The sequence below is a fragment of the Wolbachia endosymbiont (group A) of Aleiodes leptofemur genome (assembly GCF_964028465.1).
Taxonomy (GTDB): Bacteria; Pseudomonadota; Alphaproteobacteria; order Rickettsiales; family Anaplasmataceae; genus Wolbachia; species Wolbachia pipientis.
In genome coordinates, this window is sequence record NZ_OZ034782.1 from 1,208,207 (window position 1) to 1,265,877 (window position 57,671).

General features: G+C 35.4%; 53 protein-coding genes, 3 tRNA genes, 1 rRNA gene and 5 pseudogenes (2 of these 62 running past the window's edge). 28 read left to right on the forward strand and 34 right to left on the reverse strand.

The features are described from left to right. Together ABWU67_RS06425 and ABWU67_RS06430 are read right to left on the reverse strand one after the other, a co-directional pair. Window positions 1–407: the start of a lipoprotein-releasing ABC transporter permease subunit gene (locus tag ABWU67_RS06425; protein ID WP_070357005.1), read on the reverse strand. It extends 823 nt beyond the left edge of the window; only the first 407 of its 1,230 coding nucleotides appear in the window; the start codon lies at window positions 405–407; its stop codon lies off the left edge, out of view. A 280-nt stretch (window positions 408–687) separates the two neighbouring features. Then, window positions 688–1,275: a hypothetical protein gene (locus ABWU67_RS06430; protein ID WP_353281971.1), complete on the reverse strand. Its 588-nt coding sequence runs from the start codon at window positions 1,273–1,275 to the stop codon at window positions 688–690. A 198-nt stretch (window positions 1,276–1,473) separates the two neighbouring features. Here ABWU67_RS06430 and ABWU67_RS06435 point away from each other — a divergent pair, with 198 nt between their 5' ends. Together ABWU67_RS06435 and ABWU67_RS06440 are read left to right on the forward strand one after the other, a co-directional pair. Further along, window positions 1,474–1,647, forward strand: coding sequence for a hypothetical protein (locus ABWU67_RS06435; RefSeq protein ID WP_353281973.1), 174 nt, complete (start codon window positions 1,474–1,476; stop codon window positions 1,645–1,647). 283 nt (window positions 1,648–1,930) lie between these two features. Continuing rightward, window positions 1,931–2,125: pseudogene (locus tag ABWU67_RS06440) on the forward strand (transposase); the annotation flags it as partial. Between the two features lies 1 nt (window position 2,126). Here the strand turns inward: ABWU67_RS06440 and ABWU67_RS06445 are convergent. Beyond that, window positions 2,127–3,071, reverse strand: a pseudogene (locus ABWU67_RS06445) (IS481 family transposase); the annotation flags it as partial. Between the two features lie 168 nt (window positions 3,072–3,239). Here ABWU67_RS06445 and ABWU67_RS06450 point away from each other — a divergent pair. Further along, a pseudogene (locus tag ABWU67_RS06450) lies at window positions 3,240–4,098 on the forward strand (IS630 family transposase). 240 nt (window positions 4,099–4,338) lie between these two features. On the opposite strand, the gene ABWU67_RS06455 reads toward ABWU67_RS06450, so the two are convergent. From ABWU67_RS06455 to ABWU67_RS06475, 5 genes are all read right to left on the reverse strand, one after another. Beyond that, window positions 4,339–5,631 carry a sugar phosphate nucleotidyltransferase gene (locus tag ABWU67_RS06455; RefSeq protein ID WP_264329418.1) on the reverse strand — a complete coding sequence of 431 codons (1,293 nt, stop codon included), beginning with the start codon at window positions 5,629–5,631 and terminating at the stop codon, window positions 4,339–4,341. A 112-nt stretch (window positions 5,632–5,743) separates the two neighbouring features. Next, window positions 5,744–6,982 (reverse strand): hypothetical protein, encoded by a 1,239-nt coding sequence (locus ABWU67_RS06460; RefSeq protein ID WP_353281975.1) that lies wholly within the window; start codon window positions 6,980–6,982, stop codon window positions 5,744–5,746. Window positions 6,983–7,066: 84 nt separating this feature from the next. Beyond that, window positions 7,067–7,423, reverse strand: coding sequence for a succinate dehydrogenase, hydrophobic membrane anchor protein (sdhD, locus tag ABWU67_RS06465; protein WP_010963113.1), 357 nt, complete (start codon window positions 7,421–7,423; stop codon window positions 7,067–7,069). Continuing rightward, window positions 7,420–7,797 carry a succinate dehydrogenase, cytochrome b556 subunit gene (gene sdhC / locus ABWU67_RS06470; RefSeq protein ID WP_010963112.1) on the reverse strand — a complete coding sequence of 126 codons (378 nt, stop codon included), beginning with the start codon at window positions 7,795–7,797 and terminating at the stop codon, window positions 7,420–7,422. The genes sdhD and sdhC overlap by 4 nt, the downstream gene beginning before the upstream one ends. A gap of 100 nt (window positions 7,798–7,897) precedes the next feature. Beyond that, a 16S ribosomal RNA gene (locus tag ABWU67_RS06475) occupies window positions 7,898–9,402 on the reverse strand. 153 nt (window positions 9,403–9,555) lie between these two features. Between ABWU67_RS06475 and ABWU67_RS06480 the strand changes: the two genes are divergently transcribed. Then, the gene (locus ABWU67_RS06480) at window positions 9,556–10,170 is read left to right on the forward strand and encodes a hypothetical protein (RefSeq protein WP_264705839.1); all 615 of its coding nucleotides are present in this window, start codon (window positions 9,556–9,558) and stop codon (window positions 10,168–10,170) included. Window positions 10,171–10,642: 472 nt separating this feature from the next. On the opposite strand, the pseudogene ABWU67_RS06485 reads toward ABWU67_RS06480, so the two are convergent. The 4 genes and pseudogenes from ABWU67_RS06485 to ABWU67_RS06500 form a co-directional block, all read right to left on the reverse strand. Continuing rightward, window positions 10,643–11,501: pseudogene (locus tag ABWU67_RS06485) on the reverse strand (IS630 family transposase). Between the two features lie 436 nt (window positions 11,502–11,937). Further along, the gene (locus tag ABWU67_RS06490; RefSeq protein ID WP_264329416.1) at window positions 11,938–12,789 is read right to left on the reverse strand and encodes a ParB/RepB/Spo0J family partition protein; all 852 of its coding nucleotides are present in this window, start codon (window positions 12,787–12,789) and stop codon (window positions 11,938–11,940) included. Next, window positions 12,786–13,628 carry a ParA family protein gene (locus ABWU67_RS06495; RefSeq protein ID WP_006280226.1) on the reverse strand — a complete coding sequence of 281 codons (843 nt, stop codon included), beginning with the start codon at window positions 13,626–13,628 and terminating at the stop codon, window positions 12,786–12,788. Before ABWU67_RS06495 ends, ABWU67_RS06490 begins: the two co-directional genes overlap by 4 nt. A gap of 90 nt (window positions 13,629–13,718) precedes the next feature. Then, window positions 13,719–16,199 carry a response regulator gene (locus ABWU67_RS06500; protein WP_353281977.1) on the reverse strand — a complete coding sequence of 827 codons (2,481 nt, stop codon included), beginning with the start codon at window positions 16,197–16,199 and terminating at the stop codon, window positions 13,719–13,721. A 160-nt stretch (window positions 16,200–16,359) separates the two neighbouring features. Between ABWU67_RS06500 and hemF the strand changes: the two genes are divergently transcribed. The 9 genes from hemF (at window position 16,360) to sucD (ending at window position 22,091) form a co-directional block, all read left to right on the forward strand. Then, window positions 16,360–17,184, forward strand: a complete 825-nt coding sequence (hemF, locus tag ABWU67_RS06505) for an oxygen-dependent coproporphyrinogen oxidase (protein WP_341822006.1) — start codon at window positions 16,360–16,362, stop codon at window positions 17,182–17,184. 81 nt (window positions 17,185–17,265) lie between these two features. Beyond that, window positions 17,266–18,063: a hypothetical protein gene (locus ABWU67_RS06510; RefSeq protein WP_244663027.1), complete on the forward strand. Its 798-nt coding sequence runs from the start codon at window positions 17,266–17,268 to the stop codon at window positions 18,061–18,063. Between the two features lie 50 nt (window positions 18,064–18,113). Then, on the forward strand, window positions 18,114–18,476 hold the full coding sequence (locus tag ABWU67_RS06515) for a hypothetical protein (protein WP_223823129.1): 363 nt from the start codon (window positions 18,114–18,116) through the stop codon (window positions 18,474–18,476). Between the two features lie 68 nt (window positions 18,477–18,544). Further along, a tRNA-Glu gene (locus ABWU67_RS06520) sits at window positions 18,545–18,616 on the forward strand. 28 nt (window positions 18,617–18,644) lie between these two features. Next, window positions 18,645–19,331, forward strand: a complete 687-nt coding sequence (locus tag ABWU67_RS06525; RefSeq protein WP_006279818.1) for a 16S rRNA (uracil(1498)-N(3))-methyltransferase — start codon at window positions 18,645–18,647, stop codon at window positions 19,329–19,331. A 218-nt stretch (window positions 19,332–19,549) separates the two neighbouring features. Beyond that, window positions 19,550–19,623, forward strand: a tRNA-Pro gene (locus ABWU67_RS06530). Window positions 19,624–19,822: 199 nt separating this feature from the next. Further along, the gene (rpsU, locus tag ABWU67_RS06535; protein WP_006279819.1) at window positions 19,823–20,023 is read left to right on the forward strand and encodes a 30S ribosomal protein S21; all 201 of its coding nucleotides are present in this window, start codon (window positions 19,823–19,825) and stop codon (window positions 20,021–20,023) included. A 37-nt stretch (window positions 20,024–20,060) separates the two neighbouring features. Next, window positions 20,061–21,212, forward strand: a complete 1,152-nt coding sequence (sucC, locus tag ABWU67_RS06540) for an ADP-forming succinate--CoA ligase subunit beta (RefSeq protein WP_006279820.1) — start codon at window positions 20,061–20,063, stop codon at window positions 21,210–21,212. A gap of 3 nt (window positions 21,213–21,215) precedes the next feature. Beyond that, complete coding sequence (gene sucD / locus ABWU67_RS06545; protein ID WP_341821949.1) at window positions 21,216–22,091, forward strand: succinate--CoA ligase subunit alpha; 876 nt, start codon at window positions 21,216–21,218, stop codon at window positions 22,089–22,091. A gap of 8 nt (window positions 22,092–22,099) precedes the next feature. Here sucD and dapF read toward each other — a convergent pair whose 3' ends face one another. Both dapF and ABWU67_RS06555 read right to left on the reverse strand, forming a co-directional pair. Further along, window positions 22,100–22,888, reverse strand: a complete 789-nt coding sequence (dapF, locus tag ABWU67_RS06550; RefSeq protein ID WP_353282240.1) for a diaminopimelate epimerase — start codon at window positions 22,886–22,888, stop codon at window positions 22,100–22,102. Next, window positions 22,869–23,456 carry a nitroreductase family protein gene (locus ABWU67_RS06555; RefSeq protein WP_264329414.1) on the reverse strand — a complete coding sequence of 196 codons (588 nt, stop codon included), beginning with the start codon at window positions 23,454–23,456 and terminating at the stop codon, window positions 22,869–22,871. Before ABWU67_RS06555 ends, dapF begins: the two co-directional genes overlap by 20 nt. 85 nt (window positions 23,457–23,541) lie before the next feature. On the opposite strand from ABWU67_RS06555, the gene ABWU67_RS06560 reads away from it, so the two are divergent. The 6 genes from ABWU67_RS06560 to petA all read left to right on the forward strand — a co-directional run bounded on the left by ABWU67_RS06560 (window position 23,542) and on the right by petA (window position 29,100). Further along, on the forward strand, window positions 23,542–24,069 hold the full coding sequence (locus tag ABWU67_RS06560; protein WP_151807512.1) for a biotin transporter BioY: 528 nt from the start codon (window positions 23,542–23,544) through the stop codon (window positions 24,067–24,069). After that, window positions 24,066–24,455, forward strand: coding sequence for a DUF1284 domain-containing protein (locus tag ABWU67_RS06565; protein ID WP_209472357.1), 390 nt, complete (start codon window positions 24,066–24,068; stop codon window positions 24,453–24,455). Before ABWU67_RS06560 ends, ABWU67_RS06565 begins: the two co-directional genes overlap by 4 nt. A gap of 168 nt (window positions 24,456–24,623) precedes the next feature. Then, entirely contained in the window at window positions 24,624–25,499 is an 876-nt protein-coding gene (locus ABWU67_RS06570) for a tetratricopeptide repeat protein (protein WP_007548480.1), read from the forward strand. An 81-nt stretch (window positions 25,500–25,580) separates the two neighbouring features. Further along, window positions 25,581–25,653: transfer RNA gene (locus tag ABWU67_RS06575), tRNA-Val, on the forward strand. A 52-nt stretch (window positions 25,654–25,705) separates the two neighbouring features. Then, on the forward strand, window positions 25,706–28,408 hold the full coding sequence (gene gyrA, locus ABWU67_RS06580) for a DNA topoisomerase (ATP-hydrolyzing) subunit A (protein WP_353281978.1): 2,703 nt from the start codon (window positions 25,706–25,708) through the stop codon (window positions 28,406–28,408). A gap of 92 nt (window positions 28,409–28,500) precedes the next feature. After that, window positions 28,501–29,100: a ubiquinol-cytochrome c reductase iron-sulfur subunit gene (petA, locus tag ABWU67_RS06585; RefSeq protein ID WP_010963095.1), complete on the forward strand. Its 600-nt coding sequence runs from the start codon at window positions 28,501–28,503 to the stop codon at window positions 29,098–29,100. Between the two features lie 18 nt (window positions 29,101–29,118). On the opposite strand, the gene priA is transcribed toward petA, so the two are convergent. Further along, complete coding sequence (gene priA, locus ABWU67_RS06590) at window positions 29,119–31,461, reverse strand: primosomal protein N' (protein WP_353281979.1); 2,343 nt, start codon at window positions 31,459–31,461, stop codon at window positions 29,119–29,121. A 144-nt stretch (window positions 31,462–31,605) separates the two neighbouring features. Between priA and ABWU67_RS06595 the strand changes: the two genes are divergently transcribed. Continuing rightward, entirely contained in the window at window positions 31,606–33,240 is a 1,635-nt protein-coding gene (locus ABWU67_RS06595) for a hypothetical protein (RefSeq protein ID WP_353281980.1), read from the forward strand. Here the strand turns inward: ABWU67_RS06595 and ABWU67_RS06600 are convergent. Further along, complete coding sequence (locus ABWU67_RS06600; protein ID WP_353281981.1) at window positions 33,189–33,323, reverse strand: hypothetical protein; 135 nt, start codon at window positions 33,321–33,323, stop codon at window positions 33,189–33,191. The two genes, ABWU67_RS06595 and ABWU67_RS06600, sit on opposite strands and share 52 nt — an antisense overlap. On the opposite strand from ABWU67_RS06600, the pseudogene ABWU67_RS06605 reads away from it, so the two are divergent. Continuing rightward, a pseudogene (locus tag ABWU67_RS06605) lies at window positions 33,309–33,494 on the forward strand (hypothetical protein); the annotation flags it as partial. The gene ABWU67_RS06600 and the pseudogene ABWU67_RS06605 sit on opposite strands and share 15 nt — an antisense overlap. A 72-nt stretch (window positions 33,495–33,566) precedes the next feature. On the opposite strand, the gene thyX reads toward ABWU67_RS06605, so the two are convergent. The 7 genes from thyX to acpP form a co-directional block, all read right to left on the reverse strand. Next, a complete protein-coding gene (gene thyX, locus ABWU67_RS06610) occupies window positions 33,567–34,421 on the reverse strand; it encodes an FAD-dependent thymidylate synthase (RefSeq protein WP_010082033.1) in 855 nt (284 codons plus the stop codon). A gap of 9 nt (window positions 34,422–34,430) precedes the next feature. Further along, window positions 34,431–35,708, reverse strand: coding sequence for a UDP-N-acetylglucosamine 1-carboxyvinyltransferase (gene murA / locus ABWU67_RS06615; RefSeq protein ID WP_006279833.1), 1,278 nt, complete (start codon window positions 35,706–35,708; stop codon window positions 34,431–34,433). 155 nt (window positions 35,709–35,863) lie between these two features. Beyond that, a complete protein-coding gene (locus ABWU67_RS06620; protein ID WP_264373619.1) occupies window positions 35,864–36,091 on the reverse strand; it encodes a hypothetical protein in 228 nt (75 codons plus the stop codon). After that, window positions 36,091–36,555, reverse strand: a complete 465-nt coding sequence (locus tag ABWU67_RS06625; protein WP_353281983.1) for a CPBP family intramembrane glutamic endopeptidase — start codon at window positions 36,553–36,555, stop codon at window positions 36,091–36,093. Before ABWU67_RS06625 ends, ABWU67_RS06620 begins: the two co-directional genes overlap by 1 nt. A 254-nt stretch (window positions 36,556–36,809) precedes the next feature. Continuing rightward, window positions 36,810–36,935 carry a hypothetical protein gene (locus ABWU67_RS06630; protein WP_255322260.1) on the reverse strand — a complete coding sequence of 42 codons (126 nt, stop codon included), beginning with the start codon at window positions 36,933–36,935 and terminating at the stop codon, window positions 36,810–36,812. 3 nt (window positions 36,936–36,938) lie between these two features. Beyond that, on the reverse strand, window positions 36,939–38,210 hold the full coding sequence (gene fabF, locus ABWU67_RS06635; RefSeq protein ID WP_010082030.1) for a beta-ketoacyl-ACP synthase II: 1,272 nt from the start codon (window positions 38,208–38,210) through the stop codon (window positions 36,939–36,941). Between the two features lie 13 nt (window positions 38,211–38,223). Next, window positions 38,224–38,484, reverse strand: a complete 261-nt coding sequence (acpP, locus tag ABWU67_RS06640; protein ID WP_006279836.1) for an acyl carrier protein — start codon at window positions 38,482–38,484, stop codon at window positions 38,224–38,226. Window positions 38,485–38,629: 145 nt separating this feature from the next. Between acpP and ABWU67_RS07285 the strand changes: the two genes are divergently transcribed. Together ABWU67_RS07285 and ABWU67_RS06660 are read left to right on the forward strand one after the other, a co-directional pair. Beyond that, complete coding sequence (locus tag ABWU67_RS07285; protein WP_010082029.1) at window positions 38,630–39,637, forward strand: polyprenyl synthetase family protein; 1,008 nt, start codon at window positions 38,630–38,632, stop codon at window positions 39,635–39,637. Then, window positions 39,630–40,571 (forward strand): FKBP-type peptidyl-prolyl cis-trans isomerase, encoded by a 942-nt coding sequence (locus ABWU67_RS06660; protein WP_010963087.1) that lies wholly within the window; start codon window positions 39,630–39,632, stop codon window positions 40,569–40,571. The genes ABWU67_RS07285 and ABWU67_RS06660 overlap by 8 nt, the downstream gene beginning before the upstream one ends. Window positions 40,572–40,639: 68 nt before the next feature. On the opposite strand, the gene hslU is transcribed toward ABWU67_RS06660, so the two are convergent. Both hslU and hslV read right to left on the reverse strand, forming a co-directional pair. Beyond that, window positions 40,640–42,130: an ATP-dependent protease ATPase subunit HslU gene (hslU, locus tag ABWU67_RS06665; RefSeq protein WP_353281984.1), complete on the reverse strand. Its 1,491-nt coding sequence runs from the start codon at window positions 42,128–42,130 to the stop codon at window positions 40,640–40,642. 1 nt (window position 42,131) lies between these two features. After that, the gene (gene hslV, locus ABWU67_RS06670) at window positions 42,132–42,686 is read right to left on the reverse strand and encodes an ATP-dependent protease subunit HslV (RefSeq protein WP_006280198.1); all 555 of its coding nucleotides are present in this window, start codon (window positions 42,684–42,686) and stop codon (window positions 42,132–42,134) included. A gap of 115 nt (window positions 42,687–42,801) precedes the next feature. Here hslV and gshA point away from each other — a divergent pair, with 115 nt between their 5' ends. Then, on the forward strand, window positions 42,802–43,962 hold the full coding sequence (gene gshA / locus ABWU67_RS06675) for a glutamate--cysteine ligase (protein ID WP_341821940.1): 1,161 nt from the start codon (window positions 42,802–42,804) through the stop codon (window positions 43,960–43,962). A gap of 3 nt (window positions 43,963–43,965) precedes the next feature. Here the strand turns inward: gshA and ABWU67_RS06680 are convergent, their stop codons facing one another. From ABWU67_RS06680 to ABWU67_RS06690, 3 genes are all read right to left on the reverse strand, one after another. After that, complete coding sequence (locus ABWU67_RS06680) at window positions 43,966–44,763, reverse strand: hypothetical protein (protein WP_209472377.1); 798 nt, start codon at window positions 44,761–44,763, stop codon at window positions 43,966–43,968. Window positions 44,764–44,841: 78 nt separating this feature from the next. After that, window positions 44,842–45,789 carry a ferrochelatase gene (hemH, locus tag ABWU67_RS06685; RefSeq protein WP_353281985.1) on the reverse strand — a complete coding sequence of 316 codons (948 nt, stop codon included), beginning with the start codon at window positions 45,787–45,789 and terminating at the stop codon, window positions 44,842–44,844. Then, window positions 45,790–46,611: a hypothetical protein gene (locus tag ABWU67_RS06690; RefSeq protein WP_353281986.1), complete on the reverse strand. Its 822-nt coding sequence runs from the start codon at window positions 46,609–46,611 to the stop codon at window positions 45,790–45,792. Window positions 46,612–46,724: 113 nt separating this feature from the next. Here ABWU67_RS06690 and ndk point away from each other — a divergent pair, with 113 nt between their 5' ends. Next, a complete protein-coding gene (ndk, locus tag ABWU67_RS06695) occupies window positions 46,725–47,144 on the forward strand; it encodes a nucleoside-diphosphate kinase (RefSeq protein WP_341821938.1) in 420 nt (139 codons plus the stop codon). 311 nt (window positions 47,145–47,455) lie between these two features. Here ndk and ABWU67_RS06700 read toward each other — a convergent pair whose 3' ends face one another. Then, window positions 47,456–47,632 carry a hypothetical protein gene (locus tag ABWU67_RS06700; RefSeq protein ID WP_179945710.1) on the reverse strand — a complete coding sequence of 59 codons (177 nt, stop codon included), beginning with the start codon at window positions 47,630–47,632 and terminating at the stop codon, window positions 47,456–47,458. A 609-nt stretch (window positions 47,633–48,241) separates the two neighbouring features. On the opposite strand from ABWU67_RS06700, the gene recR reads away from it, so the two are divergent. Further along, window positions 48,242–48,847, forward strand: coding sequence for a recombination mediator RecR (gene recR / locus ABWU67_RS06710; protein WP_353281987.1), 606 nt, complete (start codon window positions 48,242–48,244; stop codon window positions 48,845–48,847). A 3-nt stretch (window positions 48,848–48,850) separates the two neighbouring features. Continuing rightward, window positions 48,851–50,071 carry a P-loop NTPase fold protein gene (locus ABWU67_RS06715; protein ID WP_213863284.1) on the forward strand — a complete coding sequence of 407 codons (1,221 nt, stop codon included), beginning with the start codon at window positions 48,851–48,853 and terminating at the stop codon, window positions 50,069–50,071. Between the two features lie 158 nt (window positions 50,072–50,229). Here ABWU67_RS06715 and ABWU67_RS06720 read toward each other — a convergent pair whose 3' ends face one another. After that, the gene (locus tag ABWU67_RS06720) at window positions 50,230–50,853 is read right to left on the reverse strand and encodes a hypothetical protein (protein WP_353281988.1); all 624 of its coding nucleotides are present in this window, start codon (window positions 50,851–50,853) and stop codon (window positions 50,230–50,232) included. 69 nt (window positions 50,854–50,922) lie between these two features. After that, window positions 50,923–52,287, reverse strand: a complete 1,365-nt coding sequence (locus ABWU67_RS06725; protein ID WP_341821936.1) for a pyruvate dehydrogenase complex dihydrolipoamide acetyltransferase — start codon at window positions 52,285–52,287, stop codon at window positions 50,923–50,925. 70 nt (window positions 52,288–52,357) lie between these two features. Here ABWU67_RS06725 and ABWU67_RS06730 point away from each other — a divergent pair, with 70 nt between their 5' ends. Continuing rightward, window positions 52,358–52,849: an SH3 domain-containing protein gene (locus ABWU67_RS06730; protein WP_007551030.1), complete on the forward strand. Its 492-nt coding sequence runs from the start codon at window positions 52,358–52,360 to the stop codon at window positions 52,847–52,849. Here the strand turns inward: ABWU67_RS06730 and ABWU67_RS06735 are convergent. The 3 genes from ABWU67_RS06735 to ABWU67_RS06745 all read right to left on the reverse strand — a co-directional run. Next, window positions 52,846–53,331 carry a hypothetical protein gene (locus tag ABWU67_RS06735; RefSeq protein ID WP_213863282.1) on the reverse strand — a complete coding sequence of 162 codons (486 nt, stop codon included), beginning with the start codon at window positions 53,329–53,331 and terminating at the stop codon, window positions 52,846–52,848. The genes ABWU67_RS06730 and ABWU67_RS06735 overlap by 4 nt on opposite strands. Window positions 53,332–53,454: 123 nt before the next feature. Next, entirely contained in the window at window positions 53,455–56,316 is a 2,862-nt protein-coding gene (locus ABWU67_RS06740; RefSeq protein WP_353281989.1) for a hypothetical protein, read from the reverse strand. Next, window positions 56,297–57,671 carry the 3' portion of a type VI secretion protein gene (locus tag ABWU67_RS06745; RefSeq protein WP_353281990.1) on the reverse strand. Its footprint extends 980 nt past the window's final position, so 1,375 of the gene's 2,355 nt are visible here — the last part of the coding sequence; its start codon lies beyond the right edge, outside the window — the gene reads right to left on this strand; the stop codon is at window positions 56,297–56,299. The genes ABWU67_RS06740 and ABWU67_RS06745 overlap by 20 nt, the downstream gene beginning before the upstream one ends.

Consider the following 57,671-nt stretch of genomic DNA (forward strand, 5'->3'; position numbering starts at 1 on the left):
TCACCTATAATTACATTATTTGTAACGGCAGTACTATCAAGCAAATCTTTAGTTGACACACCTCGCACTACGCTACCTGCAATTTTACCATTTGCTACAATAATAACTTGATCATTGGTCATAGGAGTAGCTTTTAATATACCAGGAATTCTCTCAATAGATTTTGAAACTGCGTAGTAATCTGAATTTATGTTCCTATCAAAATAAACGTTAATATGGCCATCAATGCCAAGTATTGAGTCAAGCAACTTTGCTCTGAATCCGTTCATCACAGACATCACCACTATTAGTGTTGCAACTCCAAGGGCAATGCCGATAATAGAGAACAAAGTCATTATAGAGCAAAATCTGGCATTTCTTGCTCGCAAATAGCAAGCAGCCATAGTAATTTCAAAGGCAATGGACATTACAAAATATTTTGAGGTTAGACATTATATTTTTGAAACTTCGTATAATTGTAGACTTTTCTTTATTTAAAAACTAGAGATTTTTGCTTCCTTAAATTTAGCAGACTTATAGAGTATCTTTAACATTAGAATTTCAAAATCTTCCATATACATCATCCAACCTCACTATATCATTATCAGATAAATGCTCTCCTATCTGAAATTCAACTATTTCAAGTGGAGAGCTTGTGCTTTTATAACATAGAAAAAATCAAGAATATTATTGGGTTTATTCAATAAGTTATAATTCTTTCCTTCCATAATTTTCAAATTGTACAACTAGTTGCTTTACATTTACATCTGTGAGAAGAGCATTTTTGCTAACATGAGGTCTCGGATCAGATTTTGCTGATAAGGGATTCATCTGAGATATTTCATCCCTCATTGGAAATAAGCGAGATTGGGAAGCAACTTTTGGTGATGGCCTAGTTTTTTTCTCCACATCTATATTCACTTGTGCAACAGGAGGGGTCCTGCTTTCAATAGTTTGCGCATTAGGACTTTCTTTTGCTTGATTTTGTTTGAATTTTTTTCTTATCTCTTGTACTTTAATATCGATATTATAATTAATTTCTTTTTCCATAGAAGATACTACCATTTCTAGCTTTGTGCTTGATTTTTGATCAGTATGACCTAACTTTTTAAGTTTTAGTGGTAATTCAGGTTTATCTTTAGTTGATTTAGGAACAGTTCCTACTACTTTTGGTTTTTGTCTAACTTCTTGACCAGCAGTAAACATTTTTTTTGGCAATGGGGGTGCTATTGATGGTTTTGGCAATATTGGAGGTTTAGATTGTTGTTTTTGTTTAAGTTCTCTTTTTGCTTCCATATGTTCTTTAGGAACTGTTACATAAATTAGCTCTTCTCTAGGCGATTTTGAACTTTGTGAATTTTCTGTTAAAATTTTACTCTTCTTCTCTTGATAATTTGATATCTCTTTGTATCCAGGCTTTTCATCTAATGAATTTCCATGGCCTGAATCATTATAATTATAGCTCTTTTTACAATAATCCGAACAGACCGTAATATGCTACTGGCCTGCTATAGCCATAAACACATATCTTATCGCATTCGGACTATTATAAGAAAGGCTATAACTTCTACTTGTCTATCTTCTTTTAGAAAACTGCGTTCTGGATTTTCTGGAGCTATTGCAATATTTCCTCTTTCAACTTGCTCCAAACCTGAAATTTTACGATAAGCCTCTAGATATTCAAAGATTGTCATTGAAGTAGGAGGAGGTAATTTATCAATAAAACTACTTATATTCTCAACTGGAACATTTCTTCCCGAGATTCTATTCAATATTTCCTTTAATATCTTAAGACCTGATGGCTTTCCATTCATCGATTTTACATAATCAATTGAGTCACTACGTATAACAAACTTAGCTACATCTTCTGCCTTATCTGTAAAACGCTTTAAGAGGTTGTCCGGAAACAAGTAAAAGGCTATAATATCTGAAATTTTAGTACGGGGTAAAGATGAGAAAAAAGTATCCAACAGATCTAAGCGAAAGGGAATGGGCAAGAATAGAAAAACACTTCAGAGTATCATACAAGAAAGGAGGAAGGCCGCCAAAGTATAGCAAAAAAGAAATATTAGAAGCAATTTTCTATGTATTGCGTACAGGGTGTCAATGGCGGTATTTACCAAATGATTTTCCGCTATGGAAGACTTGTATGGTCCCAGAGTGTGATGGTGTGGATTTAGTATAAATAATTCTGGAGACTGTGTCCACTGATAACATATAAATTCATAAGGAGTAAGACCCTTAAGAGTTTTGAGTCTCTTTGCATAATTATAAGCCATAACAAAGTTATAAAGGTGTTCTTTAAGTTGCTGGTGCGATTGATAGTAATACTTCTTAACTGTAGCATCCTTTAAAGTTTTATTCATACGCTCGACTTGCCCATTCGTCCAAGGATGGCTAACTTTTGTCAAACGATGTTCAATAACATTCTCTTCGCAAACTCTATCAAATATATGTTGGAAAGCATACTTATGACGCTTCTGGTTTGTAAATTGTATACCGTTATCTGTCAAAATAGTATGGATTTTATACGGTAAAATTCTAATCAAATTACGTAAGAACTCAGCAGCTATGGGTTTTGTAGCACTGTTACACAACTCAACATAGGTAAATTTGGATGTCCTATCAATAGCAACAAACAAATGTAATTTGCCCTCCTCAGTTCTAACTTCAGCAATATCAATATGAAAGTAACCGATAGGATATTGTTTGAATTTCTTTTTTGACTTAACTTCTCCATCAACAGTTGGTAATCTGCTAATGTTGTGTCTTTGTAAACAACGATGCAAGCTAGAGCGAGTCAAATGCGGAATTGTAGACTGCAGAGCGTAAAGGCAATCATCTAGTGGCAGTAGTGTATACTTGCGAAATGTAACTATTATAGCTTCCTCTTCTAGCGTTAAAACAGTTGATCTTGGATGCTTTCGACCCATATCAGCATCTTTCGTAAATGAACGTTTTCTCCACTTAATAATAGTTTTTGGATTAAGGTTATAATGCTTGGAGAGTTTTGCTATGCTCTCTTTTCTATTTTGTATTGCTCTACGAATCGTCTGTGTTGTTTTGGCGCACCCATGTAATATCTGTCCCATAATGACTCCTTAAATGATGATGATAGTATACCATCACTCTCTGGGACCATACATCTAATGCCTGAGATAAATCCCTTACCGTTTTATTATAATGTCTAATAGTTATAGCTCTTTCCACAGAAGTCCGGATATGATAAGATTAAGGATAGATGGCGATAAGGAGGTTGGATGCCGGCAGCATATAGTTATGATTTAAGAAAAAAAGCAATGGAAGCACTAGACGAAGGGGAAAGCAGAGAAGCAGTGGCAGCAAGATTTAAAATTGGACGAACTACTTTGTGGGAGTGGAAGCAAAGAAAAAAAGAAACAGGCGACTTTCAGTCAAAAAACTCGGTAATGGAGGTTACAATCAGAAAATTATCGACTGGAATAAGTTTATCGAATTTGCTAAAAAACACGGTAGAAAAACTCTGTCGGAAATGGCTAAACTTTGGGGCAACGTTAGTATCGAAACGATCCACCGAGCTCTCAGAAAAATTGGATTTACGCGCAAAAAAAGACATATGGATACAAGGAAAGGAACGAAGAAAAACGTGCTGAATTCTTAAAAATTATAGCAACAAAAGAACCAGAAAACTTAGTGTATATAGATGAGTCTGGGATTGATAACACGGAGGACTATCCATATGGGTATTGCCAGAAAGGACAGCGATTTTATGCCCTAAAATCTGGAAAAAAAACTCAACGAATCAGCATGGTTGCAGCCTTAAGTAGAAGAAAGATAGTTGCTCCATTAACATTTGAAGGCCACTGTAATATGGATATTTTTAATGGATGGTTTGAGCAATTTTTGGCACCGATCTTAGAACCTGGACAAACTGTCATTCTTGATAATGCTACTTTTCATAAGTCTGATAAGCTTATCAAGCTCGCTAAAGGAGTCGGTGCAGAAATTTTGTATCTGCCGCCTTATTCTCCAGATTTTAACAAAATTGAGCATCATTGGTTTGCTATAAAAAACAGAGCCAGGAAAAACATTCCTCTATTCGAATCCTTTCGTCGTGCTGTTGATTCTGCCTTCCTATGACCTATTCGGACTATTATGAGAAATGCTATACTAACTCATCTCTTGCTTTTATAGCTTCTTTAAGGAAACCGAGATTTTCTCTATAATTGTCACTTTTAAATGGATCCTTCATATTAATTACAACTCATTATTTATTAAAATATGGGTATAGGTTTAAAATATTAAGATTTAGTAAATATTATTTTTTACATAAAGCAGCTATACCCATATTATAAATTGCCAACAAATGCATTTATGGCGTTACCATATTCTTCCATATACATCATCCAATCTCACTATATCATTATCAGATAAATGCTCTCCTATCTGAAATTCAACTATTTCAAGTGGAAAGCTTGTGCTTCTATTTTCAATCCTATGGGAAACTTCCCTTGGGATTTCTATCATATGGTCCTTTGCTATAGCATATTCTTTGTCTTCTAAACTAACATATCCAACTCCTGATAGCACTATATGGTATTCATCTCTATAGTGATGGAATTGCTTAGAAGTGCAGCTTAATGGATTGATAAAAAGATATTTTATAAGAAAATTTTCGCTCATTAAAATTATACTACAAAATCCCCATGGTTTAACTTCTTTCCTTATCACCTTTACTTTCTTAACTTTATGAATAAATGAAATTAGACTTTTGTTTGGTTGCTTACAAGCTCCACTCAATAAATTTTTATTACTTTCTGTCGTTGAAACTGGTTCTTTTTCTCTAATCACATGCTGAAATGATGCCGGTTCTTTACTAAACTTCTCACTCAATTCTAAAACTGAATTCCAAGTTCCAACATCCAACCAATCGAAATTAGCTTCTATCATTGCAACGTTTTTTGCTTTCTCCATCACCAAGTAATCAATGGATATGCCTTCAATTCCTGCAAAATCTCGTTGTTTTAAATACAGAAATCTCTCTTGCGGTGTGAAATATTTAAAACATAAATTGTAAAGATTCGGGGCAGATTTTTTAATCTCATCTATGTAGCGTTTTGCTTTAAACACAAATATTCCAGAGTTCCAATAATGATCGTTACTTAACTTACGCTCGGGCTTTTCTGTAAAATCTTTCACTATATGACATTTTTCTTTCTGATCATATACTGCATTTATATAGCCGTATTCAGAATTGAATTCATGAGGCTTAACCCCAAAAGTGACTATAGAGTTAGTTTCAGAGGCTAACTTAGACGCTTTTTGAGTAGAAGCATAAAAACTATTCAAATCACCTATAAAATGGTCTGAAGGCAGAATTAACATTGTCTCGTTTTCATTGCAGAGAAGTGCAGCAATTAATATTGCCGCTGCTGTTCCAATTTTCACTGGTTCGAAAATCACTTTATATTCTTGCAGTGCATGCAATTCCTCCATCACTAATGACTCGTACTGTATATTTGTAGCAATTATGGGCGGCATATAATCGCTTTTTAGCCTCAACAAAGTGTTGTGAAACATAGTGTTCTGACTAAATATTTTCTGAAATTGCTTTGGCTTAGATAAAGGCCAAAGTCTGCTACCACTACCACCACACAATATTACAGGGCGCATTTAGTTAAGATATTAATTAAATAATTAATATCTTATACTGAGGGCAAAATACATGCAAGTTTTTGTTGTGGAATAGTTAATAAAGAAAGTAAATGTTGATTTAAAGTAATTGCTAATGAGAGTGATCATGTGTAGCGCCTTGCCCTTGCTGTGAATTTCTTCTATTTTGTAATTCCTCAACATGACCTTTTCTTTTATCACTTAATATTTCATTACCCTTATTTTGTTCTTCCTCAGGACTCTTTAGTATTTCATTACTCTTGCTAACTTCTTTATCATCCCCTTGTTTCTTTGGCCTTCTAGCGTTAAGCTCATCCCATGTGCCCACTAGTGAATCACGATTCCCATGATCCGGCTTTAGCCTTTCTTCACCTTTAATAACATTAAAGTCACTTTTTGCTTCTTCCAAACATCCTTTCAGTTGGTGTTTCCACATGGTGTAGTAAGCATCACCATATTTTTTCTCATTTGCTACAAACAATAAAATTGGAGCCTTAAGTATGGTAGCTCCCATATCCACTAAATTTTTTACTGCCATTGCAGGAGTAAATAAAAGATAACCAAAAGACTTTGCAATTGGGTTTTGTTCGCTTATTAAATGCTCCCCTAACTTTATAGGAAGAGAAGTCAACAATTTAGTACAAACTTTAGCTAAACTTGTAGCAAAAACGATAGGAACAGATATAAGACTTTTATCTAGCTCTAGATTACCATTCTGATCTCTAATTTCTGAAAAATGGGTGCTTAGCTTCTTGTAATCACTAGTGTATAATAATTCTCCATTTCTTCCTTTTTCATCAACAACTTCCTGAACTTTACCTTCTTTATTTTTTACCTCTTTAGTTAGCACAGAAGAATTAGTTAATTCAAATGGATATTGAGGATCCTTAGTTTTTTCAGCTTCAAAAATTGGCACGTGTTTTTTCAAATCCATTCTCGAAAAGCCTAATGGCTCAAAATATGACTTATGCAACTCATTTATCAGAATTTGCTTACCCTGATTGTCTATATAATTGATAGTAAAATAAGATCTATCATTATCTTTATCTTTGGTAACTAAAGATAATCTGAAACTTGGTTGTTCTCCATTCTCATCTTTTTGACCATACAAAAGTTTATAGGTTGGATTTTTATCTTTATCTAGTATAGCATTTCCATGCATATCCCTGTTTTCTATGATTTTAGCAGACTGTACAATTTGATCATAATTTTTTGGATACTGGCATTTCCTTCCATCATACATCATTACCTTTCTAAGGTCTTCGACGTAAACTTGAGATTCAGGTGAAGTAAGCAGACCTTTTGCTTTAAGTGTAAGATCTATTGCTCCCTTTTTTAATGCTTCAAACATATTGTCAAACCAAAATCGCTATAATGCTATAGTTCAATAATAAAACTAGTACACTAATAATATATTAACACAGCACCGGTGATTTTACAAGAAAATATGCCTGTAGAAGATAAAGATTGTAAAAGCGAGGGTTATATAAGTAATGCTTGATAAGTACTTTATGCATGTAATTGTAAAAATCCTCAAAGGTACGCTGTGTATATAATCTTCGCATACTACCTGCATTCCAAGAACTGCGTGCCAAAAAATGCAAAACAACAATACAACAAAAAATAAAAGCTCTAGAGGGTGATTAATAAATTTTTCACTAAAAGACAAAGAGCTATCAGTATAAAATGTGCAAGAAAATGAATAGATAAACCAAGGAAACAGGAACAGTAAAATTACCGCAGAAACACGCTGAACCCACCAATGATGTACTGAATTTCCAGACTGACTCATATAAACATAAATAAAAAAGCCATAGTAGAAAGAAGTAGCGTTACTGTCAGCAGTATAGCACTCCTTGAAACGCCAGTAATTTCTAAATTAAGCCCAACATCCCACAATAAATGACGAATACCATTAAGAAAATGATATACAAAACTTATAAAACATAAGACATAAGCTAATTTAGCAACAGGAGTGAATAATAATGCATTTAAGTACCTTACTATAAGTAACTCAGGAAAGTAAACATGTAATATGAAATACCAAGAAAGTATCATTAATAAAAGGAATAGCAAGATACCAGTCAATCTATGCATAATAGAGAAAAAACTAGTAACTTGTACTTTATATATTTGTAAATGTGGAGAAAGAGGTCTATCACTCATAAAATTCCGTTATCGGGAAATTAAAATAAAGTAGAAGTAAAGACAGCAGTATAGCACATAACAACACCATCATTAAAAATGGTAAATTATGTGCAAAGCCTAAGGAGGTAATCCAGCTGCAGATTCCCCTACTGCTACCTTGTTACGACTTCACCCCAGTCACCGATCCCACTTTAAATAACTCCCTCCTTGCGGTTAGGTCGTTAGCTTCGAGTGAAACCAATTCCCATGGCGTGACGGGCAGTGTGTACAAGACCCGAGAACGTATTCACCGTGGCGTGCTGATCCACGATTACTAGCGATTCCAACTTCATGCACTCGAGTTGCAGAGTACAATCCGAACTGAGATGGCTTTTAAGGGATTAGCTTAGCCTCGCGACTTTGCAGCCCATTGTAGCCACCATTGTAGCACGTGTGTAGCCCACTCCATAAGGGCCATGATGACTTGACATCATCCCCACCTTCCTCCAGTTTATCACTGGCAGTTTCCTTAAAGTCCCCAGCATTACCTGATGGTAACTAAGGATGAGGGTTGCGCTCGTTGCGGGACTTAACCCAACATCTCACGACACGAGCTGACGACAGCCATGCAACACCTGTGTGAAACCCGGCCGAACCGACCCTATCCCTTCGAATAGGTATAATTTCCATGTCAAGGAGTGGTAAGGTTTTTCGCGTTGCATCGAATTAAACCACATGCTCCACCGCTTGTGCGGGTCCCCGTCAATTCCTTTGAGTTTTAATCTTGCGACCGTAGTCCCCAGGCGGAATGTTTAACGCGTTAGCTGTAATACAGAAAGTAAAACTTCCCATATTTAACATTCATCGTTTACAGCGTGGACTACCAGGGTATCTAATCCTGTTTGCTCCCCACGCCTTCGCGCCTCAGCGTCAGATTTGAACCAGATAGACGCCTTCGCCACTGGTGTTCCTCCTAATATTTACGAATTTCACCTCTACACTAGGAATTCCTCTATCCTCTTTCAATCTCTAGATTAGCAGTTTTAAAAGCAATTCCAAGGTTGAGCCTTGGGATTTCACTTTTAACTTACTAATCCGCCTACGCGCCCTTTACGCCCAATAATTCCGAATAACGCTAGCCCTCTCCGTATTACCGCGGCTGCTGGCACGGAGTTAGCCAGGACTTCTTCTGTGAGTACCGTCATTATCTTCCTCACTAAAAGAGCTTTACAACCCAAAGGCCTTCTTCACTCATGCGGCATGGCTGGATCAGGCTTTCGCCCATTGTCCAATATTCCCCACTGCTGCCTCCCGTAGGAGTCTGGACCGTATCTCAGTTCCAGTGTGGCTGATCATCCTCTCAGATCAGCTATAGATCATTGCCTTGGTAGGCTATTACTCCACCAACTAGCTAATCTAATATAGGCTCATCTAATAGCAATAAATTTTTCCCCCGTAGGGCGTATACGGTATTAGTTGCCGTTTCCAACAATTATTCCGTACTACTAGGTAGATTCCTATACATTACTCACCCGTCTGCCACTAAGTTATACCATAGCAAGCTACAATATAACTCCGTTCGACTTGCATGTGTTAGGCCTGCCGCCAGCGTTCATTCTGAGCCAGGATCAAACTCTCAAATTTAGACTTCAACCTATAAAAGGTTGAGGGTACATCGGATAAATCCGACAAAAAATAATTTAGCTTAATACTGCTGTCTTTATTTCTACTTTAGAAATATTTTAATCTCCAACTATTCAAACAACTTTAAGAATATTATTATGTGATATAATCACTATGTCAATATGTTTTTGCAAATCAAAAGCATTAATGTATAAATATATAACTATTTGGAATATTACCATGAAAAAATACATCTTTCTGCTTGCACTCGCGCCAATGTTAGTTGGCATCACATTATACTTATTGCGCAACATTGATAACACAAAACAATCTATAACTGCAGGTGACAAGTTTTACGAAGTATTATTCTTAAAAAAAGATAATAAGCCGCTGCTAGAAGAAATAGATTCAAATTGGGAGTATTTAGCAAATTTTGAACGCGCATTCAATCATATCTCAGATTCAATGCCAACAGACACAGCATCTATTTATAATGATTTGGCAGATGATAAAGATGCTCCTAATGTTTTGCGTGAGTTAGCACAATATTTAGAAGTAATGAGCTTACTTCACTCCAACGGTGAAAAAATAAATAAAGATAAAATTGATAATTTAGAATCAAGTGCAGTGTATCCTTATTCAAGCCAAGAAGCTATCGCTGTAGTAAAGATACACAATAACGACATTAAAGGTGCAACTGAAGTATTGCGTTCCCTATTAAATGACAGAAAATGCCCTACTCTAATAAAGGCTAATGCACAAGAATTACTCAGGATATATGGGAGTTAACTCATTGGACTTTTTGCATAGCTTTTGGCAGCGCATTGGATGAAACGAAAAACTTCCTTGACAAGCCTCGCCAGCTCCCTTATCATAAAACTGAAGCTATTTATTTATCTTCGCAATCTGTGCAGGTTAATGAAAAAAAACTTAGGGTATTTGGCGTCTCATGTTTAATTTTTCGCACTACGTGCATCGCATGTCTTTAAAAATTTCTGGGTTTTTACCTATATAAGCCGAAACGCGCTTACAAAGCGTTTAAGACAGCAAAAAACGTCAAATTGACAAGGGAGAATTTGAATGCTAGCTACTACGGGGTTTCTTTGCCTTTTTTCCTGCTTAGTAAATTTCTTAAACACTTGCGGTGTAGGTTAGTTGCAAGTTAAAAGCAGCTAAATCGCTCTTAATCAAGCGTTTTAGAATAAAAAAACGCCGATATTTTAGTACATAGTATAGCATTTCTCATAATAGTCCGAATAGGTCATAGGAAGGCAGAATCAACAGCACGACGAAAGGATTCGAATAGAGGAATGTTTTTCCTGGCTCTGTTTTTTATAGCAAACCAATGATGCTCAATTTTGTTAAAATCTGGAGAATAAGGCGGCAGATACAAAATTTCTGCACCGACTCCTTTAGCGAGCTTGATAAGCTTATCAGACTTATGAAAAGTAGCATTATCAAGAATGACAGTTTGTCCAGGTTCTAAGATCGGTGCCAAAAATTGCTCAAACCATCCATTAAAAATATCCATATTACAGTGGCCTTCAAATGTTAATGGAGCAACTATCTTTCTTCTACTTAAGGCTGCAACCATGCTGATTCGTTGAGTTTTTTTTCCAGATTTTAGGGCATAAAATCGCTGTCCTTTCTGGCAATACCCATATGGATAGTCCTCCGTGTTATCAATCCCAGACTCATCTATATACACTAAGTTTTCTGGTTCTTTTGTTGCTATAATTTTTAAGAATTCAGCACGTTTTTCTTCGTTCCTTTCCTTGTATCCATATGTCTTTTTTTGCGCGTAAATCCAATTTTTCTGAGAGCTCGGTGGATCGTTTCGATACTAACGTTGCCCCAAAGTTTAGCCATTTCCGACAGAGTTTTTCTACCGTGTTTTTTAGCAAATTCGATAAACTTATTCCAGTCGATAATTTTCTGATTGTAACCTCCATTACCGAGTTTTTTGACTGAAAGTCGCCTGTTTCTTTTTTTCTTTGCTTCCACTCCCACAAAGTAGTTCGTCCAATTTTAAATCTTGCTGCCACTGCTTCTCTGCTTTCCCCTTCGTCTAGTGCTTCCATTGCTTTTTTTCTTAAATCATAACTATATGCTGCCGGCATCCAACCTCCTTATCGCCATCTATCCTTAATCTTATCATATCCGGACTTCTGTGGAAAGAGCTATACATGGTAAATAGCCAACCACCATGGGGTTTCTTTTGCCTTTTTTTTCATTTGGTAAATTTTTTAAATATTTATGGCTAAAGATTGCACGAATGTTGCAATTACAAAAACGATTTCTACTAGGGTGTCATCCCAGTGTCACGCACTGGGATGACACCATTCTTTTTCCTGGATCCAAGTAGTCAGGGCACTGGGATGACAGCTACCCTGACAATCGTCATCCCGCTGCTTGTTAGCGGATACCGCGGCGGTATGACGTAGAAGTTATACTTTTATGCTTACCAACTTAATAAAATTCCTGGATTCCAGTGTCAGCTACTTTCATGACACCAACAGTTGATATTGGTTTGTTGCTTTGCTAGCCAACTACTAGCTATGCCTCAAGTTTCCTATTCAAAATTTTCAATATCAAATCCAATTCATTTGGATTATCATACCGTATCATAACTTTACCCTTAGAATTGTTGTCATTAATTTTGATCTTTAAACCAAGTTGAGAAGATATAGCGCCCTCTATTACTGCCATATCTTGATTTTTAGTATATTTCCGCTCTTTTTGATTATTATTTTGGTGTAAGTCTTTTATCAATTTTTCAGTTTGTCTAACACTTAAGCCCTGAGAAACTATTTTTTCTGCGATACTTTCCGCATTTTCAACATTAATCAGTGTTCTTGCATGGCCCATAGACAATTTTTTTTCGTTGATCATTGTTTTCACCCTACAGGAAAGTGACAACATCCGAATCATATTGGTTATGTGGCTGCGGCTTTTGCCTATAGCTGAGGCTAGTTCCTCATGTGTATAGGAGAACTCATCTATCAGTTTCTTATACGCTTCACCTTCTTCTATTGGATTAATATCTTGTCTTTGTATGTTTTCAATAATGGATACTTCCAAGCATTCCTTGTCGTTCAAATCTTTTATGATAACCGGTGCACTATTAAGATTTGCAATCTTGCTTGCTCGCCAACGACGTTCTCCAGCTATTATTTCGTAACCATCATCATTTGAATCTTTGCGTACCACAATGGGCTGTATAATGCCACTCTTCTTTATCGAATTTGCAAGTTCTCTTAATGACTCCTCGTCAAAATGTTTCCTCGGTTGAAATTTACTTGGGTGCAGTAATGAAATAGGCAAATACTCTTGTCGATCTTCTTTATTATCATAATTATCGCCTATGAGACCGGCAAGACCTCTGCCGAGGCGTCTATCATCCTTCATACCACGCCCTCGCTCACTAGCTTCTTCTCCTTACAACTGCTCGCGTGCTTTTTTAAAATTTCCCTTGCCAAACTTATATACGCTTGTGCACCAGGACATTTAAGATCATACACAATAGCAGGTTTTCCATGAGAAGGTGCTTCTGATAACCGTACGTTACGTGGAATAACAGTCTCATACAATGGGATGATAGTTTTGTATACTTTATCATTTAAATACTGACAAATATCGTTTTTAATCTGCTCACTAAGTTTGTTGCGCCTGTCATACATTGTTAACACTATCCCTTCTATTGCCAAAAAAGGGTTTAGGTTATTCCTTTTTATTAGCTCCACAGTTTTAACTAAATGGCTTAATCCTTCCAGAGCAAAAAATTCACACTGAAGAGGAACAATAATAGAATTAGCAGCAGTCAAAGCATTTATGGTCAGAAGCCCAAGTGATGGAGGGCAATCGATGATTATATACTCATAATTATCGCGTATCTTCTCCAATGCGCTTTTTAGTACGAATTTTCCTCGCTCAAGTTGCGATAATTCAATTTCTGCAGCTGACAAATCAACTACTGACGAAATTAGCGATAAATTCGGAATTTCCTTTATATTGAAAATTGCCGATTCTATCAATTTATTTTCGCTGCTTAGTAGTATTTTGTATATGTTTTTTTCTTCCCTACTACGGTAAGAAATCCCGAGTCCGGTGCTAGCATTTCCTTGAGGATCAAGATCTACCAATAAAGTGCTTTTTCCCACAGCAGCAAAGGCTGTCGATAAATTTATACTAGTTGTGGTTTTGCCAACTCCACCCTTTTGATTTACTATTGCAATAATCTTGCTCACGCCTTTTATCTTATGTATAAAATAATTCTATTGTATATATGCAAGAAACTTTTGCATTAGAAAATTTTTTTGTTGTTAACCACACTAAAATTAGACTGTCTTTTTTGCTTTGTGTAACACACTTTGAACCTTGTTTCCTAATTCATTCAGAGTGAATGGTTTTGGCAAAAAGTGAAAATCTTCTATATTGATGTCATCACTCTTTAAAAAAGCATCTTCTGCATACCCAGAAATAAAAATAACGTTGATATTTGGCCTATGGATCAATGCTTCTTTAACTATTTCTGGGCCGCTCACCTCTGGCATGATTACATCAGTGATTATAAGATCTATATGTTGACTTTTTTTACTGATTATTTCTAGCGCCTCGCTGCCTATGCTTGCTTCTATTACATCAAATCCTTTTCTTTTGAGTGCTTTAGAGATGAATTCCCTTACTGAATCTTCATCTTCGATTAATAAAATTATACCATTACCTTTAATTTCACTTACTACCGGTTTTTCTGTTTCTTCACTATCTTCCTCTCTATCATTTTCATCTGATATGTAAACCATGGGCAAAAATATGCTAAATTTAGTTCCATGATTTACTTTGCTAGCAACATAGATGTATCCTTCAGTTTGTTTAATAATGCCATATACAGTAGAGAGGCCAAGACCTGTACCAGAGGTAATATCTTTGGTAGAAAAAAATGGATCAAAGATCTTTTCAGTTGTATCACTCGTCATTCCACATCCAGTATCAATTACTTCAATCACAACATAATTTCCATGTTCAATCGCTTCCTTGTCTGGAGAAAACATATCCTGAGGTGTAGAATTTAATGAGTCAATCTTTTGATTAAAGGTTCGTATAGTTAATTCTCCGCCCTTTTCCATAGCAGCACTAGCATTGACTGCTAAGTTAAGTATAACTTGCTCTAATTGCCCTTGATCAGCCCTAACAGCACCCAAGTCTCTACCATAATAAATATTAAATTTTATATTTTCACCTATTAATCTTTTTATCATTTCATAAAGATTAGCTATAGTATTATTTACATCAATAATTTTTGGCTGCAAGGTCTGTCTTCTTGAGAAAGCAAGCAATTGTCTTACTAAATTTGATCCACGCTTTGCATTTTGCTGTATCTGTATTATATCTCCAAAAGATGGGTCACCAGCTGAGTGTTGGAGTAAAAGCAAATCGCAAAATCCTATTATCCCAGTCAATATATTGTTGAAATCATGCGCAATACCACCTGCTAACTGCCCTATAGCTTGCATCTTTTGATAATGCTCAAGCTTTATCTCTAGGTTTTTGTGTTCAGTATTGTCAATAAAATAACAAAGTATGAAGATCATTTTATTATGAAGAAACTTATTGAAATATATTTTTATGTTATTACCGCCGTTGAGCTGTACATCAAAAGACGCATTATTTATTCTATTACTCGAAAAATATTCACGTATTTTCACATGATAACTATCCAATATCAACGTAAAGATTGAATTATTATCTGACCCTGCAAGCTTTATTAGTGCCGTATTTTTCTTTACAAAGTTGCCGTTTATGTCACATTGTGCAATAGCAATTGATGAATTTGCAAAACAAGGGTGTAATTGATAATCAACAATATTTGATTCGGTTGGTGTTATAAAGCCATATATATAGCTATGGTTGTATTTATCACAAAATATAGCAGTGCTCATATAAGCCTTGAATGGAATACCACTTATAGTAAAAAACAAAATTTCATTATCGGTTGTTGTATTGTTATATTTAGATTGAGATATAAAATCACTGATTGAGCTACCTTTTTCCAGTTTTTTTAGTTCAAATATGTCTAAAAATCTTTTATTTACAGATAAAATCACCCCTTTGGCATTTGCAATGTAAGTTCCTATGCTGTGTTTTTCTATTAACTCTTCATATATCTGCTCCTTGTTTATCTGTGTTGCTTTTAATACAAAATACCCATCTGGCCTTGCTATTGGCACTAATGATAAATTTAAAATCTTATTACTATTTATAGCAATTTGGGGATTATCTGGTATCGGCTCAAAGAGCAAAAGAAAGTTAGATACTCTATTCTTCTTGTTTAAGGAAATGCATACCTGTACAGAAGAGTTATTTTTTAGTGCATGATAGAGTACTTTTTTGTCTGCTTCTGAAACATCTCCTATTTCAAGAATCTTGCCTAACGTAATGTCATCATCTATATGATCTTTAAACCTTTCGTATAACCTTGCGTCAGCATAAATAATACCTTCATCTTTATGTAAAATAAGGCAAAATTCTGTATTATGATTTAGTGCATTTGCAAATATTGCATTTTGAAATTCTATAGTATTAAGTAGGTATCTGTAGCGTTTTACATTATACATCATAAAGAGAGTTGTTAGAATGCTAACTAATAAATTAATCTCTATATTAATATGCTGACTATATATATCAAAAAAGTAGAGTATCGATATTGCTACTGGAGGTAAGAGCATAATAACTGCCATCACAACAATTGACATTCCATAATTTCTTAGTATGAAGTCAACCCTGTTCTCTTTTTTGTTATCTATGTATCTTTTATTCATTATTGTTACTTGGCATTGTTGTACATACGAAAATGTTCTATTATATTGATTTAATTATTATAGATTTATTAACGTCTTTGATAGATAATTATCATCCAAATCTAATTAAGTTCCTTAAATATCAGATATAACAATGTTAATAAGCTAGCAAGAGGATATTATGGAAAAACAAAAAACACAAGCATTTAAATGGTTCTGTGCACTAAGAGATAAGATTATAGAATCTTTCTTATTAATTGAAAAACAATCATCCGCAGAGCCAAAAATCGAAAAGAGAAAGTGGGATCGCCCAGGTGGTGGAGGTGGTGAATCTACAATTATTTTTGGTAATGTTTTTGAAAAAGTTGGAGTAAACGTTTCAAAAGTACACGGAAAATTTGCAGATTCAGCCATTAATGAAATTCCTGGTGCAAGTGAAAGTAACGGAGAGTTCTGGGCAAGCGGTATATCTTTAGTGTCTCATATGCAATCGCCCCTTATCCCTGCAGCACATATGAACACAAGGCTGATATATACTTCAAAACAATGGTTTGGTGGAGGAATGGATTTTACGCCAATATATAGAAATGAAGAAGATTGCAAGTATATTCATGAATCAATCAAAATGACATGTGATAGATTTGACACCGGATATTATCCAAAATTTAAAGAGCAATGTGACAACTATTTTTTCTTACAACACAGAAAAGAGCCGCGTGGTATTGGTGGCATTTTCTATGATAATCTGAGTTCTAGCAACTGGAAAAACGATTTTGAGTTCACAAAAGCAGTAGGTGAAGCCTTTTTGGAAATTTATTTGCACATCATACGTAAACATATACAAAAATCTTGGACAAAAGAACAACGAGAAAATCAATTAATAAAACGTGGCAGATATGTAGAATTCAATCTGTTATACGATCGTGGCACAAGGTTTGGTTTAATGACTGACGGCAATCCAGATGCAATTATGATGTCAATGCCACCACTTGTTAAGTGGTTATAGAGAGCTGCTATTAGTAGAAAATAAATCATCATAGTTTAAAATTGTACCATGGTAGTGAGCTTTTATATAGGGGGTATAATCATGGGCATAATAGATAATTTTTTAATTAAATCTGTCAAAAACAATGACATAAAAGGTGTTAAACTGACTCTAATTCTCTATGATGCATTAAATAGTTTTAGAAAATTCTTTTCAAAGACTATGTCTCTCAAGAATACAGGATCATTTGATATAAATAATAATCAAGCTTTAAATCAGGCTTTAGGACATGCTACAGATCACAAAATAATGGAATTGCTGATTAATCGTGGAGCTGATATCCACTCAATAGATGAGAATGGAAAGAATGTTATAATTCGTGTTATTGAGAGTTTAGCAGAATCAAAAAATCTAAAATTGGATAGTGAGAAAAACTTACCAGCAGAGATAATTCTTCACCCCACAGTTTCCTTTTTACTAGGAAAAGGCGCAGAGTATTATTCTACAGATGATTTGAATGTTGAAGCTATACAACAAAAACCTCCTAGAACCTCTGAATATGAGCCAATAACTATGTACGCTGAGGTGAACAACAATGTAATACCACCTCAAAAACCTTCTAGAACTTTTGAGTATAAGCCAAAGAGCACTAATTATGATGCTTTGCCTTCAAAAGAGCCAATTTACGCTGAGGTGTATGATGCTAAGGTTAGTAACTCATTAGGGGAGAATGGTTATTTGAGTGTATCAGAAGAATCTATTTATGCTGAAATATATGATTCACATAAAAAATCCACTGAAAATTTATCATTGGAAGATAGTGGTTATTTGAGTATATCAGAAGAACCTATTTATTGCACTATAGATGATCTTTCAGAACAAAAAAGCCTACTAGCCTAAAACAGAAAGAGCCAGAACAGTCGTCAGAACCTATTTATGCTAGGGTAGATTTGTCCAAGAAAAGAGCAGAAAGAAAAGCAAAAGACATAAAAGCTAATTCTGGAACTTGCCATGGGTTAGTGCAAGATAAAGTGAATGATTGGCAAGTGAAGCTAAATGAGCTAAGTGCTAATAAGTCGATAAGTCAGCAACAGACTAATGATCAAAAAATTAAGACCAAGGCTGGCTTTAGTGTAGAAGAAATAAGGCAGAAATATGAGCGTAGAGATTCTGGCTACGATTCTGGCTATGATTCCGATACAAAAGTTGAACAACAATTAGAATTAGCTCCTAAATCTGAGATAGGTTCAGTGAGTATTGAGCATGGAGTAATAGGAGGCTGTCGATATAAGATTACTGATATATCCCTCTAACTATGTGATTCAAAATAATTGAATTGACTTTATATATGTAATCGATATAACCTAGTTAGATTCAAGTTGACTCTTTCGTCTAGTGGTTAGGACACCACCCTTTCACGGTGGTAACACGGGTTCAAATCCCGTAAGAGTCACTCAAGTAGAATATAATTAAAGTTTTGAATGGGAAAAATTAGGCTCTATGTTGAAGAAGCTTTATCACAAGGCGTGAGTTTAGCACTTAATCCACAACAAAGTCACTATATTTGCAATGTAATGCGGCTTAAGAAGTATGATAATCTCTCTCTTTTTAATGGAAAAGATGGAGAATGGTTAGGAGAAGTAGTTAATATATCGCGTAAATTGACAGAAGTTACACCCAAAGAATGCACTAAACAACAGCAATATGAGGAAAATTTATACCTGTATTGTGCCATGGTAAAAAGTGCTGCTTTGAACAACATAGTAAGACAGGCAACTGAAATGGGAGTAATCTGCATTCAATTTATTTCAACAGAACGTACAGTGGTAAAAAATATTAACCTAAGTAGAGCAAAATTACAAGCAATCGAAGCAGCGGAACAATCAGGTAGGATAAGTATACCAGAGATTTTGCCTCCTATTAACTTTTGTGAGTTACCTGATTCCCAAAGTAAAAATTTTGTTTTGTGTGATGAAACAGGTAAAGCTGACAAAGTGCTGAAAGGCAAAAAAAATGTTGCTATTATTGTTGGTCCTGAAGGTGGTTTTTCATCTTATGAACTTGATCTTGCCGATAAGTTTTGTCAAAAATTGAGTCTAGGAAAAAGAATTTTAAGGGTCGATACTGCTGTAGTTGCTGCACTCACTTTCACCAATTGGTGTAGCTAGATTTTTAAATATGGCTAAGGTTTGGGTCATAAAGAAATCTGGTTCAGTGTTGCGCGCACAAAAACCCTGTAGACTTTCTACGAAGCAGTCTGTTGTTAAAGAGGAGCTAATAAAAAACATATTCTAAGATAATATTAAATCTCATATTATATTTTTTCTAAAGTAAACAAATGAATCTTGCATTTTGCCTGAGTTATTGATACTCTGAGTAAAGAAGTCGGGGCGTAGCGCAGCCTGGTAGCGCATTTGGTTTGGGACCAAAGGGTCGGGAGTTCAAATCTCTCCGCCCCGATGTTAGTATAATTGTAAGAACGCTGTAACATAAGAGCAATCTCCATCAGTAAGCAAGTAGCTGACACTGGAATGACATTATTTACCATGTAAATTATGGCATATTACATTTTAACGCTCAAGTTTATAAAATAATTGACAATGTTAATTTTCTAATTTATAAATAGATTTTGAAATGATTACCGAAGGAGGTATAGAGTTTGATAGAAGTATCAGTCCATTATGGTGATGTAGACAGAGCTCTTCCAGTATTGAAAAAAACAATTCAAAAGGAAGGAAGAGGGTTGAAAATGAAAAAACAATATCATGAAAAAAAATCAGAAAAAAGAGCTAAAAAGAAAGCTGAAGCTAAAAAAAAGAGGTACCAACAAGAGTGCAGAAGGCAACGTTATGGTTGGTAGTTTGTACTCAAGTTAATAGTTTATCATTGGTTATTTTATGAATATTCACGAATATCAAGCGAAAGAAGTTTTGCATAAATTTAATGTCCCAGTGCCAAAAGGTTTTGTTGCTACATCTGCAGAAGAAGTAAAGACTCAAGTAAGTCAATTAAAATCTGACGTGTTTGTAGTTAAAGCTCAAATTCATGCAGGTGGTAGGGGTAAAGCCGGTGGCGTAAAGCTAGCAAAGTCAGTTGAAGAAGCTCAACAGTTTGTAAAGGACATGATTGGTATGACTTTAGTTACTCATCAAACAGGGCCAAGCGGGCAGCAAGTAAGAAAAGTGTACGTTGAAGAAGGCTCAAGCATTAAGAAAGAGTATTATTTAAGCCTGGTAATCGACCCGAAGCTCAGTAGGCCAATATTCATATTTTCCTCAGAAGGTGGAATGGACATCGAAGAAGTGGCAAAAAATTCTCCTGCAAAAATTGTGAAATTTGATATTGATCCTGCTACAAGTTTTGATAGCAGCAAGTTAAGCAGCAGTTTTCATTTGAGTCCAGAACAAATAGAAAAGATATCGAACATTGCAAAAAAAATATATGATGCGTTTATTGCAACTGATGCGAGCCAAATTGAAATTAATCCACTGGTTGAAACAAATTCTGGAGATTTTATTGCGCTCGATGCAAAAATTAATTTCGATGATAATGCTTTATATCGTCACCCAGAAATTATGGAACTTCGTGATTATGATGAGGAAGTGAAAGAAGAGATAGAGGCTTCAAAGTATGGGCTCAGTTACATCAAAATGGATGGCAGTATTGGTTGCATGGTAAATGGTGCAGGTCTTGCTATGGCAACAATGGATATAATAAAATACTACGGAGCAGAGCCTGCTAACTTTTTGGATGTTGGTGGTGGAGCGAGTAAAGAAACTGTAACTGAAGCATTTAAAATCATATTGTCTGATAGCAACGTAAAAGGAATTCTGGTTAACATATTTGGTGGTATAATGCGTTGCGATATTATCGCAAGTGGAATTGTTGCGGCTGCAAAAGAAATGAGCATTAAAGTTCCTCTAGTGGTTAGATTATCAGGTACTAATTTTGAAGAAGGAAAAAAAATTTTAGAAGAGTCAGGATTAAATATTATTGCTGCAGATGAGCTAGATGAAGCTGCGCAAAAGATAGTAAAAGAGGTAAAATAAAGCATGTCCGTTTTAGTAAACAAAGATACAAGATTAATATGCCAGGGTTTTACTGGTGCACAAGGCACATTTCATTCAGAGCAAGCAATTGATTACGGAACGAAAATGGTGGGAGGTGTAACTCCTGGAAAGGGTGGGAGCACTCACCTTAATTTACCGGTTTTTAATACTGTAGCAGAAGCCAAAGAAAAAACCGGTGCAAATGCTACAGTTATATATGTACCTGCTAAATTTGCTGCTGCTGCAATACTTGAAGCAATAGATGCAAAAATAGAATTGATAATTTGTATTACAGAGGGCATTCCTATACTTGATATGGTGAAAGTTAAGCGTGCGCTTATCGGCTCAAAAAGTCGATTGATTGGTCCCAACTGTCCGGGAATTATTATACCTGAAGAATGCAAAATAGGAATTATGCCTGGCCATATCCATAAGCGTGGACACATAGGAATTATGTCTCGCTCCGGAACTTTAACTTACGAGGCAGTAGCACAAACAACCGCTGTTGGTCTTGGTCAATCCACGTGTATCGGAATTGGGGGGGATCCAATTCATGGTATGACATTTGTCGACTGTATGGAGCTCTTTTTAAAAGATGACGATACTCATGGTATTGTAGTTATTGGTGAAATAGGTGGAAACGAAGAAGAAGATGTATCACATTTTGTGAAAACAGAAAAAACTAAAAAGCCAATCGTTGGTTTTGTAGCAGGCCAAACGGCACCTCCAGGAAGACGTATGGGACACGCTGGAGCAATCATCTCCTCCAGCGGTGGAAGTGCTGGTGCAAAACTAGAAGTTATGCGGAGTGCCGGAATTGCAATTGCTGAAACCCCTGCAGTAATTGGTAAGAAGGTATTGGAAGTAATGCATCACTAGAATTAGGGTCACAAAAACCCTATATCACCGGTCATGAATACGTTATTTGCCCATTCGATTAATAACTTGCCTCCTGGTAAATTTACTGAAGTCTGTTGGGCAACCAGATATCCACGTAGTGTGGATGCAACAAGTGCTGCACAGGCTGCACTACCGCATGATGCAGTAATGCCTGTACCTCTTTCCCAAACTCTTAAAGCTATTTCTCCAGACTTTTCAACTTGTGCAATACTAATATTAATTTTCTGAGGAAATAATACGTGACTTTCCAACTTTGATCCTAAACTTTGCAATGCTATTTCATTTACGTTATCAACAAAAAAAACTATGTGAGGATTACCAATATTTACTGCAACAGGATCTTTTAGCATTTCAAGCTCTATAGGTAAGTGAAGAGTGTCACACTCAGTAGACAAGGGAATTTCATGCCATTTTAGCAAAGGTTTGCCCATGTTAACCTTTATGGATTTATCACCCACTTTAAAACACTCTAAAATGCGTTTGTTTACCAGCTCAATAGTGATATACTCAGTACCTTTTTCTGACATTATCAAATATCCAACACAGCGTGCTGCGTTTCCGCACATTTCAGCTCGACTGCCATCAGCATTATAGATATGCATAAAACAGTCTGCAGCATTAGACATTGTTATAATTATCACTTGATCACAACTGCTTTGATCAGCAATTTGTCTATGGTTCCAGTCTAAATTGTTTGTTGAACGTGAGTCTATGATAACGAAGTTGTTACCAGTGCCGTGCATTTTGATAAAATTTTCAGGACCTTGGCCACTCATCATAAAAAAACATTTCTTCTATTGGTCTCCTTTTTTTCTTACTTGTTTCAGCGCCCTCTTCTTCGTAACCAACCGCTATCACTGACATTACGTTAAAGTCATTGGGTATATTGAACTCTTTCACTATTTTATCTCTATCAAATCCACCCATTTGATGGGCCATTAAGTTCATAACTGCAGCTTGTAACATAAGTCCATAATTCGCTGCACCAGTATCGTGATTAGCCCAAAAATTTTCACCTTTATCAGATTTGCGGAAATTCTTAGCGCTTAAAGATATGATTAACACTTGTGCATCTTTTGCCCACTTTTGATTAGATTCATCAAGGCAATTTAGCAGCTTTTCCCATGCGCTTTGATTGTTCTGTTTGTTGCATATTACGTATCTCCAGGGTTCATCACCAAAACATGAGGGAGTCAGCCTTACAGCTTCCATTAAAATATCCATGTCTTCCTGAGATATTGCTCTTGTAGGATCGTATGAACGTCCGCTGTGTCTTGCTTTCATCAACGATAATAGATCTTGTTTACTCATCATTTTTAATTTAATAGTGCATAAATAATTCATTGTAGCACAATATAAGCAAAATTTAAATTGCAAAACCTCTCATACACATATATTACATTTAATAAGTTATTTTTATTGGGAAGGTATGTTTATAACACAATCTAGCAGCAGATCAACACTGGCTGAAATATTGTCTTGCGTTTTACTTTTATTCTTGATGGCTCAAATAAGTATACCATTGCAGCCTGTGCCTATCACATTGCAAACTTTAGGAGTAATGCTTATTGGGCTTAAATTTAACCGCAGAACAGCATTCTATTCTGTGCTTACATATCTATCACTTGGTGCAGCAGGATTGCCTGTTCTTGCAAATTTTTCTGGTGGTTATCACGCTCTCCTTGGACCAACAGGTGGATATTTAATTGGCTGTTTAGCTGCTGTTATGGTAATGAGCAAAGTAAATGAATTACTGAACTCTAAGTATAAATCATTTGTATGTAATTCTTTAAGTTGTCTGGCTGGTACAGTTGTAATCTTTATTTGTGGTGTTAGTTGGCTTGCTGTTTACTTGGGTCTGGAACAAGCAATAATGGTGGGTGTTTTACCATTTATCCTTCCTGGTTTGATAAAAATTTTTCTACTTGTAGCAGCTTTGCAATATTTGAAAAAATGATAAAATTTCGCCCTCATCATTTTATGTGCACCCTCGCGTTTCGGGGATATGGGTATTCTCAGGGTTTTGTAGAAAATTATAAAAGGATAGCAAGCAAAGTAATTAGTACTCAAATCGAAGTAGTTGGTAACCTTGATAATATCTGTAGTGCTTGTCCAAATCAGACTAAACAAGGTAAATGCACCACACAAGCTAAAGTTTTAGAGCTAGATAGAAGGCATATGGAAATTTTAGGAATTAAAATTGGCGAGACTTTGACCTGGAGTGAAGCGGTAGAAAAGATTAGGGAGAAAATGTCTTTAGAGAAATTCGAGTACGCATGTGAGGGGTGCAACTGGCAGCCATATGGAATATGTAAAAATGCCCTTTTAAATCTACAAAGGTAGTTGACAAAATGTTAAGATAAATTGAAGCATTTTTGTGGAAATAAAGCGAAATATGGAAGACAAAAGATAAATGCATTCTGAAAGGCTACACAGCATGTTCGTCCCGCTAATTAATAATATCTTTATTATTGTATGAGATAGGTAATTTAGCATTTATGAATTTGTAATGTGTTGCATATAGCTCAAAGAAATAAGGTTTACTGGTTACACGCTGCAGCCAATGCCACAACACTAGGACCTATGTTTATCTGCATGTTAATTTGCGTTGTGATTTTATGGAGGTCTTCTGTTACCTATGCTAGTGAAAATTTGGAGATACAGAAGGCCTTTGATAGTGTTGTCAAGCATATAAAAGCTGATAAAAAATATAAAGATCTTGATGTTATTGAGAGAAAAAGTGATAAATTTAACATCAAAATTGCGCAGAATTCTGGCAAGAGTTTTGACATATACTCTACTTTAAAAAAAGCAAAAGATTCCTTTGAATCAGGAGATAATGAAACAGCTATTTCTCTCCTTAATCAGATCATTGCAAAGTTTCCTTATCATAAAAATGCTTTAATTGGATTGGGAAATATTTATTACGCTAATAAAGAATACAAAAAAGCTGTAGAGATTTACACAAGACTGTTAAAAGAACACCCTAGTAACCCTTACATATTAAAAAATTTTCTGACGATAATCTCACAATATGATCCTGATCTGGCGTTGAGTGAAATGTTAAAATTGTATGATATACATAAAAATTATGCTCCTTTATTAGCAAATTTAGGTCTGATCTATATGAAAAAGGAGGATTATGTAAAAGGTAAAGAGTATATGATAACTGCTATTTCCCTCGATGAAAACAATATTTTTTATACTTATAATTTAGCTGTTATTCTAGATAAACTTTCAGATTTTCAAAATGCTACAATATTCTACTTAAAGTTGTTAAACATGGCTACAACTTCGAAAGATGTGAGTGAAAAAATACCTTTATACAAAGTGACAGCAAGACTAAAATTTATAAAACTTCACAGCACGCACCCAAAGATTTCATAAAAGCTTATAGCTTACCTAAAGCTAATTTATCGCTATTTTTGTTTACAATAATAATATTGAGCTATAGAATTAGATCTAAAGGGGCAATTAGCTCAGCTGGTAGAGCATCTCGTTTACACCGAGGAGGTCGGCAGTTCAAGTCTGTCATTGCCCATTTGCTTAACTGAATGTTAGTATTATTAATTACTTCAATTAAAGTATAGAAAATGCAGGATAATATAGTACCAATCTCAATAGTAAAAGAGCTGGAAGATTCTTATCTTTCCTACGCAATGAGCGTTATCATAAGCAGGGCTATACCTGACGTGCGGGATGGATTTAAACCTGTTCATAGGCGTATATTATATGCAATGTCGAGAGCTGGATTCGATGCCGGTAAGCCATATAAAAAAGCGGCTCGTATAGTTGGGGACGTAATGGGGAAATATCACCCACATGGTGATGCAGCTATTTACGATTCCTTGGTTAGGATGGCTCAAGATTTCTCCCTTCTTTTACCGCTTATTGATGGGCAAGGTAACTTTGGTTCGATAGATGGAGATCCACCAGCTTCAATGCGATACACAGAAGCAAGACTTCAAAAAGTGTCACACTTTTTACTGAATGATATTGATGAAGATACAGTTGATTTTAGGACAAACTACGATGGAAATGAAACAGAGCCTGTTGTGCTGCCTGCAGAGTTTCCGAATCTATTGGTAAACGGTGCAAGTGGTGTTGCAGTTGGTATGGCAACCAATATTCCTTCTCACAACCTTGGAGAAATAATAGATGCTTGTATATTATATGTAGATAATCCTGAAGTTACTTTGGATGAGTTACTTGAAGTGATGCCAGGGCCGGATTTTCCAACTGGGGGAACAATTCTTGGAAGGTCTGGAATAAGATCAGCATTTGCAACTGGTCGTGGATCAATTGTTGTGCAAGGCAAGACTCATATAGAAGATCTGCCACAAGATAGGCAAGCAATAGTGATTGATGAAATACCTTACCAGGTAAATAAAGTAAAATTAATTGAGAAGATAGGTGAGCTTGTAAAAGAAAAAAGAATTGATGGTATAACAGAAATTAGGGATGAGTCCGATAAGTCTGGTATTAGAGTAGTAATTGACCTCAAAAGAAATGCTGAAGCAAGTTTTATACTTAATCAAATATTGGGGCTAACTCCACTAAGAAGTAGTTTTAGTGTTAACACTTTAGTGCTCAATAACAACAGGCCTGCTTTGATGTCATTGAAAGAAATCATAGAGGCCTTTATTGATTTTAGAAAAGAAGTGTTAATCAGGAGAACAGAATTTCGTCTAAGAAAAACGAGAGAAAAAGCTCATATATATATAGGGCTCTACATTGCGGTCCTCAGCATAGATGAAGTGATAAAAATCATCCGCGGTGCAAAAGATCCTGCGGAAGCAAGTAGAGAACTTTTAAATAAAGAATGGAAAACTTCGAATGAAATCAACACTATTATCGAGTTGATTTCAGATAGCGCAAGTTTTTTGAAAGATGGAGTGTATAGATTAACTGAGCTACAAATTAAAGCTATCCTTGATATGAAACTGCAGCGTTTAACAGGCCTTGAAAAAGACAAATTAGAAGCTGAGCTAAGTTCAATGATCAACCTGATAAAAGAATATATCGCTTTTCTTGGCTCAGGAGAGAAGTTGATGAAAGAAATAAAAAACAATCTACAAGAAATAAAGAACAGATTTGCTGTGCCGCGAAAAACTTCAATAGAAGAGTCAGACGCGGACATTGAAGCTGAAGATCTAATTCCACAAGAGGATATGGTGATAACCGTAACTATGAATGGTTATATCAAGCGTGTAAAACTTTCTCACTACAGAACTCAGCGTCGTGGTGGAAAAGGAAAGCTAGGACAGGGATTAAAAGAAGAGGATGTAATCACAGAATTATTTGTTGGAAATACCCATACTAGCTTTTTATTCTTTTCTAACATTGGTCGAGTTTATAGATTAAAAGTTTATAAGTTACCTCTTGCAGAGCCAACCGCACGTGGAAGAGCACTTGTTAACATATTTCCGCTTAGCGATGGTGAAACTATAACTAATATCATGCCATTGCCAAGTGAAAATGACGAAAATCAAAACATAGTTTTTGCTACTGCCTATGGAAACATAAGGCGTAACTCCTTAGCGGACTTTCACTATATTCCAAGCAATGGAAAAATAGCAATAAAGCTCGATGAAGGAGACAAATTAGTATCGGTTAAGGTATGTAATGAAATTGACCATGTTTTACTTTCAACAACGCTTGGAAAAAGTATCAGATTTGTTGTAAGTGATGTGCGTCAATTTAAGAGTCGCAATTCAGATGGCGTAAGAGGTATCAAACTTGTAAAGAATGACAGCGTGATATCCATGACCATATTAAATGGGATAGGTGTAGCAACAGAAACAAAAGAACTTTACTTAAAAGTTCCACTTGCAAAAAGACTGGGGGCTGCAATTAATAACTCCATTGATTCTAAATTGGAAAAGACTTTGAATGATTTAGGAATAGATAACGAATTATTCTTAAAACTTGCAGTGAATGAGGAGTTTATATTAACTATTACTGAAAATGGCTTTGGTAAAAGAACTTCTGCGTATGAGTATAGAGTAACTAACAGGGGTGGTGTTGGTATCACCAATATTCTTACTACTAGCAGAAACGGTAATGTTGTTGCTAGTTTTCCAGTTGAGCAGGGTGATAATATAATGCTTATTACAGATAAAGGAAAGTTAATTCGCATTTCGGTCAATGAGATTAGAATTGCAGGACGCAGCACTCAAGGAGTCACTCTGTTTAAAACAGAAAGTAGAGAAAAAGTGGTGTCAGTAGCGAAAATTGAAGATCCTGATTCCACTGAAGATAGTATTTTTGAAGTTGAAAACTCTATCGCTTCTTAACCGTAGTATAGGTTAAACAAAAAGCGCAAGTTTTTGTTGATTAATACGCAGTATTTAAATTAAAATATATACTTATGGCTAAGTAAAGATCAATGGACAAAAAATTAACTAAAAATAAAAAACCACTGGCAGACAAAGAGGATAAAAAAACACCTCCTGTTAAAGATCTTACTAAAAATAAGAGTAGGAGAGATTTTATAACATTAACTACATGCGCTATGGCAGGTATAGGAGCTGCAAGCGGACTTTGGCCACTGGTTAAATCTATGAATCCTTCTGCTGAAGTTCTAGCAACTTCCACAGTGGAGGTGAATTTGTCTGGAATTCAGGAAGGACACGGAGTAAAAGTAAAGTGGCAAGGTAAACCAGTATTCATTCGTAGACGCACAAAGCAAGAAATTGAGGCTGCAAGAGCTGTGAATGTGAAGAGCTTGAGGGATCCTCAATTAGATGAGCAGAGAGTATACGAAGGAAAAGACGAATGGTTAATTATGCTTGGAATATGTACACATCTTGGGTGTGTACCGGTTGACCACGCTACAAGAGATGGTAATGGTTGGTTCTGTCCTTGCCACGGTTCATATTATGATACATCAGGTCGAGTAATTGGGGGTCCTGCACCGAAAAATATGGCTGTACCTGATTATTTTTTTCCCAGTGAGAATGTTGTGGTAATTGGCAAGAAGGCTTAACGAATATAAATAAACTCGTTAAAAAAAACTCACAGGATCAACATCTATTATCACTGCAATACTCGGATTCAAGTTACAATTTTTAATCCAATATTTCAGCTTTTTTTGTATGGATAGACTATGCTTATTGTGTATTTTTAATAATACCCTATACCGATACTTATTATTTAAAAAATTTATCGCTGCTGGTGATGGGCCAAGAATTTCAAATTCCTTTTTGTCTACACCTACATTTTTTTCCTGGATACAAATAGTTGAGCTACTTGAATGACAGAGAAGAGATTTTACTATTTCATTCGCTGCTTTTTGTGTTGCAATCTGATTCTTACCACAGATTATAAGCGCTATTAATCTGCTAAATGGTGGCATTTTGGCTTCGCGTCTTGACTTAAGTTCGATTTCATAAAATGAGTCTCTTTTTTGATGCAGCAATGCTTTTATTATTGAACTTTCAGGATTATTGGTTTGCACTATTACCATTCCTTTTTCATTAAACCTTCCTGATCTGCCTGCAACTTGGTGCAATAATTGATACGTCTTTTCCGCTGCTCTCAAATCAGAATTTTCGAGACTCAAATCTGCATTCATTACTCCAACCAAAGTTAATTTGGGAAAATTGTGCCCTTTAGCAATTATTTGTGTGCCGATTATAATGTTCACCTCTTCTTTCAATATCAAGTCAATTACGTTACTAACCGACTTCTGATCGCTGCTTATCATCGCAGTTTTTGCGTTTGGTATTAATTTCACCATTTCTTCAAGCAACCTTTCAATTCCTATGCCGTAGAGGGACAATGGCTGTTCACTTTGGCAATTAGAGCATTTTTCTGGAAGTTTCAATTGATAAGAGCAGTGGTGGCACAAAAGAGCATTTTTTTTCTTGTGATATGTAAGCCAAACAGCACAATTTAAGCAGGAAATTTTATATCCACACTTTTTACAAATTGCCAGTTGTGCATACCCTCTGCGGTTTAGAAAAAGCATAACCTGCTGTTTTTTCTCTATGGTTTGTTTGATGCTTTCAAAAAGCTCAGAGGAGATCCATTGCTTGTTGTTCCTCATATCTACTACTTTAATGAGTGGCAATTCTGCACCACCAAATCGTTTAGTTAGCTTTACATGATTGTAATTCCCGTTTTTAACATGATGAATCGTTTCAAGCAGTGGAGTAGCTGATGATAAAATAATCGGAATATTTTCAAATTTGGCTAAGATTATCGCCATATCTCGAGCATTATATATAATTCCCTGTTCTTGTTTAAAAGATGAGTCGTGCTCTTCATCAACGATAATCAATTTTAGGTTTTTATAAGGCAAAAAAAGCGCTGACCGTGCACCAATAATTATCTGCGCATTTCCATTTGCTATATTGAGCCAATTATTCCGGCGAGTTTTTGGAGTGAGCCCTGAGTGCCATTCAACTAAGTTTTTTGATATCTGACCGCGAACACGATTTACCAATTGTGAAGTTAAAACAATTTCAGGTAGGAGGATTAAAATTTGTGTATTACCTTCTCCTGATGTCATTTCAACATATTCTGGTGTCATACTAGTACGTGGCAAAGACGGTATGCTAAATGTTACAGTGGGTTTTGCCTTGAGTATAAAGGTTTCATTCCAGTGCTTGACACTGGAATCCAGGAATTTTGATTGTAAATTAGGTATTGGTTTTAAGTTAAAATAAACATTTGTAATGAGGTTATATGAAAAACTGGATCCCAGTGTCAGGCTACTCGGATGACACCCTCTTGGTAGACCCAAATCACAATGTTCGTACAGTTGTGTCTCTGGGCACTGGGATGGTAAAGTCTGAGCAGCATTTGGAACGGCAGTGTAATTCTTAATCAATTGTGCAATCACAGAGAGATAAACTTCCGTTTTTCCAGATCCTGTCTCACCGTCAAGCAAAGTCACTGAATACTCGTTCAAATTGCTGATTATTTTATCACTAGCTATCTGCTGTTCAGGGCTTAATTGGCAACTTATTTCACTTGTTTCCTGCTTTTGTTCAACACAAACCAATTTATCTATGTGATTTACTTTTAACACTCCTCCCATTATCACTTTGGCAAGCATACCAATAGGTATTAAATTGTATTGTGCAACCCACTCTGCAAATGCAATCAATTTTGGTCTAATATTTGGTAAATCGATTTTTTGCTCAATAAATTTTAATTCTCGGTTACTTTTATCACTGTATTTCCAAACTATTCCGATTAAGCGTTTTTTGCCAAATGGCACCACTACGTAATCTCCAAGTAAAATCTCAGTATTTTCCTCAATTGCATATGAAAATAACTGATCAATTGGAAGTGGTAGTAATACGTCAACTGTTTTTGCCATAGTGATTGAGTTTAACATTGTTTTAAAGAGCTTGTAACTTTATTAAGCTTGGCAATATAGATGAATCGGTACAGAGAAAATCTTAACGTTTAACACATTTTTCATAGTACAGACCGTATGATTGATAAATAAAATGATTTATAGAATTTGTGGAGGCTACCAATGGTCAACGACAAGATTACTTTGAACTTTGAAATAGAAAAAGGCGAACCTATAGATCGATACTACTTTTCTGCACATATAAAGCTTACAGATGAAAGCAAAAATCTTTTGCGCGAGAAGCTTGGCAGTACAATTCAATTCGATAATCTAGATGATCACTTCAATCTTAACCATGAGAATTTTTATATCTACTACAACAAATATAGTGAGCACAATGGTAGAAGTGAGCTACACGTTAGGGATGATAACGGTAAATATTTAACCTCCAATCTTCCACTTAATTACTATGGATTCTCAATGGAACTATCACCTGACGGAGCGTCAATTGCAGATTATGGTTTTTATCCTCTGTATGCAATCTATAACCCAAATCACTATGATAAAGCAAAGGAAAAAGTATTTGATGATCACGGTGAATTGTCACCAATTGCATCAAATGTGTTAGATAATTTTTTAAGCAACACAAATAGCTTAACCACACAAGATATATTACAAAATGTATTCTCACAACTGCAGAAGAAAGCTGATGAAGAAGCAGAAAGATTGGCAAGAGAGAGAGAAGCAGAAAGACAAAGGGAGGAAGAGTTAAATGAAAAGAACGAGGAGTTAAAAGAACTTGTAGAAAAGGATGAGATTAAAATATTCAAAGTGGTAAAAGGTAATGATTTAGGTAATGGGCATTCAGCAGTAGTTTTACAACTTGATGGGGAAGAAGGTGACAAGATACCTCTCGACTCTAGTAAATACTACATAGCAGAGTATAGACACCACCCAGAATGGGAAGGCGATGAATATTTAAATTTTGTTAGCCCTGATAGTGATATGCTGGTTAATTATGAAAACTTATTTTTTGTGCTCAATCAAAGCTCCTACTCAGACTTTGAAAGTGGGTTTTATTCAGAAAACAGAACCGATCCCCATAATTATGCTAAATATTCAAAGGAACCATATTTGAGTGGTGACCAGCTATCTGAAAAATTATCTAATGAATTGGAGGAAGATAGCAATCAGATAGGTACTGAATTTACAATTGATGATGAGCAAGTAGACGAAGAAGTTGTGGTAGAGAGTGAAGCCAAGTCTGGGGAGAAAGGAACGGTTGGTGAGGATAACGCAAAAAATACTATACAGGAAGAAGAATCTAACTATATAGATCAAATGCAAGCGGATGATAGCAGCAGTTATAAACCAGCTTTGCAAAGCAATCGTGATGATTATGCTGATACGAAAAAAGCTCTGCAGGAAAAATTGCATGGAGATGAAATACACAAGCAAAGTAATGAGAAAGCTCAAAAAGATATAGAAGTAAAAAAAGTAACTGTGGAAACTGACAGTAGCAGTAATAAGACTGAAAAACAAACAAAACCAACAGAAGATGAACAAGAAACTGTTATGGCAAGTGTGATAGAAAATATGGATAAAAATTCTGATATTGAAGCAGAAACTTCTAACAGTGTTGCAAATTCACAACATCCCTTAAAAATAAAGACAGGAAGTCCTCTTGAAGTGGGAAAGTATAAGGTGGAGCTGCAAGTGACATATGATGATGTAAAGAATTTTTATGATACCGTACGTGGTAAATATCATGCTGGCGATGGATATATAGCCTTTCTTATAATAGTCCGAATGCGATAAGATATGTGTTTATGGCTATAGCAGGCCAGTAGCATATTACGGTCTGTTCGGATTATTGTAAAAAGAGCTATAACTACGAACAAGTAATGGTTTTATATAATGAAATTGTTAGGCCCGCTCACAATCATCATTACGAGCTGTTTACTCTTGATGAAGCACATGTTGCTAATGATCACCTGTTTATCAAGGGTCAGGATTTTGGAACTCTAAATGATTTTAATGAGATGTTCTATAAAAGTGATGAGTTAATGTGATGTAAAAAGCAAGATTCAATCTGGTGAACGAGAGTTAACTGACAGAGGAGATTGACACGTATGCCTTTATCTTTAAGATTGTTTATCAAGTATAGACATCAGCTCGCCCCATTCTCTTTTACCAATATTACTTTCTTCTCTAGTAACGTTTTCCCCTTTAATTAATTTGCGAATTATTTCTAGACCAGTTCTTGAAATACAGGCTGATTCTAGGCAATATTCAACAAAGGCATTGTAGGCCAGTGGAACCCATTTTTTTATTATATCCAGCATAACTTCTGCATAAACTCTGATTTCATATTGGGCATGCTTATCAGCTCTAAGCTTCAAAAAATGAAGGAGATTATGCAGATCTATTTTCCAATAAAATTGCGTGTAGTAATTAAGCATTAGGTTAGTTCTGGCAATTTCTCTTGCAAGCCCCTGCTCAATAAATTTTTCATAATGAGAATATACTAAATTAGAGTCATTTATTAGAGAATCTATTATTTCCTTTGAGGTATCTGGATCAAAAGCTTCCCCGCTACCTTGTTTATTATTGTCAGATTGTTTTGCAACTTGTTCTGGTTTAGGTGTATAAAATTCATTATCAAGTATTGAATACCTTGCTGAATATTCATTCACATTTGCAGTTCTATGCCTTATCCATTGCCTTGCAACAAAAATTGGAAGTTTCACGTGAAACTTAATTTCACACATTTCAAATGGAGTTGTATGATGATGTCTCATTAAATACTTTATAAGTGCTTCATCCTGACTTATCTGTTTTGTTCCCTTGCCATAAGAAACACGAGCAGCTTGAACTATAGCGCTATCAGAGCCCATATAATCCACTACTCGAATAAATCCATGGTCTAATACCTTATGTTCTTCATATAAGATTGCATCTATTTCTTTTACTATAGTTCGTTTGGTTGCTTCATTCATAAAATATCCTCAAGACGAAATGGAGATATCAGCTCCACATGAATTGAGTTTTTCATGCATTGCTTCATATCCTCTCCATAAATGATGTGAATTGTTTATTATAGTTTCTCCACCGGCTACCAAAGAAGCAAGCACCAAAGCTGCTGTTGATCTTAAGTCAGTAGCATATAGATTAGCTCCAGATAAGCTTTTTATTCCACTTATAGTAGCTTTGCTTTTCTCGATGCTGATATTAGCACCTAACTTTCTCAATTCATCTGCATGTGTAAATCTGTTTTCAAAAATGTTCTCTTCAATTACTGATATCCCATCAGCGATGCACATTGCAGACATCAGTTGTGGTTGCATATCACTGGGAAAATTGGGATATGGATCTGTCGCAACGTTAGCAGACTTAATAGAGCCATTTTTTCTGGAAATAACAATGCCTCCATCATACAGTTCAACCATAGCTCCTATAGTCTCCAACTCATTTGTAATACACCTTATATCAGATAGATTTATTCCTTCCAACTCCAACTTACCACCGGTTATTATAGCAGCTAGTGCATAGGTGCCTGCTTCTATGCGATCTGGTATTATTTTATGAACACATCCATTTAGTGCTTCAACTCCTGTTATTATGACCTTTGTATTATCAATTTCAATATCAGCACCCATTTTCTTCAGAAAATCTATTAAATCAAGAACTTCCGGCTCAGTTGCAGCATTGTTTATTGTTGTCACTCCTTCTGCAAATGTTGCTGCCATTATTACATTTTCTGTTGCGCCAACACTTATTTTCTCAAATGTGATTTCTTTTCCTTGTAGCTTTCCTTTCACTGTTGCAATTATATTATAGCCGTCAATTTCAATTTTAGCTCCCATTTCTTCTAATGCTTTAATATGCATATCAACGGGACGCTTTCCAATGTTGCATCCACCAGGAAATGCTGTTCTCGCTTTGCCAAATCTGCTAAGCATTGGACCCAATATTAGAAAAGAAGTTCTTAGCTTACTTGCGGTTTTATATGGCATCACGTGATTGTTGATATTGCTGCAGTCAATTTTCAAAGTATGGTTCGCTTTATAATTTTTATTGTGCATAAAGTTCACTTCTGCTCCAAGACTTTCAAGCAACTTAGACATTAGATGCACATCAATTAAATCAGGTACATTATGCAAAATTACCGGGGAGCTACTTAATAGACTTGCTGCCATTATTGGTAAAACAGCATTTTTTGAGCCATTAATCTTGATTTTTCCGACCAAAGGTTTGTAGTTATTTCTTATTAATATCTTGTGCATTTAATTAGATATAAAGTATAATTCATTAGTTTATTGAAGTCTTACTAAGTATAATAGATTGACCGTAAAAGGCAAAATTTGCTTTTTCTTCCTCATCATCCCAGTGTCATGCTACCTGCATGACACCTGATGCGAATTGCCCCCGAAATTTTATACTATGAATTACTCAAATGACGCTCTCGAGCTTTATCAAACCAAATAACACCAATTGCAACAATGAAATAACCAGCTGCTCCTAATGTAAGGCGAATTACTGCATCGAAAGTTGACAGAGGAGGAGACGGCATTAGAATGCTCAAAACACTATACACAAGATTATTTGTTGCATGAGCAATAGTTACTGGCCAAATCGAGTTGTCTTTTTCAAACAACCAGGTAAACATTATAGACATTGCACAAATATAAAGGGTATAAGCACAAATATTCGGGAATGTAAACCATCCTTCCACAAAGCTGAGCCAGCAACCACATAAGTTGGTATGTGCCATACTGACCAAATAATACCGACAATAATTGCTCTGATATAAAAATTTGATATTTTGCTTTTAAGATTTTTCAAAAGATAGCCACGCCAACCGATCTCTTCACCAAGAGACATAATGATCCACATCACAAAGGTTGATAATAAAACAAATAACATCACTAATGGACTCAAAACTGCACTCAAATCCTTTACACGGTCTAACGTAAAAGACTCTCGGAAAAATGAAAAACCGCAATAAATTGACAAAAGACCATTGGAAATTAGCATACTTACCAGAATAAGTATAAACCCTAATAGACAGTTTTTTGGCGAACTAAGTTTAAAAAGATCCCTTACCTTCTGTTTATTATAAATGGTTAGCAAAATTGCAACTGAAGCCGGAACAAATGTTGTTAATAATGTTATGTCTTTGAAAGGTAAGCACCAAGCTATAATGCACGTCAAAAAATATGTAATTACAACAAATAATGTACAATTAATAGTGGTTAAATTCATGCATACGCCCATCAATTCCTTTTCTGCATTATTGATCTTTATTCATAAATTGTCAATAAAATACTTCTTCAGGGATGAATAGAATATTTTTTCTTTTTGAATTGCTATTGATAGTTTAATTTTTATATGTATTCCCTTTCACAACCGTTTGTCATCCCAGTGTCACGTGCTGGGATGACAGTAGGAGAGCTGCTTGCATGACAAGAGGAGGGTACTGGAATGACAAGAGGAAGACACTGGGGTGACATCAACTAAACTTGTCCAAATATGAGCGATGCATTAGTGCCACCAAAACCAAACGAATTAGAAAGTGCATATTGAATTTTATGCTCCTGAGCTTTAAACGGTACAAAATTTAAATCACATCCTTCTGAAGGCTTGTGTAAATTTAAGGTTGGCGGAATAATTCCATTATTTAACGCAAGAATACTGAATATTGCTTCAACGCTCCCTGCAGCACCAAGTAAATGTCCTATAGAAGATTTAGTTGAAGAAACAGGTATTTTATAAACGTAGTCACCGAATAACTGTTTCATTGCTATTACTTCAATTTTATCTCCAAGTGGCGTTGAAGTTCCATGTGCATTGATATACCCTACTTGATTGGGATTAATTTGTGCGCTCTTTAAAGCAAGCTGCATTGCCTTAAATGCGCCTCTTCCTTCTGGATGTGGTGCTGTAATGTGGTGCGCATCTCCTGTGAGTCCGTACCCAACCAGTTCAGCATGTATTTTTGCCCCCCTTTTTTTCGCATGTTCGTATTCCTCCAGCACCAATATACCTGCTCCTTCACCCATAACAAAACCATCGCGTTCTTCATCCCATGGCCTTGAAGCTTCTTCCGGTTTATCGTTAAATTTAGTTGATAACGCCTTCATAGATGCAAAACCTGCAATTCCAACTCTACACAGTGCACTTTCTGCTCCACCTGCAATCATAACATCCGCTTCACCAAGTTTTATAGTTCTTGCTGAGTTTATGATTGCATGCGCACCTGTTGCACATGCGGTTACTGCTGAATCGTTTGGACCTGTAAATTCGTATTTAATAGAAATATGGCCAGATATCAAATTTATTAGACTTGCAGGGACAAAAAATGGACTGACACGTCTGGGCCCTTTTTCCTGCATGGTAATAACATTTTCCTGAATTGACGGAAGACCACCTATACCAGAGCCAATAGTCACACCAACACGTTCCCGATTGATATTTTGGCTTTCCAAAATTAATGAATCATCTACTGCCTGAATAGCTGCTGCAATACCGTAATGGATAAAACGATCTGTCCTTTTTGAGTCTTTCTCAGAAATATAATCTAGTGGATTGAAATGGTGCTCAATGTTGTCTGATTGCAACGGCACCTGCCCTGCAATTTTGCAAGCAAGATCAGAAGAGTCAAATCTATCCGTATTGATTGCTTTTATGCCAGACTCACTTTTTATTAGCCTTGACCAAGTGTTGTCAACATCTGCCGCTAGTGGAGTGATTAAACCAACACCAGTGACTACTACTCTTCTGCTCATTTAACACCAACTATTAGCCTTTTTTATTATTAATGTACTCAACTATTTGCTCCATAGTTTCCATTTTTTGTGCGTCTTCATCTGGAATTTCTATTCCAAACTCTTCTTCTGCTGCCATGATGATTTCAACTGCATCTAAGCTGTCTGTACCATGCTCCGAAAGCTTTGAAGAGCTGTTGAATTTCTCTACATCCTTACTAATATGCTCTAGTATAATCTTTTTCACTTTTTCTTCTATGTCTTCTCTAGTGCTCTTTGCTAGTTCGCTATTCACATTTCTTACCAAAAAAATAACCTATTCTTTGATGTTATAAAAAATTTTTATGTTTGCAATATCTTTTATAACTGGTAAACTACAGTAAAGTTTTCTACTGCCCTAGCTGGCTAGCGTTACGTGCTAAACAATTAACAATTCAAAAATGCTAGACGAAACAACAAAAAATTTGCTTATTGTAGAAGTAAATAAACTCTTACCCGAAAATAGCGAGAATAAGCTTATATCAGCTATGCGTTATATACTCCTTGCTCCTGCAAAACATATACGCTCCTTTTTAGTCGTAGCTTCATCGCGAGTGTTTAACGCGGAAGCTAAAAAAGTAATATCAGTTGCTGCAGCAATTGAATTTGTTCATGCTTACTCTCTAATTCACGATGATTTACCGTGCATGGACAACAGTGATACTCGCAGAAGCCAGCTAAGCTGCCATAAAAAATTTGATGAAGCAACAGCAGTGCTTGCCGGAGATGCACTACTTACTCTGGCTTTTGAGGTATTATCTTCGTTAAATGAGAAACGCTGTGAGATCATAAAAGTTCTTTCTCAGGCAATAGGAATTAGGGGAATGGTGGGAGGACAGGCTTTAGATATTAACAGTGAGCATATAGATTTTAGCCCCCAACCCTCTGTCATTCAAGTAGCGGACACTGGGATCCAGAAGGCTTTGCCTACAAGCATTTCGTGCAAAAAGCCATGCGATAGTGGAGCTGAACATGAAATGGATTCCAGTGTCAGCTACTTGCATGACACCCTTTCTACCTTAAAACTACAACATTCGTACGGCTGTATGTATGACGCTGGAATGACGTCGGGCCAAGCTGATAAAATAAAAGAAATTCATTTGATGAAAACCGCAAAACTATTTGCAGCTTCATGTGAAATAGGTGCTATAATAGGGGGTGCTACAGACAAGCAACGTAAAGCGTTATATAACTATGGAATAAATCTAGGGCTTATCTTTCAAGCTAAGGATGATATTGAAGACTACGAACAAGATAAAACAAATAATCTTATGTCTGTGCTTGGTAAAAGTGAAGTAGAGGACTATATAGACGGCCTCTTTAAACAAGGCTTGGATAATTTGAGTGCGCTTTCAGGGGATACTAATTATTTATATGATTTATTGAATCAAGTAAAGAAAGATGGTTAGAAAAATTATATTACAAATGCTTATTTCCGTAGTAATGATTCTCACTTTAACTTCTGCTTTTGTGTTTACTATTGTCTATATAAACAAAGGTAAACCGGAAAAAAAGGACAAGCTTTATGAGATAAATGCCACGCATGGTGGTTTGATACAGACGATAGCACATTACCTAGTGAAGCCAATACTTGAATCAGCACTTGACCGCTATATTGAAAAGCATGGGCTGACAGAATATTTAGAAGAAATAACGCAGCAAAAGGAAGAAGATTCAATAAATTTTTATGAAATTACTGAAGGCAGTGGCAGCAAGGCTTTTTGTGGCCTGGAAGTCCTATTGCAAATATATAAAATTTCTAATAATAACTCAGCAACACTCCCTAGCAAAGTTTCTGATGTTACTTTGAAAATAGGTCAAGATGACCTAAAAGAAGTGAGTTTAGGGGTAATAGGTATGAAAGAAGGCGGAGAGCGTGTAGTTACTATTGCCAATGAGAACAAAATGAATTTTAATTCTTATTACGTCAAACTGATCGAAGTAAAGGATAAATATCCCGACTCAGTAAATAATCTGATGGTTTTTAATGACTTAATTAACAAGACTGGAAAACAAGTAAGGTGCGGTGATGAGATATCGGTTAAATATAGCGTAAAGGAGCATAATGGGGAATATATAGTCAAAGATCAAACAGTGCAATTTAGGGTTGGCGATAAAAAAATACCACTTGCTATAGAGCTTGGAGTTGTGGGAATGAGAGCTGGTAATAAAAGAACTATTCTTTCTCCGCCTGACCTTTTGACTATTACTGACGATATGTTAATAAAAGACATAGATTATGATGAAGAAAATATCTCAATAATTGACTTAAGCTTAGATGTTAAGCAAGAGGTCGCAGCACACCATTCTACTGTTGAAAAACAGCCTAAAGAATATAGCTGAAATTTTAGGTCTACTGGCTAATCTTCTGAACACTCTCTATACTACTTAAAGTAGGCTTTTCGTTTTTCCTAAAGTATAAACTTAGATAAATCAAGCTGCTTCGAAATTGACTCAAGTTTATCTTTTACATACTTGCTGTCTATAATGAATTTTTCGCTATTTTTCTCAGAAGCAATGAAACTTATTTCATCTAAAAGCTTCTCCATGACAGTGTGAAGCCTTCTTGCGCCTATATTTTCCACTTGCCTATTAACTGTAAACGCTATTTCAGCTATGGTTTTTATACCATCATCAGTGAACTCAAGTGTCACATTTTCTGTTTTCATTAAAGCTATGTACTGCTTTAACAAACTAGATTCTGGTTCCTTTAATATTCTTATTAAATCCTCTTGAGTAAGTGCCTTAAGTTCTACCCTGATCGGTAATCTGCCCTGCAATTCCGGTAAGAGGTCAGATGGTTTAGACTGATGAAAAGCACCAGATGCAATAAATAATATATAGTCTGTTTTTACATGGCCATACTTAGTTGTAACAGTTGTTCCTTCAAGTAATGGTAACAGATCGCGTTGCACTCCTTCTCTGTTTACTTCACCTTTTATTTCTGTACGCGCTGCAATTTTGTCTATTTCATCCAAAAATACTATACCGTCATTACTAACAAGATCAATGGCTTCTTTGATTATCTTATCTTCATCCATTAGCCTTTCACTTTCTTCATTAATTAATATTTCACGCGCTTCTTTTACCTTCACCGTAATAGTTTTTGTTTTTTTGCTCCCGTTAAACATCTTGCCCATTATTTCTGTTACATTCATCACACCAACTTGCCCACCTGGCATGCCTGGTATATCGAAAGTAGGTAACATACTCTTGCTCTCTCTGACGTTAATAGAAACTTCTCCGTCCTCAAACTCTTTATTCCTCAACCTTTCTCTAAAAATTTTTTTACTCTCTTCGGTTGCATTTTCGCCTACCATAGAGTTTACTATTGTTTTCTCAGCTAAAATTAAAGCCTTTTTAGCTAAGGCTTTACGGGCTTTCTCTTTAACTAAAACTATTGCTGCATCAACTAAATCGCGTATTATCGAATCAACGTCACGTCCAACGTACCCTATTTCAGTAAACTTCGTTGCCTCAATTTTTATGAACGGTGCACCGGCAAGTTTTGCTAAGCGACGAGCTATTTCAGTTTTACCAACCCCTGTATGACCGATCATCAATATATTCTTAGGTATGATTTCATCACGCAATGGAAATGGAACCTGATTGCGACGCCAACGATTTCTGAGCGCAATAGCAACAGCACGCTTTGCATCATCCTGTCCGATTATGAATCTGTCCAATTCTTTAACTATCTTCTGTGGTGGCAGGTCATCTAACAAAACTTGAGTGCTGTCATTAACTTGAACATCGCTGTCATTTGAATCAAAACCACTCTTAGTATCTTTATAGAGGTTATCTTTTTCATCGTAGGTGTCACTACTACAAGACCGCCCTTCTGAAAGGGTTATGGGCTGATTGGAAAAATTGGTGCATAAAGTTTTTTGCTTGGAAGACATATCACTCCTCTATCTTTTCAATAACTACATTATGATTTGTATAAACACATATATCGCCAGCTATCTTCATAGCCTTTTTCGCAATTTCCTCTATTGATATTCCTTTAATGTCAATTAAAGCTCTTGCTGCAGATAGAGCAAAATTTCCCCCAGAGCCAATAGCTGCGACTCCATCTTCAGGTTCAAGAACATCACCTGTTCCCGTAATTACTAATGAAATAGATTTATCTGCAACGATCATCATAGCTTCTAATTTCCTCAGATATTTATCCATTCTCCAGTCTTTTGCAAGTTCAACACATGCTCTCATTAATTGCCCTGGGTGCTTGTCAAGTTTAGATTCTAATCTTTCAAAAAGAGTAAATGCGTCGGCTGTTGCCCCGGCAAATCCAGCAATTACGGAATCACCAGAAAGACGCCTAACTTTTTTTGCTCCAGATTTTATAACAGTGTGGCCCAGTGAAACTTGTCCGTCACCTATTACTACTACACTTTTATCTTTTCTAATTGATAATATAGTAGTGCCATACATTTTATTGTTATCGTGTTGAATCATTTTTCTATCACTTTAAATAAGAATCTCATTATACTTTAATCTTTAGTCAAATTTACTAAATATGCTCAACTATAGCTTATAATATAATACCTTCCTTATAACATTTAAAGTGCAGATGCAAAACATAATTCACCCAGATTTGGAAAAAAGTATAAATAATTGGTTCGAAGCAAAATTTAATGGCCTTACATCGCCATTTTATAGCTCTATAGATCTTAGAAACTCTGGCTATAAAATCGTTCCAGTAGACGCTAATTTATTTCCTGCGGGGTTCAATAACTTAAGTGAAGAATCAAGAACAATGGCAGCAAGATTGATAAAAAGCTACTTTAAAAGACATCAATACAAAAAGGTTCTTATAATACCGGAAAATTATACACGCAATAAAATGTATATAGAAAACGTATTTGTTATAGAGAAAGTACTACAACTCGCAGGTTTTGAAACTAGAATTGGACTTTTACATAATGAAGTATACAATTTAATAGAACAGTATGAAACTGTTGTGAAAGAAAACTCTCTGCTAAAGACAACTTCAGGATTTGTGCCTGATGTTATTATACTGAACCGTGATATGACGAGCCACATTCCAGACACGCTAAAAGACGTAAAGCAAGATATAGTACCAAGCCCACTATACGGTTGGCATAGCAGACAGAAATTTAAGTATTTTGAAATCTATCAAGAATTAGCGTCTGAGTTTTGTAGCGAATTTAAAATGGACCCATGGCTAATTTCTGTGCTTACAGAAAGCTGTGATGGAGTCGATTTTGATGATGATTCATCACTAAAAGCAATAGCAGCTAAAGTTGACCAAATATTATCTCTAGTGCAAAAAAAATACGAAGAATATAAAATAAAAACACAACCTTACGTTTTTATCAAAGCAAGCAATGGCACATATGGGATGGGCATTATAACAGCAACAAGTGGAGAGGAAATATTAAACCTCAATAAAAAAAAGCGTCATAAAATGAAAAAGATAAAAGAAGGAATAGCAATCAATAGCGTTATTATACAAGAAGGTGTACCAACCATTGACATGTTTAAAAGCAGTTCTGCAGAACCGCTAATATACTATATAGGAGATACTTCAACATGTTACTTATACCGATGTAATAGCAGAAAAGATGTATATTCTAGCTTGAATGCCACTGACTGTGAGTTTCATGATGTTAGCCAGGTTGTGGAAGGTAAAATTCTATCACTTTGGAGTATTGTTAGCAAATTAGCAGTACTAGCGTTGGCAGTAGAAATAAAATCTTTTCATCCCTAATTCTTATACCTCTACAGTGCTGTCATTAGAATGACCGTTTATATTATGAACATCATCAAGTTCAGTGGAAGGATCATCATTGACAGGTTGATTAAACAACTTATCAAGTTGAACTGCAAGAAATACTGCACTATATATTATGCTGACTGTTACGCTTAAGTTGAAATTATAGATTATACCACTACCCAAGTTTATTGGTATAGTTGGAGTTTCTATCCTTCTTAATATGAAGTTTAATAAACCTAACGACAAAGTTAATGTGCTGATAATAAGGTCCTTCTTACACTTAGCAGACTTTTCAGGATCCTTATTATCCAGATATTTCTTGCATGTATAATAATAGCTTATAGGTTCTGAAATGAACAAAAATAGGATCGTTGATGTTGAACTAATATAACTTGTTACATCTGCATTACCTCTAGCCAAAAAATGGATGACTTTCAACATCATCAATGCTTCTATGGTGCTGCTTGCAAGGTTAGCCGATTTACCCAAAATTTTTGCTAATTCTTTTTTACCCTTAGGGTCTTTATAATCTTTTACCAAATCCCGTAAGATAAATGCAGAATGGGCAATGTATAGGGTAGATGTCGGAAATTTCACCCATCGGGCAACATTCTTTATAAAGGAGATATTGGATCTATTATTGTCAATGAACTCGCAGCAAAATTGCAGTGAAATCTTACACAATAGGGCTGTTAAACCTGTTGTGATGCAGATTACCTTTCTGATATCATGATTATAAGCATCATGTACCTTTTGTGCGGGCGTGTTAGATTTCTTTTTTAGCTTGTTTAGCATAAAATAGTTAATAAAATAATAACTTTCTGTTATTCTATCACATAAAATCCTAAAAGAAAAGCCCTATGAATCAGGACTTTAAGGGAGATTTATGCACAAATCGGCTAAGCATTTTATAAACAAGGGATCGGTACTGAGAGTTGGCACACGAAAGTAATATCCATCCTTGATAATTGCTTTATATTCTATATCAAGTTCAACTAGAGTTTCTGAATGCTCAGAAACAAAAGATATAGGTGATAGAACTACAGGTACACCATCAGCTTTTGCGCGTAATAGCTCACTTTCAGTGCTTGGCTCTAGCCATTTTACAGGACCAATCTTACTCTGATAACATATTGACCAATCTAAGTTATTGATAGCTAACTTTTCTACTATTAACTCTACGCTTCTTTCTACCTGTGAAGCGTAAGGGTCGCCCTTTTTAATGATACTAAGAGGTAAGCTATGGGCTGAAAATAGGACTCTTGGTTTACCGATTTTGCTAGCCAATTTATAGTACTTAGCTATCAGATTAGCGTGAGCTTCAATAAAATCTTGGTTATCATAATAACGGTGAATCATTTTTGTATTGCATTTTAGGCCATACCGTTTAGCATTTTTTTGCCAATTCTCGATGGATGACAGAGTTGTGGTAGTTGAATATTGTGGATACAGTGGCAGCAGAATTACTTCGTCAGGATCAAACTGTTTTACACTTTCAATAACTTCGTCAGCAAATGGACGCCAATAGCGCATGCAGATGAATACCTTGTGTACATGGTTTCTATTTTCGTTTAATTTTAGTTCTAAAGCATTAGCTTGCATTTTTGTATTCTCTAGAATTGGCGATTTACCTCCAATTTCCTCGTATATTTTTCGTGCAGTATTTTCTCGTTTCGCAGATATAAACTTTGCTAAAAGAAACCGAAAGGGATTCGGTAGATTGATTATTCTCCTGTCATAAAAAAGGTTGAATAAAAAAGGACGGACCGCATTTAGTGAATCAGGCCCGCCAAGATTAAATAAGATAACTGCCTTTTTCACCTACGCACTACTACAACAAGTTACTTCTGGGGTGCCTATAAAATTAGCTACACACTCATCAAATTTAGTTATAGGCACTAAATTTCTTACACTGGCATACAATAAGTGGCCTGATCTCTTCAGGTTACTCTTGGTGGATGTGAAGTTCCAATCGAAAAATGTATCGACAAAAAGACTTGGTACCGTTTCAAGAAGTTCAACAGCAGCTAAAGATAGCATTATATAACTTTGCAGGACCTTCAAAAGAACCTTTAGAGGGAAAAGTAAAACTTTAACGAAAAGAGAGGTGCTACTCGTTTCATCCGGTGGTTGCTCTGAGTTAGGCGAATTATACTCGATGTGTTTTCTACTTTTATCGAAAATAGGGTAGATTATAGTATCTTTCTCAAATTCCTTATTCACTGTTTCTTTTGGGCAACCTGTTTGTTTTTCTAATAATTTTTCACGTAGATTAAAAGTTCTGACAATAAAACATGTGGCAATCATTAAGACAGCACAAGCAAGTGCACATTGTAAAAGACTTAAACCACCTACTATAGCCGGCAGTGCAAAACAAACAAGCGGTGCTATGATTATCATTTCAAGCAATGGAATAGTATTCCTTTTCATTGCAAAGGCAGCACCTTTTTTTAATTCTGTATTATGATGTGAACTATATTCCAAATAACTTAAAAAGGCCAAATTAAAAGTTAAAAATCCTTTTGTTCCACAAAAAAGTGATGACTTAAAGTTACTTACTAATTTTTTAGTAGTAGATTTAGCTTGTTTTTTAGTGGTAGGCTCAGCTTGTTTAGTAGTGTTATTTTTACAATATTCACCCATACAATACCTCCTTGATGGTTTATTCTTAACTATAAATAAAAAACTACTTTTATCAAATCAAAATTTGCAATAAAATGAATCCATAAATATACAATCTTATATAAGGAAATAATATGGCAATTGAGAAGACACTTTCAATCTTAAAACCTGATGCAGTAAAAAATAATATTACAGGCAATATAAATTCCTACATCGAACAATCTGGGCTGAAAATCACAGCACAAAAAATGATGTTACTAACAAAAAAACAAGCAGAGCTGTTTTATGAAATTCATAAAGATAGGCCTTTTTTTGGGGAATTAGTAGAGTTTATGACCTCTGGTTCTGTGGTAGTTCAAGTTTTAGTTGGTGAAAATGCAGTAAGTAAATACAGACAAATCATGGGAGCTACCAATCCAAAGCAGGCAGATAAAGACACAATCAGGGGTGATTTTGCTGATGATATTAGTGAAAATAGAGTCCACGGCTCGGATAGTCTAGAAAATGCTCGTAAGGAGATAGCTTTCTTTTTTGCTGAATGTGAGTTGGTGTAGTTAACTCAGATTGGCGTCATCCAAGTAGCTGACAACATAGAAACGAAAAAACTTACTTGACACCCTTCGCCAGCGCCCTTATCATGATAGTGAAGCTATTGTATTTGCTTTCGCCAATCTGCAGATTAAAAGGTAAGGATTACTTAATGTATCGGCGTCTTATGTTCAATTTTTTGCAGTATATAGATACTGTATGTCTTTACAAAACTTCATCTACATCTAGATTTTTATCTAAATAAGCTGAACGCGCTTATAAAGCGTTACAAGACATCAAAAAATGCCAATACTCGACAGAGATAGTAAAAGACTAGCTAACTCGGGGATTCTTTGTCTTTTTTTCTGCTTAGTAAATTTCTTAAACATTTGCAGCGTAGGTTAGTTGCAATTAAAAGCGGCTGAATCTCGCTTGTCAAGCGTTTAAAACATAAAAAACGCCAATATTTTAAAGCGGATAATAACCCCAGGGCTTCTTTTGCCTTTTTTTTCATTTGGTAAATTTCTTAATATTTATAGCTAAAGTAATTTAAAAGTCCGTGAAGGGTGTCATGCCAGTGCTTGACACTGGCATCCAGTTTTCCATATAATCTCATCAAAAATGTTTATTTTCTAGCTACTTTTATACTTATCAACCCAGTATGCTTACTTACAATTAAAATTTCTGGATCCCAGTGTCTGGGCACTGGGATGACAGCTAGCCTGACAACCGTCATCCCGCTACGTGTTAGCGGCTAAGAGATACCGCGAATGAATCGCGGTATGACGGTTCGCGGCAGTATGACGTAGAGCTCACGTTAGCTATACTTTTATGCTTACAAACTTAATAAAATTCCTGGATCCCAGTGTCTGGGCACTGGGATGACAAAAAAGGAGGCACTAGGATGACAAAGGAGAGCTACTCGGATGATACCTTTTTTCTACTTAGTTTGGATTATGCAAGAAGTCTATTATAATCAGGCTTTAAGTGTGCGGAAGTAATTTTTTGCGTTAGAGTAAAAAATTTTTTCTATAGCTAATCAAAGTGGGATCAAGAGAAACTTACCACTTTCTTTACAAAGGGTTTGATGTTACCATTTGACTGCCTATTCTGAATTTATTGAATGAACGTTAACATAAAGAATCTAGTTCATGCTTTCTCTAAATTGCCAAGTTTAGGGCCATCATCATCACGCAGGTTAGTTATACATTTACTCCAAAACAAAGAAAAAGTTATGCTACCGCTTGCATCTTTGATTAAAGAGCTAGCAGATCTTATAATAGAGTGTGAAGTTTGCGGAAATCTAGATACTAAGTCACCTTGTTCTATTTGTACTAACCCAAAACGTGACACTAAGTTACTGTGTGTAGTAGAAGAATTGGGTGATCTATGGGCGTTTGAAAAAGGAAATATATATTCAGGTTTATACCATGTTTTGGGTGGCAGATTGTCTGCGATAAATGGCATAGGTCCAAAAGAACTCAACCTTGATACTATTCTGGAAAGAGCGACAAAATCTAAAGTTGAAGAGATAATTATTGCAATTAATCCGACATTAGAGGGTCAAGTTACTGCACAATATATAATTGAATTGCTAAAAAATTTGGATGTGAAAATATCACGTCTTGCTTGCGGCATACCAATGGGCGGAGAAATTGACTATCTTGATGAAGGAACGCTGAGGATAGCACTTACTTCAAGACAAGAATATGAGTTAAATATAAAATAAGACATGTGCTTAAAAAAACTTATATCGCTAATAACATTCAAAAAGAAAGGAATAGCGCCACCACTTAAAGTGGTGGCTTGGAAAAATGACCGCCTAAACTATAAGCAATTTACGAATAAGTTCAGCACTATAGTAAAAACGATTGATCAGTCTTTTACAATAATATCTTTGGAAGGATATAGTGGATGGGGCAAGACGTTTTTTTTGAAAGAATGGGTAAAAGAGTTAAAACAGCAAAATGAAATTGCAGCTTATTATAGCGCATGGGATATCAATGCATTGGACCAACCACTTCCTTCTTTTTTAAATTTTCTATTTGAAGATTTATTTGCATCGTATGAAGTAAAAAGAAGCGTTATACAACAGTTCAAGAACATAAACCAAGAGCTATTTTCTCTAAACACACTAGGAAAGCTGATCAGTAAATCTCCACTTGCTATGCTTTCAGTATTTCTTGATGCTGCAAAAGAGGCTGATAAAAAAGACATAGGTTTTGTCTTGAGTGAATTAAGTCTTCTCCAAAGAAGAAAAGAGAGTACTAGAGATTTTAAAACACAGTTAGCGGATGTGGTTAATAAAATCAGAAAAGACAAAAACATTTATATAATGGTGGATAATCTTGATGTGTGCCGTCCTAAATTCGTTGTCGATTTTTTGGAATCTATAAAGTATATGCTTGATGTGGAGGGGCTGGTTTTCATTATTCCTGTAAGTAAAGATAAGAGTAATGTACAAAGAGCAATCAGCACAATACTTGGACCAAATTTTGACCTAAAATCTTTTACTGATCTCTCTTTACATTTGCCAAAACAACCGATAGAAAAATTTACAAAAGAACTATTTGAAAATATTAAATTACCGAAAAAATCAAAAAGTTTAATTATAGATAGTTTTATATTTTATGCAGAAAGTCTATTGCTATCGCTGAAAACAATAGAATACTGCGTGAAAAAAATAAAACTATGTCTTCTGAATTATATAAAGGAAGAATTACCTGATCCGAATTTGTTTTCATTTTTGGTAATACTGCAATCGATAAATATTGATATATATGAGGAATTAGGTTTTTCATATCAAACAGCATTGGAAAAAATTGAAAGTGAATATAAATCTTTAGTTCTAAATGGTCAAGAAGAATGGGAAAAACTTAAAACCTCTCTAGAAACTGCTTTTGCAGAGAAGGAGTCAAAAATTAACAAAGCTATAAAGGACATAATATTTTAAAAAGATACCCTACCTTTGCATATACAAGGATAGGGTAACATTTGATTAACGCCCTTTTATAGCTCTTTTTACAATAATCCGAACAGACCGTAATATGCTACTGGCCTGCTATAGCCATAAACACATATCTTATCGCATTCGGACTATTATAAGAAAGGCTATACTATGTCACTACCTTGTTCAAACTTTCTGATTAATTCGCTTACATTGACATTAGATAATTTTTTGCCTGCAGATTTGTCATTATGTGAAGCATCAGGTTTATGAAGGTCCTCCTTACTGTTACTCCTAGTAATATTACATCTAACAATGTTTGAATTATTAGACTTATCGCTTATATCTGAAATATTACTTTTTTCACTGTACGAAGACGAGTTGCTCGACATATTGTCTAAACTAAAACGCTTTTTACCTTGATAGATTGGATTCCAATCAAGAGGATTATAAGCTTTAGCTTTTTTATCAAGAGTACTGCTACTAACATCACTGATACCACTATCCCCTGAATCACGGCGTTGTTTGTTAGGAGTGCTATGAATGTTGTCTTCCATGAGTTTTTGCATTGTTGAGCCAAATGTTCTTCCAAGATTGCTACTTACTGTTTTATTACTATCATTTGCTTGGGAATGAGATGCATTTCGCTCAAAAATCGCTTTTATTCCAGCAAATTTAGCTTGGGAAGATTTCGGAGGAACAGGTGGGGCAACCATGCCTTTTGAGTTAATCTTTCCTTCATTTTTAGGAAAAATTTTTGAATTATTTTTTTCTACTGTAGTATTCATTTTTTTACCTCTAAGCCTATTAACTAGTAGAATTATAAACTTAGAGGTATTAATTTTGTAATAACGATGCTAATAAGTTACCGCAGTTTCAATAAACATCACCAGAGGATTCTCTATATAATGCTTAAAGGCATTTAAAAACTTTGCTCCGAGTGCCCCATCAACTGCTCTATGGTCAACAGAGAGCGTTACTGTCATTATTTCTGCTATTTCTATTTTCTCATTCATAACAATTGGTTGTTTTTTAGATGCACCAACTGCCATAATGCAAGATTGCGGCGGATTGATTATAGCACTGAAGGCTTTTATACCAAACATCCCTAAGTTGGAGATAGTAAACCCTCCTCCTTGAAACTCTTCAGGTTTCAATTTTCCAGATCTTGCTCTGCTTACTAAATCTTTCACTTCTTTTGATATAGATAAAATACCCTTTTTATCAGCATTTTTTACTATAGGAGTAATTAGCCCATCTTCAAGTGCCACAGCGATTGAAATATCTATATTTGAATATCTCAGTATTTTATTATCTATCCACGAAGAATTTATATCAGGAAATTTTTTCATGCTGAAAGCTGCAGCTTTTATGATTAGATCATTAATTGTTACTTTATTGTTTTCATCTGCTGAGTTAATCTCGTTTTTTAACGATATTAACTTATCAACCTGGCAGTCTACAGTTAAATAAAAATGTGGAACATTCTGTTTTGATTCAGTCAGGCGCTGTGCTATCACTTGGCGCATGTTGCTTACTTCAACTATGGTATCTTTCTCAGGACTTTCAGTATGTATACCACTGCCTAAAAACTCCAACACATCAGCCTTAATTATGCGACCATATGGTCCTGTACCTTTTAATTGCTGCACATTAACCCCTTCATTTTGAGCTATTTTCTTAGCTAATGGGCTTATTTTTGTTCTACCTTCTGCATAACCCTCTGTCATCTGAGTAGCTGACACTGGGATCCATTCTTCTTTTCTAGATCCCAGTGTCAAGCACTGGGATGACATTGAGGGGTTGGATTCCAGCGTCACGCGCTGGAATGACACCGAAGAATGACTTATTGGCTTTCCGTTTAAATCTTGGTGTTCTAATTTTTGATTATCAACAGCACTTTTTGTCACTTCCTTTTTAACTGCACTATTGATGGAAGTTGAAGTATAGTTGTTAAGTGCACTTTCATCTTCTCCTTCTTCCAGCATTAAAGCTATTGGTTGATTTACAGGCACGCCACTTGTTCCTTCTGTTACTAAAATTTTTGCTAAAACTCCTTCATCTATAGATTCAAACTCCATTATGGCTTTATCAGTCTCTATCTCAGCAATTACGTCGCCTACTTCAACTTTGTCTTGTTCTTTTTTATGCCACTTTACAATTTTTCCTCCAGTTTTGCTCATTGTCGGTGAAAGAGCAGGCATTAATATTTCTATAGGCATTGATTTTGCATTTAAAGATCTATTCAATTTTTAATTTACTCTTTATCTTATGTCAACCTAATCGTGAATTATGATGAATAAGTCTGTTACACTATCCCTCACGTTATCCCAGTGCGTGACACTGGGATCTTGGTTCAGTACTATTATCCTATTGTTTTTATTATTTAGCCATAGCTTGTTTGCTAATAACTTTGTTTCAACCAAATCAAATAAGATCAACATGAGAACGGGGCCAGGGTTTCACTATCCTGTAAAATGGATATACACTTGCAAAAATCTGCCCCTGAAAGTGATAGAAGAGTTTGAGAGTTGGAAAAAGGTCTGCGATATAGATGAAGACTGCGGATGGATAAAAGGCAATCTTCTTAGTGATAAGCGCTACGCGATTGTAAAAGAAGATACTTATGGATATCAAAAACAGAGTGTAGACAGCAAGATTACTATGAAAATAGACAAGTTTGTTGTGATGAAGATAGAAAAATGCAACGAAGAATGGTGCTTTCTTTCCACCCCAAAACGCAAAGCATGGGTACAAAAAAAACATATATATGGGGTTGATTAGGTTGACAAAAGATCTAAATTAACACTAGTTTCTGGGCCTTCTGTAGCATGCTCTTCAGATGAAGCAGAGGGTTCTTGAGGCTCTGGAGACTGTACAGGGCTATCACAGAAACTCCTTAACATCTCCTCAGCGGATGAATCTAAAATTTGTACAATAGACTTTTCACTCTGCTCTTTTAGCGATTGATCCACTCTAGAAATCAACTCAGAAAACTCGCTACCTGATTTTTCAGCTTCACTTTTTATTTTACTTTCTATGCTTGCAATATTACCTTGGTCAATTTCTTCTTTTGTTATGTTGAATGACTTTGCAACATCTTGATATCCAATCTTGCAATTTCCACAACCAATTATGCAAAAAGTAATAGAATCAGATATTTCGCTTGCAGCCCAATTATGTATAGTGTAAGCCAAATAATTGTCATGGTATTTAATGCTAAATTGTTGTTCTATTAACTCAGAAATTTTATTCTTTAGAGACATAAAGCACCCTCCTCTTACATTCGTTATACCTTTTTGTTAAGATACAGCAATTACACCATTTACTACATGCTTTACTTTAATTAATTATTAAAACAAGAGCATCATTTCCAGAGCTATATCTTTTTACCTTGATAATTCTTTTTTGACTTCCTCTTTAATTATCCCACTTATATTCACGTTAAGATCCCCTACCCAAAAATCAGTCATAGTTTCAAGATCGTATAGATCCTCTATTACTTTTTTAATAGCAGCATTTATTTCTTCTTCGTCAAATTCCTTTATAATAGGTCTAATCTTCACATACCCTGGAGAGCCTTTACCATAAATTCCTTTGCTTTTATTAATGCAGCCACCTGCACCAGATCTACTGCTTCTCAAACCACTTCCACACTCTACTGTTTCATACTTGATTTCACCATTTTCTATACATGCTATTTGATTGTCTTGTGTAGACTTCAGTTTATCTGCCTTTACAATTTTCTCCTCTAGCTTTAAATCTTGCTTATGAATTACTGTTTCCTCATAACCCTTACCACCGTATGTTCTATACTCACCTCCACCTGCAACAGTAATCAGTTGCTGGCAATGTTGCTTCTGCGAATTGCACATTTCTATGAAAACAGGTCCCCCGTACTTATCTGAGAAGTTACTTTCCTGGTTACCCCCTCCCTCTGTGACTTGCACCTTAATTATAGGATAATTAGGATCGATTTTCAGTTTAGCTTTAATATAATCTCCTGGCATCCCTACTCTGCTTTCAGTAGAATGGCATTTTTGATTGTCACAGCCACTACCTTGTATATGACCTGCTTCACCACTTCCCCACGCTTCTATTTTAATACGATCAAATTTTATTGATAAGTCATCTGTATAAACATCTTTATTTTTATGATCATAGGATTTTTCATTATTTTTTTCAAGATCTGGTTTCTTATTTTTCAGATGTTCCTTGATTATCTCTTTTAATTTTTCTTTTAATTTCTTTTTGAGACCTTCTAAATCGAACCTACACAATTTATCAGCGTAAAAAACCTCTGTTCTGTTTGCTTTAATCAGTTGATCTTTTAATTGTGTACACTTTCGTACTTCATTTTTTTCATCTCTTAATACTTTACCATCCTTATCTTTACAATCCACTTCCTCATACCTTAAGTAGAATGGCTTATCATCTTCATTTTTATTCAAATATTGTTTTGAACGGCTACACTTTCCATCAAAGCAGATGCAACCATCATCACCTTGCTCACATCCTTCTTTATGCTCTACATCCGTCAATTTGTATACTACTTTCAGTCCTTCACCAGATTTTAATTTTTCGTCTATTTTGCTATCTTTCTTCACACAATAACTGCATTCTTCCTTCTTCTGCTCATTTTCATCAGGGAAGAAAACATACTCTTGCTTATTAAATATTATTTTATCCAACCTCTCTTGAGTTTCTTTCAAAGGATAAACTATTTCCTTGCTTGGAAGATAATAGAACTGATTTGATTCCTTGGAGTAAACAGCATTGTATTTAGTATATCTTGTTCCCATTAATTTTAGTGGTATTATTTTATTTTCTCTTTTAAGAACAAACTCCTCTGGTTCTGGCTGCCATCCAGAAAGACAAAGCATTTTACTGTTAGAATTTCCTTTATACTTTACTTCTATTTCCGGCTGCCCAGAGTTATTAAATTCACATTGAATAGATTTGTCTTTTAACTTTTTCTCAAAATCATTAAAATTATAAAAACTTCCGCCTTTAGAACATTTAATTTGCACATCAGGAACATAGCCATATTCTTTCAGAACTTTAAATTGTTGCGGATTACTTTCTAATATACCTTCTATAATATTATCAATATTACTATCAGTTGTTTTTGCTACTATTGCTGGTTTTACTACTTTTAAAGATAGGGGGCCAATGTTTATAGGATGGTTGAGGTCAGTATTAACATTAAAAGTACAGGAACCATTACTATAGGTTCCATGTGCTTTAGCACAAGTGCTCTCACTCATCTTCATTTCTACTTTCAATGTATTTGCATTTACTATCTCCACTATCTCAGGTTCTGGAGCAGGTGGTGCAGGAAAACAGCGGATGAACTGTGGATTGTTTTCATCTATACTTTGAGTTCCAAGGTATTCAGCGCAGAGCTTATCTTTTTCTCTATAAGTTTTGAAGTAGTACGTGATGCCATCTTTGTCTAAAATAGAGCGCCACTCAGCTTTATTTTCTCCATACCCTTTAGGGAAATCTAATTTTTCTCCAATCTCTCCGTCTCTTCCTTTCAGATCACCAATGATTACCTTAACCTTAGGATTAAAGTAATCATTGTCTTTATCTGTTATAGGAACAATTCTAACTTGTGGAAGCGACATTGCAAGTTGTTCACAAAATGGAGGGGGGCCAGGTGCAAGTGGAACAGGAGCACATTTTACTGCCGTTTGGTAGCAGGTATCACAGACTTTTTCCATCTCCCCAGGACGGAAAATATTCTCACCCGAAAATACTCTAGAACCCCATGAAGAAATTCCTGACATACAAGCCCCTTTTTGACTGCAAGCACATATTTTAGGAGAGTTAGCGAATCTTCTTTTTTCCTCATCAGTAACACCGTCTGCCCATTCCCATTTAAGACCCCGAGCAATTTCTCCTCCAGCTTTTGTTTTATCTCCTTCCCAGTCGATAAAAGCTGCAGCAGAAACTCCAGCTCCTGTACCTTGCGTTCCATATATCTGGCGGCAGGATTCCCCACTTTGTAAGTCATAACAATAACTTTGTCCATCATAAGCACATACTCTAATTTTGGGATTAAAGTAACCATCAACTCCTTGATCTTTTATTGCTTGCACCTTAATTTCCTTTACCCAATCTCCACCAACTATTGCTTCCCACCAAGTATTACTTTCTACAAATGTTGGACAATCAGCATATCCTTGATACGAAAGACCAAGTATCAAAAAAAATATCAATAAGAAATTAAGCCTTACACTTCTCATAAAATACCGGTAACCACTCATTAACTTCTTCTCCTTTTTCTTTTATTGCCTCATACATATACTTTATAGTCTCTTTGTTAGCTGAAAGTACATGTATTTCTTGCATATCCTTCAAATCCAGATTTAAGGTTACTAATCCTTTGTACTGTTTTATCAAAAATAAACCTTCCTGTGTTGGCGTCTGCAGAATTATATTCAGCTCCTCTTTCGATAGAGAAAATGCCTTCATGTATAATCTATTTGCATTGACGTTCGGCATCAAGATTCTTGTATCAACATGTTTATCTAAATATTGAGTAAATTTGCTAGCAAATGCGAGATTTAAATTCTCAGTACTTAGGATTACTACAACATTTAGTTCCGTCATTCTTTGCATCCAGTTATCAAACTCTTTCTCTGTAGGAAAAATATTACTTATCTCCCATGCTTCATCCAAAACAAGTATTGCAGGCGAGCCATCACATTTTGCCTCAAAAGAATATAAAAAATAGTAAAGTATCACGGACATACATTCCTTTTGTTTTGTAAGGTTTGCGGTGTTGAGAGATATAATTTTTGTTTCCCAGTCAATATCTGATTCATCACCATCTTGAAATAAGTAAGCAAAGTCACCATCGTCACACCATCTACTTATCTTACCCCCAAGGAGCAAGAGCACCTCAGAAATTTGTGAAATAGAACGTGATTCCTTGGGTATAGCAAATATAGAATCCACAATTTTTCTTATCTTTTCTTCTACGTCCACCAAGCTCGTATCGGCTACCATTCTTCTGATCAGTTCAACCAACATATTGCGATTGGAAGCACTATCTTCAATGTTTAGTGGATTAAATTTTAGGCTTTTGTCCTTATATTTTGGATCGATTATGTAATATTTACCACTCACTGCTTTAGTAAAAATTATTGATTTTCCAGTGTTATCCAATATGACAATTCTTGGGTTAAACTTTCTTGATTCTGATAATAGAAAATTAATGAGTGAAGTTCTGCCTGAATTTGGAGCTCCGAGTATCGTAGTATGGCCATTATTTCTTTTTCCATGAAAATTAAAGAAGTAAGGATTTCCTTTTTTTGAGAAAAAAATCATTACCGCTTCTTTCCACCTTCTTCCTTTTAATGTACCTGACGTAAAATCGTGCAGCATAGCAAAGCTGCAAGCGTATTTTGTTAAGATATTTTTCGGTTGCGTAATAAAAGCAAAATTGCCTGGAAGTTGTGCCCAAAAATGACTTTCCATATGTAAATCAGTTCTAAACATCATGAAGCCAACTAATGACATTATAGAAGATAAATCACTAATACTTTCAGCTAACTTATTCCTATCATCTGCAAATATTGTAAAAATAATTTTCTGT

Excerpts from the sequence above, each read along its gene's own strand:
- ABWU67_RS06430 (WP_353281971.1), bottom strand. The coding sequence starts at position 1,275 with ATGGAAGCAAAAAGAGAACTTAAACAAAAACAACAATCTAAACCTCCA.
- ABWU67_RS06435 (WP_353281973.1), top strand. The coding sequence starts at position 1,474 with ATGCTACTGGCCTGCTATAGCCATAAACACATATCTTATCGCATTCGG.
- ABWU67_RS06455 (WP_264329418.1), bottom strand. The coding sequence starts at position 5,631 with ATGCGCCCTGTAATATTGTGTGGTGGTAGTGGTAGCAGACTTTGGCCT.
- ABWU67_RS06460 (WP_353281975.1), bottom strand. The coding sequence starts at position 6,982 with ATGTTTGAAGCATTAAAAAAGGGAGCAATAGATCTTACACTTAAAGCA.
- sdhD (WP_010963113.1), bottom strand. The coding sequence starts at position 7,423 with ATGAGTCAGTCTGGAAATTCAGTACATCATTGGTGGGTTCAGCGTGTT.
- sdhC (WP_010963112.1), bottom strand. The coding sequence starts at position 7,797 with ATGAGTGATAGACCTCTTTCTCCACATTTACAAATATATAAAGTACAA.
- ABWU67_RS06480 (WP_264705839.1), top strand. The coding sequence starts at position 9,556 with ATGTCAATATGTTTTTGCAAATCAAAAGCATTAATGTATAAATATATA.
- ABWU67_RS06490 (WP_264329416.1), bottom strand. The coding sequence starts at position 12,789 with ATGAAGGATGATAGACGCCTCGGCAGAGGTCTTGCCGGTCTCATAGGC.
- ABWU67_RS06500 (WP_353281977.1), bottom strand. The coding sequence starts at position 16,199 with ATGAATAAAAGATACATAGATAACAAAAAAGAGAACAGGGTTGACTTC.
- hemF (WP_341822006.1), top strand. The coding sequence starts at position 16,360 with ATGGAAAAACAAAAAACACAAGCATTTAAATGGTTCTGTGCACTAAGA.
- ABWU67_RS06510 (WP_244663027.1), top strand. The coding sequence starts at position 17,266 with ATGGGCATAATAGATAATTTTTTAATTAAATCTGTCAAAAACAATGAC.
- ABWU67_RS06525 (WP_006279818.1), top strand. The coding sequence starts at position 18,645 with ATGGGAAAAATTAGGCTCTATGTTGAAGAAGCTTTATCACAAGGCGTG.
- sucC (WP_006279820.1), top strand. The coding sequence starts at position 20,061 with ATGAATATTCACGAATATCAAGCGAAAGAAGTTTTGCATAAATTTAAT.
- sucD (WP_341821949.1), top strand. The coding sequence starts at position 21,216 with ATGTCCGTTTTAGTAAACAAAGATACAAGATTAATATGCCAGGGTTTT.
- dapF (WP_353282240.1), bottom strand. The coding sequence starts at position 22,888 with ATGAGTGGCCAAGGTCCTGAAAATTTTATCAAAATGCACGGCACTGGT.
- ABWU67_RS06555 (WP_264329414.1), bottom strand. The coding sequence starts at position 23,456 with ATGAATTATTTATGCACTATTAAATTAAAAATGATGAGTAAACAAGAT.
- ABWU67_RS06560 (WP_151807512.1), top strand. The coding sequence starts at position 23,542 with ATGTTTATAACACAATCTAGCAGCAGATCAACACTGGCTGAAATATTG.
- ABWU67_RS06565 (WP_209472357.1), top strand. The coding sequence starts at position 24,066 with ATGATAAAATTTCGCCCTCATCATTTTATGTGCACCCTCGCGTTTCGG.
- gyrA (WP_353281978.1), top strand. The coding sequence starts at position 25,706 with ATGCAGGATAATATAGTACCAATCTCAATAGTAAAAGAGCTGGAAGAT.
- petA (WP_010963095.1), top strand. The coding sequence starts at position 28,501 with ATGGACAAAAAATTAACTAAAAATAAAAAACCACTGGCAGACAAAGAG.
- priA (WP_353281979.1), bottom strand. The coding sequence starts at position 31,461 with ATGTTAAACTCAATCACTATGGCAAAAACAGTTGACGTATTACTACCA.
- ABWU67_RS06595 (WP_353281980.1), top strand. The coding sequence starts at position 31,606 with ATGGTCAACGACAAGATTACTTTGAACTTTGAAATAGAAAAAGGCGAA.
- thyX (WP_010082033.1), bottom strand. The coding sequence starts at position 34,421 with ATGAATGAAGCAACCAAACGAACTATAGTAAAAGAAATAGATGCAATC.
- murA (WP_006279833.1), bottom strand. The coding sequence starts at position 35,708 with ATGCACAAGATATTAATAAGAAATAACTACAAACCTTTGGTCGGAAAA.
- ABWU67_RS06620 (WP_264373619.1), bottom strand. The coding sequence starts at position 36,091 with ATGTTTACCTGGTTGTTTGAAAAAGACAACTCGATTTGGCCAGTAACT.
- ABWU67_RS06630 (WP_255322260.1), bottom strand. The coding sequence starts at position 36,935 with ATGTCACCCCAGTGTCTTCCTCTTGTCATTCCAGTACCCTCCTCTTGT.
- fabF (WP_010082030.1), bottom strand. The coding sequence starts at position 38,210 with ATGAGCAGAAGAGTAGTAGTCACTGGTGTTGGTTTAATCACTCCACTA.
- ABWU67_RS07285 (WP_010082029.1), top strand. The coding sequence starts at position 38,630 with ATGCTAGACGAAACAACAAAAAATTTGCTTATTGTAGAAGTAAATAAA.
- ABWU67_RS06660 (WP_010963087.1), top strand. The coding sequence starts at position 39,630 with ATGGTTAGAAAAATTATATTACAAATGCTTATTTCCGTAGTAATGATT.
- hslU (WP_353281984.1), bottom strand. The coding sequence starts at position 42,130 with ATGTCTTCCAAGCAAAAAACTTTATGCACCAATTTTTCCAATCAGCCC.
- hslV (WP_006280198.1), bottom strand. The coding sequence starts at position 42,686 with ATGATTCAACACGATAACAATAAAATGTATGGCACTACTATATTATCA.
- gshA (WP_341821940.1), top strand. The coding sequence starts at position 42,802 with ATGCAAAACATAATTCACCCAGATTTGGAAAAAAGTATAAATAATTGG.
- ABWU67_RS06680 (WP_209472377.1), bottom strand. The coding sequence starts at position 44,763 with ATGCTAAACAAGCTAAAAAAGAAATCTAACACGCCCGCACAAAAGGTA.
- ABWU67_RS06690 (WP_353281986.1), bottom strand. The coding sequence starts at position 46,611 with ATGGGTGAATATTGTAAAAATAACACTACTAAACAAGCTGAGCCTACC.
- ndk (WP_341821938.1), top strand. The coding sequence starts at position 46,725 with ATGGCAATTGAGAAGACACTTTCAATCTTAAAACCTGATGCAGTAAAA.
- ABWU67_RS06700 (WP_179945710.1), bottom strand. The coding sequence starts at position 47,632 with ATGAAAAAAAAGGCAAAAGAAGCCCTGGGGTTATTATCCGCTTTAAAA.
- recR (WP_353281987.1), top strand. The coding sequence starts at position 48,242 with ATGAACGTTAACATAAAGAATCTAGTTCATGCTTTCTCTAAATTGCCA.
- ABWU67_RS06715 (WP_213863284.1), top strand. The coding sequence starts at position 48,851 with ATGTGCTTAAAAAAACTTATATCGCTAATAACATTCAAAAAGAAAGGA.
- ABWU67_RS06720 (WP_353281988.1), bottom strand. The coding sequence starts at position 50,853 with ATGAATACTACAGTAGAAAAAAATAATTCAAAAATTTTTCCTAAAAAT.
- ABWU67_RS06725 (WP_341821936.1), bottom strand. The coding sequence starts at position 52,287 with ATGCCTATAGAAATATTAATGCCTGCTCTTTCACCGACAATGAGCAAA.
- ABWU67_RS06730 (WP_007551030.1), top strand. The coding sequence starts at position 52,358 with ATGATGAATAAGTCTGTTACACTATCCCTCACGTTATCCCAGTGCGTG.
- ABWU67_RS06735 (WP_213863282.1), bottom strand. The coding sequence starts at position 53,331 with ATGTCTCTAAAGAATAAAATTTCTGAGTTAATAGAACAACAATTTAGC.
- ABWU67_RS06740 (WP_353281989.1), bottom strand. The coding sequence starts at position 56,316 with ATGAGAAGTGTAAGGCTTAATTTCTTATTGATATTTTTTTTGATACTT.